This is a genomic window from Spirosoma gilvum, from assembly GCF_054776815.1.
This window is the reverse complement of the sequence record NZ_BAAHBH010000011.1, coordinates 173,015-230,685: the sequence shown is the minus strand read 5'-3', so window position 1 is coordinate 230,685 and position 57,671 is coordinate 173,015. Positions and strand designations below refer to the sequence as shown.

Genomic DNA, 57,671 nt, shown 5'->3' with positions numbered 1-57,671 from the left:
TGATGGTTCGGGATTGGGGCGCCGGAGGTTGAGGGCATAAAACAAATCATCGCCGATGTTATTGTGTGGCCCTTCGGGGTCCATAGCCCCCAACGGGATACCTTCAGCGTCTTTGCGGTCGAGCCACTGATGATACAACGACACTGCTGAGGCCGTGAAATATCCAGCCACTGGCTCCCGGCTGTTTGTTATATTCCGCACATTTCCGGCCAACGCCGTTGGGGGCGTATCGGCCAGGCCACCCGAATTCTGTGTCTGCTGTTGAAGTAGCTGGAAGTACCGATAGGCATCCTTAGTCAGTGATAGCTGTCGAATATCGACCAGGCAGGGCGCATGCTGGTAAAATGGAATATGAGCCACTTTCCGTTTGATAATCAGCCCACCATTGCTGTATTGATCGTCGAACACATTGATGGATACATTACGCAGAATTTCCCAGCAGGCCGTTCGGCAATTGTAATCGTAATACCAATAGCCTTTGGGTACATACGGAGCGCCATAGTCAGTTGTATAGGTAGGTGGAATAAAACAGTCTTCGAACAATTCATTCCCGGCCACAAAGTAGTATTCGTATAAATAGGTATGCGGCAGCACCTTATATACCGAGTAAACACCCTGTTGGCAGGTTTTACACCAGTACTGTCGCTCGTAGAGTATCCAGTCCCAGCGGTAATAATTACGTTGATCCGCAGGATCCTGTATATCGACAGAAATGTCGTGACCGGCGGTAAACCCATCGGCCTGATTGGCAGACAGACTTTTCGGATTGAATTCGGCATAAGTCTTTTGAATAGGTGGTGTGGCAGGCATAACCTGCTGGGTCGATGCGTAGCTGGTCCCGTCGGTCAGGGTAAAGCGAAGTTGATAAGCGTGGCCCACCTGTCCTTTGAAATCACTGGGAAGTTGATAGCTACCATCTACCGTTTCGTGGCAGGCAATCAGTATAGACGAATCGACCATCACCTGTACGGTCGCACCAGTAATGGGCAGGACTCCAAATCGCCCCGTGATCGGGTCCGCTTTGGAGCGGTTGAGTTTGATAACTTGTGCTTCCGCCCGGTCCGTAATCGTCCCGTCTACAACCAAAATATCGTTGGTGCCGTGCAGCAGTAAATCCTCAGGGTCGACACAGGCTGTAACCAGGAAGACAAGTCCGGTAAAAAGAAGTCGTAGGCGCATAGTCGAAACATGGTGGATTAATCCCGCCAGCCATCGGGTTTGTTAGGCGTTCGCGTATCGCTCGGCAGGCAAAGCGCCGTTGGCGGACGATTCAGACTGTTCTGAATGATCATCTGCGGAATGGCTGGTAGAATAGGTTCTGCAGCGGGTTGGCGTCGGTTCAGCACATAAAATAGCTCGGACCCTAACGACCCTCCATAACCAGCGGGTCCCGATCCCCCCAACGATACGCCTGATGCATCTTTACGGTCGAGCCAGTACCGCTGCGAGTTCAAGACTGAAGCCGTAAAAAAACCGACGACCACCTCTCTGGAGTTGGCAACATTATGCACATTACCAGCCAGGACCGATGGCGGTGTATCCGCTAATCCACCCGTACGCTGCGTCTGGTCCTGAATGACTTTAAAATAGCGATAAGCCTCTGCCGTAAGTGAACTCTGCCGAATTTCGACCAGGCTCGCATTATAGGTATAAAGGGGAATTTGCGCGGCCCTAAGCCCCGTAATCAATCCGCCATTGGTGTACACATCATCGAAGACCGTAATGTCGTGGCTGTAAAAGATTTCCCAGCAATTAGTCCGGCACATGTAATCATAGGCGTAATCGGGTAAGGGAGTTCGATAGGAAAAAGCTGGCGGGGTTAATTCGCGATAACAATCTTCCAGAAGTTTTGATTTATCCTCCGTGTAGATGTAGTAGTTACCCCTCGATGCATTCGACAGAACCAGGCTGTCCCGGACGCCATAAATGGAATATACACCTTGCTGACAGGTCCGGCACCACTCCTGTTTCTCCCAAAGTTTCCAGTCCCAGCGGTAATAATTATGAGCTTCGGCAGGGTCTTTAAATTCGACAAACACATCATGCCCGGCCGTAAAGAAACCATCCATCGGCTGAGCAAGGCTTTTGGGATTAAAGCGAGCCGTTATTTTGTTGATCGACGGCACGGGATAGGCTGGCATGACCTGTTGACTTGATTCATACCGTGTACCATCGGATAGAGAAAAGCGAACTTGATAGGTATGACCGATTTGCCCTTTGAAATCACTGGGAAGCTGATAACTGCCGTCAACCGTTTCGTGGCACGGGATAGCTTCGGCAGAGTCGACCACAACTTCTACAGTGGCCTTGGTGATGGCGGTAAAGCCGGTCTGCCCGGTAAATGGGTCTGACTTTGACCGATTGAGCCGAATCACCTGCGGCTCTGCCTGGTTGTTGATAATCCCATCCACGACCAGCACATCCACCGTTCCAAGCAGAACTCCTTCTACAGGATCGACGCAGGCCACGAACCCCATAGCCAGCAAGAATGTGAGAAACGATCGCATTCCGTTGAGTCGTTTACTTAAACTCGAAATTGTAGGTCAGGCTAGGAATGGGTGCGGCAAAAATGCTTAGCCGATACGGGTTAGTCGCCTGTCCTTCGGTCCGGTAAAAGATCGAATACACATTCCGACGACCGTATAAGTTGTAGACCGTAAACGTCCAGTGTCCCTGCCATCGTCGATTCTTCATGCTGGGGTTGTAGATGTTCCAGGCAAAATCCAGTCGATGGTAGTCGGGCAGTCGGTACTGGTTACGTTCATCGTAGTACGGATACGTGCGGCCCTGATACCGAATAAATCCTTCGGGAGCGGTATAGGGTCGGCCGGTACTGTACGAAAAGTTGAATGAGAAACTATGGTGGCGTCCCTGATTGATATTCAGGCTGAGATTGAGGCTATGTGGCCGGTCATAATTGGCCCGATACCAGTCGCCATGGTTTATTTGCTGCTGAAAATCGACCCCTTCGGCCACCTGGTTTAGTGTTCGGGCGTAGGTATAATTGACCCAGCCGGTCAGTTCACCTTTCTTTTTCGCCATCATGATTTCCAGCCCGTAGGCTTTGCTACGGCCGGGCAACAACTGGGTTTCGGGGTAAGACTGCAACAGGAAATCGGCTCCGGGTTTATAATCCAGAATGTGCTGCGTACTTCGCCAGTAAACTTCGGCCGATACCTCAAAAATATTGTTCTTCGAGTTATGAAAATACCCCGCCGACCATAACTGACTCACCTGCGGCTGAATATGCGTATCGGAGGTTTTCCAGCGCGAAGTCGGCAACGGCGTGGTGGTATTGGTAATCACCTGCAAATACTGCCGCATCAGGTTGTAACCCAGCTTGATCGACGAATTATCATCCAACGCATACCGCAGTCCCAACCGAGGTTCAAATCCGCCGTATTGACTGGTCACCTGCCCCGGCCCGTATACCACCGAATCCACAACATTAGTAATATCATAAACGGCACCATTGCCCCCTTCACTGGCATATTTTCGAACCACAGATGGTCCTAAACTTAAAAAATGCGAATACCGAAGTCCTACCGACACCGCCAGCTTTTCCGACACGCTGATCTCATCTTCAGCATGTAGGCCTAACTCCAGCGCATTTTCGATGGGTGTCCGCTGATAATTAACAGCCAGACTATTGCCCGGTATCAGTTCACCTGGATTTAGCCGATAATGCGTTCCGCTAATCCCAACTTCGATCTTTTGATTCTCTAACTGATAATTCAGGTTCGACTTAATCTGTCGTTGCAACAGCGACTGTTTGAGGACAACTTTATTCAACGTACTATCCTCGGTCGACAGGATGCGCGGAATATACTGAGCAACCAGTGCTGTGGTTTGCAGATTTACTTTGGGATTGAAGGCATGGAACCATCGGAGCATTCCATTGGCCGTCTGTTGGGCATATTGGGTGTTGATGGCATTCACGTTTGCCAGACTACCTAACAGATTCGTCTGAAACAGATCCTGACTATAGTAGCCCATTGCGGTTACCGTATTCCGGTCGTCAATGCGCCAGAAAAGCTTAGCCGCCCCATCACCAAACTTAGCCCGAATATCATCCAGTCGTTTGGAGGCCAGTCGAAGCAGGAAATCGTTAAAAGCACCTCGACCCGAAACTAACAATCCCAGTTTTCCTTTCACAATGGGCGTTTCAACGGTCAATCGATTGGCAACCAGGCTGGCCCCACCGCTGAGTTTAAACTCGTTCAGATCAGGATTTCGCAGGCTTATATCCAATACCGAAGCGGCCCGTCCACCATATCGAGCGGGTACATTGCCTTTGTATAAATCCAGCCCACCTACGGCATCGGGCGGGAATACTGAGAAAAGGCCAAACATATGGGTCGGGTTAAAGATGGGCGTATCGTCCATCAGAATCAGGTTCTGATCGGTTGTTCCACCTCGAATATTAACCCCATTCGCGGCTTCCCCTACGCTGGTGACGCCCGGCAGCATTTGCAGGCTGCGCATAATATCCACCTCGCCTAAGGCGGCTGGCATCTTTTTGAGGGTAGCTATATTGATCTGACTCACGCCTAACAGTGGCTGACGAACATTCCGATCGTAGCCTTTGCTGGTTACTACAACCTCTTCAAGCTGGCTGGCTACGGAGGGTAAGCGTACATCCAGCGTGGTATTTCCCCGAATGGAAACTGTGGTTCGGAACGGCACAAAACCAATGCTGCGGACCACGACAATATGCTGGCCCATTCGTGTCTTGATCGAATAGTGACCCTGATCGTCGGTATACGCTCCCGTTGCCGATTTTTCGTAATCCAGCACGACAGCCGCCCGTACCACCGGCTGATTCGTGGTCGAATCGCGTACCGTACCCGATAAGGTGTATAGAATCTGGGCAGAGGCTGCGGCACTAACCAGCGTCAGAAGCAGCGTAAAAAGGGAACGAGTCATGAAAAGAAAAGGTAAACAAGGGTGCGGTTTTTCTTTATGAGTAAGCATTGGCTTTCTTACAGATTCTGATGATCAGAAAAACAGGGAAACAGGCTTGTGCTTAACCTCATTTACGTATACTCATTAAATCATTTTTCCTATAAAATCTACCTATACGCAACCTATAATTGCCTTTTCAGGTAATGAATATGTTTTCCAGATAGTGGCCTGGCTCTGCTAGCCAATTTATTTTTATCCCTGTATGCGTACCTTTCTTTCGCTTCTGATCAGTCTATCCATCATGTGCTGGCTAACGGCCTGTGTCGATGCCATTGATCTTACCCTCAATGGCACCATCGACGTATTAGTCGTGGATGGTACGATCACCAATCTCCCCGAGCCGCAGGTCATTCGACTGAACCGTTCCAAAGCCGATCGACTGACCGGACGTTTTGGGGCGGTGCCCATTACAAAAGCCATAGTAGAAGTAGTGATCGATTCGACCCAGGTGATTCCCTGCCATGAAACGGTCGACGGCAGTTATCAGCTTCCCAGTGATTTCAAAGGGCAAATTGGACACGTCTATCAGCTCCGCTTCACACTAAGTGATGGCACTCAGTATCGATCGACTCAGCAAATCATGCCAGCCGTACCACCCATTCGTAGCATATCAGCCCGGTTCAATCCAGAAGCTTTACCCGTTGAGCAACAGTTGGATGGCGGTTATCGCGCTGGGCACGATGTATTTATTGATACTCAGGACCCCGCTGATCAGCCTAATTATTACCGCTGGGACTGGAAACTCTGGGAGAAACAGGAGTGGTGCCGAAGCTGTCACGAGGGCGTTTATTCGGTCAATAACATTCTGCCTCACATCTATAAAGACAAAACATTTTATGTAGCCGGAAACGACCTGTATGAAGATTGTTTCGTTCCCGTAAATTATCTGGAAGCCGGTCAACCCCCATTTCAGAGTGGATTATACGCGTATGATTACCCTTGCCGAACCGATTGCTGGGAAATCCTGTACAGTTACGCGCTGAATGTGTTCGATGACCAGTACACAAACGGTAACCTAATTCAGCATCGATCCGTAGCGCAAATTCCTTATTACGACAGCACGGCCTGTCTGGTCGAAATCCGGCAACTGTCGCTGACCCAACCGGCTCATGCCTATTTCAACCAATTCCAGCGTACCCAATCGACCAATGGGCTGACCGACACAGCGCCATCGGCTCCAGTGGGTAACATTCGCAATGTGGCGGATGCTCGTGAAAAAGTGGTAGGTTATTTTACAGCATCGGCCGTTTCGGCAAAACGGTACTGGATTGACCGTAAGGATGTGACGGGCCTTCCCTTTGGCAATACGGACCCTGAAAAAGCGGTCTGGCAACCGGGTGCGGCACTTTTTTACTCATTAAACCAACGCCAGCCGATGCCGGAGCCTATTTATCCGTATCCCAGTATCCGAATTTGGGGTGGCCCTCCCCGACCGGCTACCGCTATTTGTGTCTCCAGCGATAGCCGAACGCCATTCAGGCCAGAAGGCTGGCAGGAATGAGACTGGCTTGTTACGCGAAAAGCGTTTTTACATCTATGTTGAGATCCGGCAGAACTCCCGAGACTAACGTACCTTCTTCCAGCGAAGCAGCACTAAGCAGTTTATATTGACCGTCAACCACTGAATAAATTTCAATAAAATTGTCGGCAGGGTCAATTAACCAATACTCCTGCACACCAAAGCGTTCGTACAACTCTTTCTTGGTAACCCGATCCCGATAGATAGACGAGGGCGAGATAATTTCGACGACCAGCGAAGGAGCCCCAAGGATGCCATCCGTAGTTAATAAACCTAACTTATCAGGCGCTAAATAGACCAAATCTGGCTGGGGTGCATTCACATCGTCCAAAAACACATCTACAGGAGCAAATAACGCTTTACCTGGCTGTGGTTGTTGTCGAATATACGCCTTTATCTGATCATACAATTCAGCTAAAATCAATTGGTGACGGGGGGCTGGGGCTCTCTTTTTCACAAGTTCACCATCAAGTAACTCATACAAGTACGGATCATTATCGTCGAACTCCATCTGGTGGAACTCGGCAACGGTCAACTTGCGAATGTCAATGGCTTCCATCTGGGTGTACGATTTGTAGTTACTCAAAGATACAATTTTTACGCAGGTATTTCCTTATCCGCTAAAATTCCCGGCATGAATCTATCGTGCAGATTTGGTGGTCTATAAGGTAATTGTAATTTTGGCGCATAATCGTTGATCTAAATTTCTATCATTTTTAATATGACTACGGCCCTCGACTCCTCGACCCAACAGCGCGTTGATAAATGGCTCAGTGGCAATTATGATGCCGCCACCAAAGAATCGATTCAGCACCTTATCGACTCAGGAAATACCACCGAACTGACAGACTCCTTTTACCGCGATCTGGAGTTCGGAACCGGGGGATTACGCGGTGTTTTGGGCGTTGGCTCCAACCGCATGAACCGATATACTGTCGGTGCCGCTACGCAGGGGCTCTGCAATTACATCAATGCCGCTTGTCCAGGTCAGGATGTCAGTGTGGCCATTGCGCATGACAGCCGCCGGATGAGCCCCGAATTCGCCCAGTTAGCCGCTGACATTTTTTCGGCCAACGGCATTAAAGTGTATCTGTTCAGCAGTCTGCGCCCAACGCCAGAGCTTTCGTTTGCCATTCGGCAGTTAGGTTGTCAAAGCGGCCTGGTCATTACGGCTTCGCACAATCCGCCAGAGTATAACGGCTATAAAGTGTACTGGAACGATGGTGGCCAGGTAGTGTCGCCCCACGACCGTGGGATTATTGCCGAAGTGAACAAGGTTACATCAGTCGATGATATAAAGTTCACTGGAATTCCCGAACGCATTTCGATGATCGATGAAGTGATCGATGCGCCTTATGTGGAGCGGGTGAAATCGAATGCCGTAAACCCGGATGTGATCAAGCGGCAGGCAAATCTGAACATTGTGTATACCCCTATTCACGGAACCGGCATTACGCTGGTGCCCCGTGTGCTCGACGCGCTGGGCTTCAACAACGTTCATATTGTTGAGCAGCAGGCCACGCCGGATGGTAACTTCCCGACCGTGAAATCGCCCAATCCTGAAGAGCGGGCCGCTATGCAACTGGCGCTGGATCTGGCTCTGTCGATCAACGCCGATCTGGTGATGGCCACCGACCCCGATGCCGACCGTGTTGGCGCGGGTGCCCGCAATCATCATGGCGAGTTTGAGCTGCTCAATGGTAATCAGATGGCCAGTCTGATCATTTACTACCTGCTCAATGCCTGGAAAGATGCCGGTAAGCTGACGGGTAAAGAGTTCGTAGCCAAAACTATCGTGACGACTGACCTGATCGACCAGATGTGTAAGAACTACGGTGTTACCTGCTACAACACCCTGACCGGTTTTAAATACATTGCCGAAGTTATTCGCGAGCTCGAAGGCAAAGAGAAATTCATTGGCGGTGGTGAAGAAAGCTACGGCTACCTCATTGGTGATTTCGTTCGCGACAAAGATGCCATTGCTTCCTGCGCCATCATTGCCGAACTGACAGCCTATGCAAAAGATCAGGGTAAGAGCCTGTTCGATATGCTGATGGCGATGTATATGGAAAACGGCTTCTACTACGAAGCTCTCGTATCGCTGACCAAGAAAGGCAAGTCAGGTGCCGAAGAAATCCAGCAAATGATGGCCGACTTCCGGGCCAATCCGCCAAAATCGATTGCTGGCTCGCCTGTTGTACGTATTGATGATTATAAAGCATTGACGCGACTGGATGCCCAAACGGGTACGTCGACTGCCATTGAGGCAGGTAAGATGGGGATTGAATCGTCCAACGTACTACAATTCTTTACCGAAGACGGGACCAAAGTATCAGCTCGACCATCGGGTACGGAACCTAAAATCAAGTTTTACGTCAGTGTTCGTGAGCCGCTTGCCAGCAAGGACGCATTTGATGAGACCTATGCACAGCTAAAAGCGAAAGTACAGCGTGTGATCGATGAGTTACAATTAACCTAACCAATAGTGTCACCGTTTTAAATAAACTAACAGTAGTAATATACTTAGCCCGTATGCTTGTAAACGTACGGGCTTTTTTGTGCCTTTTTTTTATTTTTTTACATTAAAGCAACATTATAAAAAGCGCTCTACTCTTTATATTTAGGGATAATTACCTACCTAGTTTTCCTAAAATTTCACTAATTCCAATCAACCCTATGACAAACAAGTATTTACGGCAAACATGTCGTACAGTGTCCCTATTTTTATTTAGCTGGCTCCTTTGCATAAGTGTTTATGCTCAGGAACGCAAAATAACAGGGCGCATTACCGACGGCAATGACAACAGTGCAGTCCCCGGAGCGAACGTTGTGGTAAAAGGGACCCAAACCGGTGTGGTCACCGATGCTAATGGGCAATTTTCATTGAATGTAGCATCCGGCCGCAACGTACTCACAATTTCAGCCATCGGCTATGTCTCGCAGGATGTAACGATTGGCTCCCGATCCTCGATAGACATCACCCTGGCGCCTGATGTTAAGACGCTGAGTGAAGTGGTTGTAACGGGTTATGGCGCCCAGGCAAAACGCGATATTACCGGGGCCGTCGCTACTGTCGATACCAAACAACTGTTGTCCGTACCCTCCACCAACGTTGGCCAGGCTTTGCAGGGTCGTGTGGCTGGCGTACAGGTGGGCAATGAGAACTCGCCGGGTGGCGGTGTGATGGTGCGGATTCGCGGTTTCGGTACCATTAACGACAACTCACCGCTCTATGTAGTTGATGGTGTGCCGACAAAAGGCAACCTGAACACCCTGAACCTCAACGATGTGGAGAGTATGCAGATTCTGAAAGATGCATCGGCAGCCTCCATTTATGGCTCTCGGGCCGGCAACGGGGTAGTCATCATCACAACCAAGAAGGGGAAAGCCGGAAAGCCCAAGTTCACTTACGATACGTACTATGGCTCACAACGGCATGGTAAACTCCTCGACATGCTCAATACGCAGGAGTATGCGCAGTTGACCTGGGAATCCCGCATCAATTCGGGCGTAGTTGGCGCTAATGGCAATCCGGTTCACTCGCAGTTCGGTAATGGGGCAACACCCGTCATCCCCGATTTTGTGCTGCCTAGTGGCGCTTCGGCCAGTGACCCTCGCGTAGCCTTAAATCCCGATGGAACCTATAAGAATTATAACAACGACATCAACTCATCCAACTTCCTGCTCATCACCCAGGCCAATAAAGCAGGTACCAACTGGCTTGAGGAGATTTTCCAGACAGCTCCTATTCAGAACCACCAGCTAGGTGTATCGGGCGGTAGCGAAAACGGTCGGTATGCTATGTCGCTGAACTACTTCAATCAGGATGGTATCATGAAGTATACGGGCTACAAACGCTATTCGCTCCGCGCCAATACCGAGTTTAACGTTAATAAGCGGGTACGCGTGGGTCAGAACTTCCAGGTAGCTTATGGCGAACGGATTGCACAAGCCAACGGGAACAATGCCGAAAGCAACCCCATTTCGTTTGCTTATCGGATTCAGCCAATCATTCCCGTCTATGACGTAGCTGGAAATTTTGCCGGTACACGTGGTGGCGACCTCGACAATGCCAACAACCCGGTTGCTCTCCTGTACCGGAACAAGGATAACGTTCAAAAAGAAGTTCGTTTGTTTGGTAACGCGTTCGCGGAGGTTGACATCCTCCCAAATCTGACTGCTCGTACCAGTTTCGGTATCGACTATAACCTCTTCAACTACCGCAACTACATCATTCGTGACATTGAATCAGCGGAGGCTCGTGGATCGAACCAGTTAACCACCAACAACAACTACGAATGGACCTGGACCTGGTACAACACGTTAACCTATAATCTGTCGCTGGGCGATCGGCACCGTTTCAACGTAATTGCCGGTACGGAAGCCATCAAAAACTACTTCGAGTCGTTCGACGCTACCCGGACCAACTTTGCGGTTGATGACATTGAAAACCGCTACCTGAGCGCGGGTACGGGCGTACAGACCAACAACGGAGGAGCGTCTAACTGGCGACTGGCTTCAGAATTTGCCAAAGTTAACTATGCCCTCGACGATAAGTACCTGATTGACCTGACCATCCGTCGCGACCGTTCATCCCGCTTTGCGCCTGAGTTCCGATCAGCTGTATTCCCGGCGGCTAGTGTGGGCTGGCGGGTTTCGAAAGAGAATTTCTTCAAACCGCTCACCTTAATCGATGATCTGAAATTCCGGGCGGGCCTTGGCCAGACGGGTAACCAGGAAATCGGTAACTACAACTCGTTCACCCAGTTTAGTACCAACCCAGCTACCTCGTTCTACGACATCAATGGTACTCGTACGTCTGCCGTGCCAGGTTATGAACTGACGCAGTTCGGTAACGCCAAAGCCAAGTGGGAAACTACCACCAGCCTGAACATCGGTTTTGATGCCAGCCTGCTGAAAAATCGCCTGACCATTGGCTTCGACTGGTACACCCGTACTACGAGTGACATGCTTTTCCCGGTGGCAGCCCCACTGACCCAGGGCGTGGCCACGAACCCTTTCCAGAATATTGGCGAAATGCGTAACCGGGGGGTTGACCTGATGATCAACTATGGCGACAAAATCGGCAGCAGCGGTCTGACGTATAATGTCGGTGCTAATTTCAGCACCTATCGCAACACGGTTACCAAAACGAATGGTGATCCAAGCACGCAGTACTTCGGCATAAACGACGAGCGGATTCAGAACTTCGTTGTTACGCAGCAGAACTACCCAATTGCTTCATTCTTCGGCTATACCATCGATGGTATTTTCCAGACCAACGAAGAAGCCAAAGCGTATCTCCCGCAGTTTGGTACAACGACAACGAACAATCCAGAAAACGTGGCTGGTCGTTTCAAGTTCCGGGACGTAAATGGTGATGGTGTGATTAACTCTGGGGATCTGAGTATTATTGGCAACCCTCACCCAAAATTCACCTACGGTCTGAATATCAACCTGAACTATAAAAACTTTGGTCTGACAGTATTTGGCCAGGGCGTTCAGGGTAATGAGATTTTCAACTATGTGAAATACTGGACGGATTTCCCAACCTTCGCCGGCAACCGCAGCACCCGTATGCTCTATCAGTCGTGGCGCCCAGGCAAAACCGATGCTATTCTCCCTCAGCTCAAGGCGAGTGATCAGATCAGTATTCTGCCATCGACCTATTACCTGGAAAGCGGCTCTTATTTCCGGATGAAAAATATCCAGCTGACCTACCAACTGCCCCAGACGCTGCTGAACAAACTGAAGATGGGTGCTACCTCGGTTTACATCCAGGGCCAGAATCTGTTTACGGTGACGAAATACTCCGGTATGGATCCTGAAATCAACCTGCGTAACTACACCGCCGGTAACGACCGTCAGATTGGTGTCGATGGAGGCTCGTACCCAGTTGCAAAAACTGTGCTTGTTGGTTTAAACCTGTCCTTTTAATGTAAAATGAATAATGAACAATGAATAATGTAGTTGGCTAATGATTCACTTTTCACTATCCATTTTCCATTATTCATTATCCATTCATAACTATGAAAAAACTTACCATACTCATAACTATCTTTTGTCTGGCAGTTGCCACGTCCTGCTCCGACAAATTTCTGGACGTGCAACCCAAAGCCGCGCTGGCCGTAACAACGCTGCAAAACAAAGTAGGGGTCAATGCCCTATTGATTGGTGTGTATTCGCTGCTGGATGGCTGGGCCACCGCCGAAGGAGCCTATCGTTCCTACAACGTAGGGGCTGATAACTGGGTGTACGGCAGCGTTGCCAGCGATGATGCTTATAAGGGAACCATTGCCGGTGACCAACCGCCTATCTCGTTGATCGAACAGGGAAATAGCCAATCGGATAATATCTATTTCCGGGGAAAATGGCGTGGTATGTACGACGGAATTGCCCGCGCCAATGACGTATTACAGGCACTAACGGCGGTTAAAGACATGACCGATGCCGAAAAAGCACAAGTAACTGCCGAAGCGAGGTTTCTGCGGGGACATTTCCATTTTGAACTCAAGAAAATGTTCAATATGGTCCCTTATATCGACGAGAAAATCTACAACCCGAACGATCTGGAGAGCACCAAGGTACCCAATAATGCCGACATCTGGCCGAATATTGTAGCCGATCTGAAGGCTGCTTACGATGTATTGCCTACCAAACAGACTTCCGTAGGTCGGCCTACCAAATGGGCTGCTGCTGCCGAATTAGGTAAGGCATATCTGTTCCAGAAAAAATACGCCGAAGCCAAACCATTGCTCGAAGCCATCGTGGCCAGTGGTCAATACAAACTGGTTGATAAATATCATGACAATTTCAGAGCGGTAACAAACAACAACGCTGAGTCGATTTTTGAGGTGCAATACTCAGTGAACGATGGGGCTTCAGGTGGCGAAAACGGCAATATTGGTTCAACGCTGAACTACCCTTATGGCGGTGGTGGCGTAACGACCTGCTGCGGTTTCTTCCAGCCATCCCAAAATCTGGTCAATGCCTTCAAAACGGACGCCAATGGTCTGCCTTTGGTTGATTCGTTCAATGCCACCGACCTGCCAAACGACCAGGGTATCGAATCGACAGCTGCGTTTACCCCCTATGCGGGTACCGTTGACCCTCGCCTGGACCACACAGTAGGTCGCCGGGGTATCCCCTTCCTCGACTGGGGTGTTCATCCAGGTAAGGCATATGTACGCGACCAATCGTATGGTGGCCCTTATTCGCCGAAAAAGCATGTGATGTACAAGTCGGATGTTGGCACGAACACCTTTGCCGGTAACCCACGTTTGAACGCCAATAACTACCGCATGATTCGCTACGACCACGTCCTGCTGTGGCTGGCTGAGATTGAGGTTGAAATTGGGGATCTGAACAAAGCCCGTGGTTATGTCAACCAGATTCGTCGTCGGGCGGCTAATCCAGATGGGTTTGTCAAGAATGCCGATGGAACGCCTGCCGCCAATTACCTGATCAAAGAATACACGACCCCCTGGACCGACCAGGCGACTGCCCGCAAAGCCGTACAATTTGAAGAGCGTCTGGAGTTTGGCATGGAAGGCCACCGTCGGTTCGACCTGGTACGCTGGGGCGTTGCCGACCAGACCCTCAATGCCTATTACGTTGGCGAGGCCAGCAAACGGATTTATCTGAAAGGCGTAACGTTTGTAAAAGGCAAACACGAATATTTCCCAATCCCCATTCAGGAGATATTCAACAGTAAAAAAGGTGGCAAGGAAACACTGACGCAGAATCCGGGCTATTAATTGACAGCTTCACTTTAATTGCCAAAGTGGTCAATAGGTAATTTTTCCTGTTGACCACTTTTGTTTCTATAACATTGTTGGGCCAGCCAGTGCGTGAATAACGAAGTAAGCAGCCCAAAAATCTGTATCTTTGTGGGCTGTTCCTGTTACATGCTTATGAAATTACACACAACTCAACTCGACGAACTTAGCCAGGTAGCCCATAACCTATTGGCTGAGGGACGCGAGCAATCGGTGTGGCTGTTCGAAGGTGATATGGGTGCCGGCAAAACAACCCTCATTAAAGAACTTTGTCGGACGCTGGGCGTTATCAGCCTAGTTCAAAGTCCTACATTTTCGATCGTAAATGAGTATACAACCCACGAAGGTCATTCTGTATATCATTTCGACTGCTATCGGCTTCGCAATGAAGCCGAAGCACTAGACATCGGTATTGAGGAATATTTCGATTCAGGAGATTACTGTTTCATTGAGTGGCCCGAACGCATTCGCTCGCTTTGGCCCGCAACCTATTATCAGGTCCATCTCTCGGTCGATTCTGACGGTCGCCGAACGGTGGAAGCTAAACTAGTTTAATGTTTCCAGTTTCAAGTTTCAGGTTTTAAGCGTCATCGGATAAGTATGAACTTGAAACCTGGAACTTGAAACATTAAACATGATTTAATGACTGGATTTGAGGAATTGGCCAAACAAACGGCCCTATATCCGAAAGAAGCTCCGTTGGCCGTAAAGACCAATCGAAATGGTCTGCTTATCGGTCTGCCTAAAGAAGTGTCGCTTCAGGAAAACCGGATTGCACTGACACCCGAAGCCGTTGCCATTCTGGTACGAAATGGCCATAACGTCCTTGTTGAACAGGGAGCCGGGGAAAAAGCAAATTTTTCGGATACGGAATATAGTGAAGCGGGCGCGCAAATAGCCCAATCGCCCAAAGAGGTCTATACGGCTAATCTGATCCTGAAAGTTGAGCCTCTCATCGACGGTGAGTTTGAATTCATCCAGTCGGGCAGTACGGTTATTTCAGCCCTCAACCTCCCTTCCCACGACCGGTCGTATTTCGAAAAGATCAACGAAAAAAACCTGACCGCTTTTGGGTACGAATATATTGAGGATCAGTCAGGTGGCTTACCCGTCATTCGATCGATGAGTGAAATTGCGGGGAGTACCGTCATGCTCATTGCTGGCGAATACCTGAGCAATGCGGCCAATGGGCGGGGCATCATCCTCGGCGGTATTACGGGCGTTCCCCCAACGAAAGTAGTGATGCTGGGAGCCGGAACCGTTACGGAATATGCCATCCGTATGGCGCTGGGCATGGGCGCTGAAGTTAAAGTTTTCGACAAATACCTGTATAAACTTCAGCGACTAAAATACGCCGTTGGTCAGCACGTGTATACATCCATTATTGCCTCCGATACCCTGGCCGAAGCAGTCCAGCGGGCCGATGTGGTCATTGGGGCCATGCGGGCCGAGGATGGGTTGAGCCCAGTAGTCGTGACCGAGGAAATGGTGGGCCGAATGAAACCTGGTTCAGTCATTATCGACGTCTCCATCGACCAGGGCGGCAACTTCGAAACCTCGCGAATGACGACCCATAAGCAGCCAACTTTCAAACATATGGGGGTCATTCATTATTGCGTTCCAAACATTGCGGCCAGGGTGGCGCATACTGCCAGTATGGCCCTCAGTAATATTTTTCTACCGTTTCTGCTCGAAACCGGCACTACGGGCGGTATTGAACAGATGATGTACGCGAACCGTTGGTTTATGAAAGGTGTTTATACGCATAAAGGGACGCTCACAAACGCCTATATCGCCCGCAAGTTCAACATGCGGTTCAAAGATCTGGACCTCCTGTTGGCAGCGCGGTTTTAAAACAGTATTGAGTAGTTGGGAGCGAGGAGTGAGAAGGCTGACGCATCAAGAAAAAGTGAACGTCAGCCTTCTCACTCCTCGCTTCCAACTCCTAACTCCTTAAAGCACATGATTAACCACAGCAACGAAAACACACTACTGGATGATGCCAACTCCTACGATGTGAATCAGGAGTTGATGGGCACGATTTCGTCGGATTTTGTCAAAGTGGCCGATCAGTTGAAAGAAGCGTCGTATCAGATTCGGAAACGTGGCTTTTCCGAATATCCCATTTTTGTCGCTTCTCGTCGGGAAGTACCCATGGGTCAACTGCTAATCGGCGCCAATGAACTGGAGAATCAGTGGAATTATAAAGCCTCTTTTCTGGATGAGTTTATCCAACGTGCTCTGATTGGACAGGAGTCGGTTGAGTTATGGAAAGATAACTACAAAAAACCCGACGAATACTGCTGTTTATTTGTTGTACACGCTGATTTTGCAGGCTTTATCTATATTCCTTATCCAGAGGATTGATAATTAACCTGATCAGATTTATGAAGCCGAATCGATATGATTCGGCTTCTCTATTTTAGGCTTACCAATAATACTTTTTTGAGAAATAGCGGCCTGCATAAATTGGCCAGAAAAATTGTTTTTTTTCGGTCACCAACCCGCCTTAAAAACGTCAGGCGTTAAAGCCAGTAAAGGCCAAAAAATAGTACAGGAGCAATCAAAAGGCTGATTTGTTGTAGGTTAGACTATTTTTTTGTATATTAAGCCAATCTTGCCAAAACGGGTAGGAAAAGACGAATATTTTTTGTATTTTTACAATCTGTAAGGCAGTACAAATCTGTCCGATTTTCTGAACCCTAAACAACAGATTTCTGACATTTTTTCATTCTAATATGACCAACGAATTGATTGAAGCTGACGCTCCTGTCGAGGCCACGCCAAACAAGGAATATGGTGCCGATAACATCACTGTTTTAGAGGGTCTGGAAGCCGTTCGGAAACGACCATCCATGTATATCGGCGATGTTGGCGTCCGGGGCTTACACCATCTGATTTGGGAGGTCGTTGATAACTCGATTGACGAAGCGCTGGCAGGCTACTGCGATAAGATCAGCGTCTCTATTAATCCAGACAACTCCATAACTGTACAGGACAACGGCCGGGGTATCCCGACGGGCATCAATACCAAAATGGGTAAGTCGGCCCTCGAAATTGCCATGACCATCCTGCACGCTGGCGGTAAATTCGATAAAGATACCTATAAAGTCTCAGGAGGGTTGCACGGCGTTGGGGTTTCCTGCGTGAACGCCCTATCGACCGATGTTCGCGTTGAGGTTCACCGCGAAGGCAAAATCTTTGAGCAGGAATATAAAATTGGCGTTCCTCAGTACGATGTTCGGGTAATTGGTGAAGCCTCCGACACAGGCACTAAAACCCACTTCAAACCCGACGCCAGCATATTCACTGAAACGGTTTATAAATACGATACGGTTGCTGGTCGTCTGCGCGAGCTGGCCTATTTGAACAAAGGCATCCATATTTTCCTTAGCGATCTGCGCGAACTAGATGAAGCAGGTGAGCCAATTCGACAGGATGATTTCTATTCCGAAGGCGGCCTGATCGAATTTGTTCAGTATCTGGACGAAACCCGTCCTTCACTCGATGGGATGAAACCCATCTATATGGAGAGCGACAAAGGCTCTACCCCTGTTCAGGTAGCACTGGTCTATAACTATGAGGCTGGTGAGAACGTACAGTCGTACGTAAACAATATTAACACACACGAGGGCGGTACACACGTACAGGGGTTCCGATCGGCACTAACGCGTGTGCTGAAAAACTACGCCGACCGCAACGCCGACAAGCTGCCCAAGAACACGGGCAAAGTGACCTTTAGCGGTGAAGATTTCCGCAAAGGGCTGACGGCTGTTATCTCGGTAAAAGTTCAGGACCCTCAGTTTGAAGGGCAAACCAAAACTAAACTGGGCAACCAGGAGGTTGTGAGCGCTGTTAGTCAGGCTATGGCTGACCTACTCGAAACCTGGCTGGAAGAGAATCCGAAAACCGCCATCGGTATCGTCAAGAAAGTACTCGTATCGGCCCAGGCTCGTCTGGCAGCCGAACAGGCTTACAAGCGTATCATGGCCGACCGGAAGGACTTTATGGGCGGTATGGGACTTCCCGGCAAACTGGCCGACTGTTCTGACACCGATCCGCAAAAGTGTGAGCTCTATCTGGTTGAGGGCGACTCGGCTGGTGGCACTGCCAAACAGGGTCGCAACCGGGCCTTCCAGGCTATTCTGCCACTACGGGGTAAAATCCTGAACGTTGAGAAAGCGCTCGAACACAAAGTGTACGAGAACGAAGAGATCAAAAATATCTGGACGGCCCTGGGCGTTCGGCTGGAAAAGAAAGATGATGAAACGGTTATGAATCTGGATAAACTCCGGTATCATAAAATCATCATCATGACCGATGCCGACGTTGATGGTAGCCACATCCGGACGCTGATTCTGACGTTGTTCTATCGCAACATGAAGTCGCTGATCGACAATGGCTACATTTATATTGCTCAGCCTCCGCTGTATCTGGTCAAAAAAGGCAAGGAAGAGCGGTATTGCTGGACCGAAGCCCAGCGTGAAGCAGCGGTAAAAGAACTCGCCGGAGCCGGTAAAGAGGAAAACGTAGGCGTTCAGCGGTACAAAGGGCTTGGTGAAATGAACGCCGAGCAGCTTTGGAGCACGACGATGAATCCGGATACACGAACCCTGAAAGTGGTGACGGTTGAGTCGGCGGCCGATGCCGACCACGTTTTCTCGACGCTGATGGGTGACGATGTAGCTCCCAGACGTGACTTTATCGAACGAAATGCAAAATATGCCCGAGTGGATGTTTAACCGAATAATAACATAGAGCGGGCCCGAAAGCCCGCTTTTTTGTTTTATTTCGTTGTTAATAATTCAGTAGTTGAGAAGATAGGCATAGAATTCGATTTACCCCTAAGCATCAATGCCAATGGGCCATGTCGTAATTCATAATGTACAAGTTGAAATTCGTATAGGTATGCGTTATTCGTTAAACCCAAACAGAAACATACTGGGCAATCTGGTTTCGCGCTTTATCCAGCGCCAGGCTAAAACTGCAGCCCAAACAACTGATAAAATGGCTAAAGTCAGTGAAAAAGTAAGCAGCGTAATTGACCAAAGCGATTACCTGAGTCGGGATTTAAGCTGGATTAAGTTCAACGAACGCGTACTGGATCAGGCTCGAAGTACGAACCGTACCTTGATGGAACGGTTGAAATTTCTGGCTATTTCGGCCTCGAACCTGGATGAGTTTTTCATGATTCGGGTAGGTAGTTTGTACAATTACCTCGATTATCATAAACAACGGGTCGATTACTCGGGCCTTCGGGAGGTTCCCTTTCGGAAAGCGCTCTATACCGCATCACACCAGTTTTTTCAGGACCAGCAGGCTGTTTTTACCGAGCAACTGTTGCCCCTTTTTGTCGAAAATGGCCTGCAGTTGGTTAGCTACGATGATCTGAAAGCCGAAGAAAAAGCAGAAGCCACTGCCTATTTCGACCGCACCATCTACCCTACCCTAACCCCCATGCTGTACGACTACACGCACACCTTCCCGGTACTGCTGGCGAAGGTGCTGATCTTTGGCGTCGTTACGCAAAGCCCGGATCATGGTTCATCTCAAAATCAGGGGGCGGACGATGACGATCGGCAGCGGTTATCATTTGTGCAGATTCCGGCCAACCTTCCCCGTTTTTTTTCATTTGAGCGGGAAGACATAACGTTGTTTTTGCCCATCGAAGAAATCGTCCGTCAAAACATCAAGAAGCTTTACCGCAATATTGAGATTCTATCGGTCAACCTGTTCCGCATTACTCGGAACGGCGATTTTACCCTGGATGAGAACGATGACGACGAAGTTGACTTTCTGGATGAAGTCCGCCAGAAGATTAAAAACCGACGTCTGGGCCGGGTAACACGGGTAGAAGTGGAAGTAGACGGCATCACCGAGGATAGTGAAACCTGGATGCTGAATCTACTGAAAAAACGATGGGAAATCGATGACCTGAATATTTTCGAATCGACAAGTTTGCTGGATTTCTCGGCGTTCTGGCAGATTATTGGTTACCCCGATTTTAAGGATGATATGCCCCGTCCGCATGCGCCTGTACCTCCCTTGGGGCTGGCCCGTGAGAAAACAGACAACATTTTTGAGCAGATCAAGCAGCGGGATTTACTGCTTCATCATCCATATAACAACTTCGAGCCTGTCCTCCAACTACTTGAACAAGCCGCCGAAGACCCTAACGTGCTGGCCATAAAAATTACAGTCTATCGGCTGGCCAAGCGTTCACGCATTACCGAAGCCCTGCTGAAAGCAGCTGAAAATGGTAAACACGTATCCGTTCTGTTTGAGGTAAAAGCCCGTTTCGACGAGGAAAACAACATTCGGGAGGCTCAACGGCTGCAGAAAGCAGGTTGCTTTGTGATTTACGGAATCAGCCGCTATAAAACGCACACAAAACTGCTGCTGGTTGTCCGGAGCGAAGGGACGCGGGTAGTCCGGTATGCGCACATGGCCAGTGGCAATTACAATGAAGACACCTCCAAGCTTTACACCGACATTGGCCTGCTGACAACCGACGAAATTTACACCCACGACATTTCTGAGTTCTTCAACGTTATTACGGGCCACTCACTGCCCAATGAATACCAATACCTGATCACGGCCCCTCGCGACATGCGCGACCAGTTGGTGCGGCTCATTCGTCAGGAAGCCAGCAATGCTCAGCATGGACTACCAAGCGGCATTTGCATAAAGGTAAATTCGCTGGAAGATAAACAGGTCATTGATGAACTCTATAAAGCCTCACAAGCGGGCGTGCCCATTCGGCTAATTGTGCGGAGCATCTGTTGCCTTCGGCCACAACGTCCGGGTCTAAGCGATAACATAACTGTCCGCTCAATAGTAGGCGATTTTTTGGAGCACACGCGGGTATATTATTTCCATAACAATGGCGACCCAAAGATATATGGTGGAAGCGCCGACGTTATGGTACGTAGCTTCGACCGACGTATTGAGTCCTTGTTTTATCTGGCCGATGCTCGTGTGAAACAACTTGCCATCTTGATTCTGAAGTACAATCTGCTCGATAATGTAAACGCCTACGAGTTAAAAGAAGACGGCGATTTCAAAAAATGCGAAGTACCGGCTGGTGAAGAACCTTTCAACATGCACCAACGCTTTTTTGATGTAACAGAAAAAGAAGCAATGACTGTCCGACTGTTTGATGAGGAGATTAAACCGGCCGAAGTAGCCAAAATAGAAGAAGAATATCAGGAAGGGGCCGAACGCGCTATAGCGGATATTTAACTGGAAGTCGTTAGGAGCGAGTAGTGAGGAGTGAGAATGCTGACGTACGAAATCTGCTAAAGCGTCAGCATTCTCACTCCTCACTACTCGCTCCTAACTTTTTTTTCATATCTTAGCTCACCTAACTGTAACTATGATTTTACTGAATGGAGCGCTTTACTGGCCTGATTGGAATCGTTTTAATTTTGGGCATTGCCTATGCACTTTCCGACAATCGAAAAGCTATTAACTTCCGCACCGTTGGCGTAGGGCTTGCCCTCCAATTTGGCCTGGCGGTATTTGTTCTTAAAACAGACATTGGTCAAAATATCTTCCAGGGTCTTGGCTTTTATGTGGACAGACTCTTATCAAAAGCTAACAAAGGTGCTGAATTCGTTTTTTCATCACTGGTCAGAACCGACGTATTAACCAAAGCCTTTGGTCCTGGAAACGACTTCATCTTCTTTTTTAAGGTTATCCCAACCATCATTTTCGTTGCTGTTCTGGTTAATATTTTTTATCACCTCGGCATCATGCAACGAGTCGTGGCCGTTATGGCTCGTGCCATGAAATGGCTAATGGGCGTAAGCGGAGCCGAAGCGCTATCCAATGTTGCCAGTACGTTTGTGGGTCAGGTTGAGGCTCAGATTATGATTAAGCCTTACCTGAACGGCATGACCAATTCCGAGTTGCTGGCCAGTATGACAGGGTCTTTCGCCTGTATTGCCGGTGGTGTATTGGCCGTTTATATCTCGCTTGGCGTACCAGCTCCTTATTTGCTCGCTGCCAGTATTATGGCCGCACCGGGGGCATTAGTCATCAGTAAAATCGTCATGCCTGAAACGGAGGTTTCAGAAACACAAGGCACTGTGAAAGTGGAGATTAAAAAAGCGTATGCCAACCTCCTCGACGCTATTGCGGCTGGCGCCAGCGAAGGCCTAAAAGTCGGCTTCAACGTGATTGCCATGCTGATTGGCTTCATTGCACTGATCGCTTTAATTGATTCAATCTTGTTCAAGATTGGCTTCTATATCATCGGAATTGATTATTTGAGCCTCAATTTCCTACTAGGAAAAGTATTCTCGATGTTTGCCTGGGCAATGGGTGTACCGGGTAAAGATATTCAGGAAGCAGGTGCGTTAATGGGGACAAAAATGGTGGTTAACGAATTTGTCGCTTACCTGGATTTGGTAAAAATCAAACAGGGACTCGACCCAAAAACGGTAGCTATCGTCAGTTTTGCCCTCTGCGGCTTTGCTAATTTTAGCTCCATTGCTATTCAGGTGGGCGGTATTGGTGAACTGGCTCCAAAACGCCGAAGTGATTTGGCACGTATCGGTTTCAAGGCGCTGATCTGCGGAACCTTGGCCAGCTACATGTCGGCTACGCTTGCCGGACTCCTGCTATAGTCAAGGATTGTCAGATATGGTCAAGAGTCGTCAGGGATTGATCATCATGAATACAAGTCCTGACCATTTTGACAATCCTTGACAACTTTTGACAATCCTGCCCTAAAAAGCCCTGCCCCAATACTGGGGGCAGGGCTTTTTTTATGGAATACTATTTTTTCTTTCCATCGTTCAATCCTACCTTCGACCTATGCGTTCTTAGTTAAATCCTTGACCTATTATGATTCCCACAAAGCTCATTCCACGCACGGCAGAGGCTTATGAACCACCTCTATTGATAAAGTCGTTGCTAGCTCAATCGCTCCAATACGAACCACAGCGCGAAATTGTCTATCGGGATTTATTCCGAATAAATTACGTACAATTCAATCAACGAGTTCGTCAACTGGCCAATACACTCACTAAACTGGGTGTGAAACCAGGCGATACAGTAGCCGTTCTTGACTGGGACAGTCATCGGTATCTTGAGTGTTTCTTCGGTGTAACCAGCCTTGGCGCTATTCTGCATACAGTCAATGTTCGGTTGTCGCCCATGCAGATTTTGTATACCATGAATCACGCAGAAGACAAAGCTGTACTGATCCATGAAGATTTCCTCCCGATCCTTAATGCCATCAAAGGGCAAATCCAGACGGTTGACACATACGTGCTCCTCAGCGACAAGGTGTATACAGATGGAGCCCAAACCCAGGCATTAAGCGAAATTCCCGCTGGTTTCGCAGGTGAGTACGAAGCTCTACTTAAAGAATCTTCTACTGAGTACGAATTTCCGGATTTTGATGAAAATACCTGGGCTACTACGTTTTATACGACGGGAACAACCGGCAATCCCAAAGGCGTATATTTCTCCCATAGGCAGTTATTTATGCATACAATGGGGCTGCTAACCTATTTGATTGGATACGAAGCGTTGCCCTTTAAGTCCAGAAACGACGTGTATATGCCTATAACGCCTATGTTTCACGTCCATGCCTGGGGGTTTCCGTTTCTGGCAACCATGATGTCGGCCAAACAGGTCTATCCGGGCAAATATGAACCCGATATGCTGTGTCGGCTGATCGTGACCGAAGGCGTAACCCTCTCCCACTGTGTACCAACTGTCCTGACTATGCTTGTCAGCAGCCCTGCAGCTCAGAAGTTCAGGGAGAACCTCAGCCGATGGAGTGTGCTAATTGGCGGTTCGGCTCTCACTAAAGGTCTGGCAAAAGCAGCAATGGATCTCGGTATCAATATTCTGGCAGGCTACGGCATGTCGGAAACAGCCCCCATTTTGTCAGTCGTTTACCTGAATGATACCGAACGGAAATTACCTCTTGACGATCAAATTGATTTACGGGTTCGGGCAGGACGGATTGCTCCCTTCGTCGACGTTCGTTTAATGGACGAAGAGGGCAACTTCGTTCCGCATGACGGCCACTCATTGGGCGAAATTGTTACGCGAACTCCGTGGACAACTCAAGGGTATTACAACGACCCAGAGCGGGGAGCAGAGCTTTGGCGAGGAGGCTGGCTACACACTGGCGATGTGGCTAGTATAACCCCCGATAACTGGATACTAATTGCCGACCGAACCAAAGACGTCATTAAAACCGGTGGTGAATGGGTTTCGTCGCTCGACATGGAAAATGAGCTTTCTCAAATCGAAGGAGTAGCCGAATCTGCCGTCGTTGGGCTTCCAGACGACCGATGGGGTGAACGCCCTTATGCGCTCATCGTACAAAAACCGGGCTTTAATCTCACCGCCGAAGGTATTCGGACTGGACTACAAACAAAGGTCGACCGGGGTGAACTGCACAAATGGTATGTACCCGACCGAATCGTTTTTGTACCCGAAATCCCGAAGACAAGTGTCGGTAAGATCGACAAAAAGCGAATTCGGTTGGAGATGAAGGAGTTGCTTCTTTCTTAGAGACGTAACACGGTGTCTCATTAATGAATTAGTATTATTGAGATGGTTGAAACTTTTCCTGATTCATTTCAAGACGTACATTTTTGTCATTCCGACCAAAGGGAGGAATCTCAAAGTTCCTCAATAAGTAGGCTTGAGATTCCTCCCTTCGGTCGGAATGACAAAAACACAGTCATTTTTAGCTTATTGTAACTAATTTAAACAGGCTCACTGACTCGAATCAGATGTAAGGTATTGCGTCTCAACAAAATTATGACTCGAATAGGCTTATTATCCGATACACATGGGTACCTTGACCCGCAGGTTTTCACGCATTTTGCAGACTGTGATGAGATCTGGCATGCGGGTGACGTGGGCGAGCTTACGGTTATGCAACAGCTCAGGGCCTTTCGTCCTTTACGTATTGTATCGGGAAACATAGACCAGGAATCGGCTGATCTACCCGCCAATCAACGGTTCACCCTGGAGGGACTTGACATTTGGATGACACATATCGGCGGATCTCCTCCCAAATATAACCCAGTCGTTCGACCACAATTATTGGCAAATCCACCCGACCTATTTGTATGTGGCCATTCGCATATCCTCAAAGTAGCTCGCGATCCATCAATCAATAAGTTACTTTACATTAACCCCGGAGCAGCCGGAAAAACTGGCTTTCATGTGATGCGAACAATCATCCGTTTTTCGCTCGACGCTGGGCAGATTCTGGATATGCAGGTTATTGAATTAGGTAAAAAGTAACGCGGGTGGAAACCCGCGATTGGTGAACTAACTGAGAAGTTTCATACCAATCGCGGGTTTCCACCCGCGTTACTTTTTATTATTTACTTAAATAGGCAACGATTCTGGTTCGGTTTCAGCGGGTTTCGACTCTTTGCCGATTTCCTCTTTCACTTCTTCAGCCATACCCTTATTCTTATAAGCCTGATAAACAGTTTCCCGCTCAAATGGGCGCTTACCAATCAAACGAACCAGATCATTCTGATACAAAATCTCTTTCTCAAGCAATTCTTTGGCAATCACCTCCAATGCTTCTCGTTTATCGGTCAGCAGACCTTTGGTGCGCGTATAAGCCTGATCAACAATCTTACGGACCTCTTCGTCAATATGCTTGGCGGTCTCTTCCGAATACGGCTTGTTGAACGAATAATCCGACTGTTTTGAATCGTAGAATGATACATTACCGATTTTATCGTTCATGCCATACATGGTCACCATGCTGTACGCCAGTTTGGTGATCCGTTCCAGATCGCTCAGTGCACCAGTCGACACTTTACCGAAAATAAGATCCTCGGCAGCCCGGCCACCCAACGCCATGCACATTTCGTCCATAAGCTGTTCGGTTCGGTACAGGTATTGTTCACGAGGGAGATACTGCGCATAACCCAGAGCCGCTACCCCACGCGGTACAATCGTCACTTTCACGAGTGGATCGGCATGTTCAAGGAACCAGCCTGCTACCGCGTGACCCGCTTCGTGATAGGCAACAATTTCTTTTTCTTCGGGCGAGATAATTTTATTCTTCTTCTCCAGACCACCGATCACCCGGTCCATCGCATCCTGGAAGTCCTTCATGTCGACGGCTTCCTTATCGCTACGAGCCGCAATCAGGGCGGCTTCATTACACACGTTGGCGATTTCGGCACCAGCAAAGCCGGGCGTTTGAGCAGCCAGTTCTTTCGGATCAACATCAGGAGCCAGCTTGATTGGCTTCAGGTGTACCCGGAAAATAGCTTCACGGCCGATAATATCGGGTTTATCGATGCTGATCTGACGGTCGAAACGGCCCGGACGTTGCAGAGCAGAGTCGAGAACGTCAGGGCGGTTCGTAGCAGCCAGGATAATAATACCCGAATCGGTTGCAAACCCGTCCATTTCAACAAGAAGCGAGTTCAGCGTGTTTTCACGTTCATCGTTAGCGCCAGGCATTGAGCCACGTCCGCGTGAGCGACCAACAGCGTCAATTTCGTCGATAAAAATGATACAGGGTGCTTTTTCCTTAGCTTGCTTGAACAGGTCACGCACACGGGCAGCCCCTACCCCAACAAACATTTCAACGAAGTCAGAACCCGACAATGAGAAGAAGGGCACGCCAGCTTCGCCAGCTACAGCCTTCGCCAACAAGGTTTTACCCGTACCAGGAGGGCCAATCAGCAAAGCGCCTTTTGGAATCTTCGCACCCAGTTTCGTAAACTTGGTTGGATTCTTCAGATAATCAACGATTTCTTTGATCTCTTCTTTCGCTTCGTCCAGACCCGCTACATCATTGAAGGTGATTTTCACTTTGTTATCGGCATCGAATAAAGCGGCTTTCGATTTACCAATGTTGAAAATCTGCCCACCAGGGCCACCGGCACCCGACATACGTCCGAGCAGGAAATACATCGCCAGGATCATAACAATCAGGAAACCCCAGGTGCTGATGATGCTGCCAAAGTCGCTACGTTGTTCAAATTTATAGTCAACCTTTTCTGTGTCTGGCACGCCTTGCTGCAACGCATCCAGATCCTTTTTAAAGGTTTCACCCGAAGCGATCTGGAATTGAAAATGTGGACCTCGGTTGGATCCAAAATAAGGCTTGTCCGCAAACAGGTTTCGGTATTTGGGGCTTTGTGCAGCCTGTGGGGTAAGGGTCACCTCCGCAACTTTGTCATTGACCACAATCACCTCAGCCACTTCATGCTCCTTAACCATTCGCTCAAACCGCTTTTGGGTGGTTTCTTGTGTTGATGAGCTTTTGTTAAAGAACGTAATGCCAAGGATGGCGGCAATGAGCAATGCAACAATCCAACCCTGAAAATTGGGCTTACGTGGACCACCACGGGGTACTAACGGATTTCTATTATTGTTTTCTGCCATTTCTCAGGTTATACAAAACGGATTTCAAAAAATAACACCGTTTTACAAGTGAATGTTTCTTTCGTTATTCGGTTAGGACAGACGGTTAAACAGACCGATAAACGGCCTAAAATCAAGGATTTCCGATCAGGCCTTTTATAGTTTACGACGCTGGAGTTAATACGTTATCTTCCACTACGTGAATTTCGGCATCACCCCAAAGTTGCTCAAGATCATAAAAAGCACGACGCTCTTTTTTAAAGACATGGGCAACCACATCAACATAATCCAGCAGAATCCACTCTCGGTTCATTTTTCCCTCTTTGTGCCAAGGGTCTTGCTGGCTGGCTTTATACACTTCCTCTTCAATAGACGTTGAGATGGCATCAATCTGCGTGTCGGAATTACCCGAGCATATCACAAAGTAATCACAGATGGCATTTTTAACGTTGCGAAGGTCCATAACTACGATGTCCTGCGCTTTTTTTTCCTGCATCCCCCGAACCACGAAGTCACGAATTTGCTCGGCGGTATACTCTTTATTGTTGTTTATTCTCATGCTTTCGGTTTAACATTGCCACACTAATCAGCGGGTACCTTGCCTTAAGGGCAATCTGCCCAGAGCACCATTCATTAGCTCTACTACTAAACTATACAATATTTTGTACAAAATCTATCCCAAAACGCTTTTTCTTGGACAAATAATCCAATATCTGCCAAGCTGTCAGTCTACTAACGACGAAGCGTCTGCTTTGATTGCTCAAACTGACCCGGCCGAAGGTACCCTTGTCATAACTGATCATCAAACAGCCGGGCGCGGACAGCGTGGTAATCAATGGGAAGCCAAAGCAGGACAGAATCTAACCGTTTCAGCTATCCTACGGCCCACTTTTTTATCTGCCAGCGAACAATTCTGGTTAAACATCGCCATATCGCTCGGCATTTACGACACACTTCAGCCCCTTATAGGTGACGCCCTTCGGATCAAATGGCCCAATGATATATACGTTGGAAACCAGAAATTAGGCGGAATACTTATTGAAAATATTTTACACGGCTACACTATCGAATGGTCGATTGTTGGTATGGGCCTCAATATCAACCAAAATGAATTTGGCTACACTACGGCGACGTCTCTTCAGCTACAGTCTCCACTTCCAAACGATTATGACCTACCGGGCCTTCTCAGCCGACTATGCGAAACGCTGGAACAGCGTTATATTCAACTGCGCGCAGGCCAACGTGATACGCTCAAGATCAACTACTTACAAATTCTCTACCGCTATCAGGAAGAACATTCATTCGAAAGCGAAGGCCAACTATTTCGGGGAACCATTGTTGGCGTAGACACTACCGGCCGTCTGGCCATAGCCGTCGATGGGCAGATGAGGTATTTTGGGTTTAAGGAAGTAAGTTTTGTGATGTATAATGTATGATGTATAATGTAGGATGTATGTAAAAACCTTACATCCTACATTATACATCATACATCATACATCATACATTACTTTAATGCTTCCTCCACTGGATTGCCAATGCATCCGTTGGGTTCGAGTAGCTTTAGCAGGGCCGTGATGGTTGGCGCAATGTCATGAATATGGGTCCGGCGAAGGGTTTGACCGGGTTTGATGCCCCAGCCGTAGAGCAAAAAGGGGACGTGGGTGTCATAGGCATAGGTGGTGCCATGCGTAGTGCCTTTCAAGCGACCTTCCAGCCAGCCCGGTGGCTGCATCACATAAAAATCGCCACTACGGTTTGGATGATAGACATTGCGGAACAGATTTTCCTGTAATAATGGCAGTGCCTCAGCACCCAGGTTATGCAGATTAATTACATTGACAACCGCTTTCTGCTTTAAGAGTGTTGCCCGCAGAAGCTCGTACACTTGCTGAATAGCGATTTTCTTTTCTGTTAGTAAGGCATGATTCAGATACACCTGCTGGTTGATATACGATAGCATCCACTGACCCGGACCATACGCTTTTTCAAGCGTTGCTTTCACGGTTTCGCCTATCTCGCCATAACTTCTTACCCCAGCCGGAATACGGTACTCTTGAAGGAATCCAGGAACATCGACAACTCCATGGTCGGCCGATAGAAACGCAACCCATTGCCCCTGGCCAACTGTCGCATCTAACTGAGAAAAAATATCAGCCAATTGCCGATCAAGCCGGATGTAGTTGTCTTCGGTTTCGACGGCATGAGTACCAAAAGCGTGACCGATATAATCGGGCGAGGAAAAGCTCAGGCACAGCATATCCGTTACGTCATGTTGTCCCAACTGTTCACCTTTCAGCGCAGCCAGCGCAAATTCTTTTGTGATCTGGTCGCCATAAGGGCTGGTACGAAGCACTTCATACTTACTGCCCCCCGTCTGAACGGCAAATTCGTGCGGGAAAACAGCTTTTGTTTCGCCAGGCATCGAAGTTTCATACGGCTTATCATCAACGGTACTTTCGGTGTACTGATTCATGGCAAGGGTAGGCTCCCATTTCTGAGTCAGAAATTGATCTCCTAGCTTACGGGCATTAAAATCCTGTACCCACTTTGGTAGTTCATTTTGATAAAACGTACTGCTGATGAAGTTGCCATCTTTCGAATCGAACCAGTAGGCGGCATTAGCCGAATGCCCTGCGGGCAGGATTGCCCCCCGATCTTTCAATGCAATCCCGACTACTTTGGCCCGACCATCGGTAGCTAATTTAAGTTGATCGCCAATAGTCGTTACCAGTAAGTTTCGGGGTGACATTTTACCGGCAGTTCCCGTATTGCCAACCGTGCTTACAGTTGTATCTTCGGCACAATAGAGTAAACGCCCGATATTCCGTTCGTAGAAATCATTACCAACAATACCATTCAAGGCTGGGGCAGACCCCGTATAAATGGCAGCATGACCAGGCCCTGTATACGTAGCTGCATAATGATAGTGGTTGTTGCGGGCATTGAATCCACCGTCCATCATACGTCGGAACCCACCCGTGCCAAATTTGTTGTAGTATCGATACAGGTAATCGTAACGCATCTGGTCAACGACAATACCAACGACCAGTTTAGGTCGGGCCTGTGATTGTCCAGCAGTAGATTTAGAAGTTGCGACGGGCTGTTGCCGGGGTTGGGCAGCAGCCATTAATGCCACCAAAGGGATTAGAAAAGCAGAAATAATCAGGCGCATAGAGCCGTTTCGTTGATCGTTAAAGTAACATTGTGCAAATGTACAAAACAAAAGCAGAGGGTTATGGCTTACGGTTTTCAGTTTACGGTACGTCCGTGCGTTGGCCGTTCCTGTGCCAGTTCGTCGTAAACCGAAGACCGTAAGCCATAACCCCCTTTCTCTCGTATGATTCAAATTACCGGACCTGCTACTTTCTGGCTGACAGCACTCCTGTTTTTCATCGCTGTTTTTGGCCGGTATGTACTGTTTTCAGTTGCATTCTGGTGGCTATTTAAGGTATCGATGAAGGATCAGTTTGCCCATCGTGAAGTGCAGTTACGCCCTCGTAAAGTGGGGCAGGACTGGCGCGAAATCGGCTGGTCGGCCATTACGTCCTTGATTTTTACAGCGATTGCTATGGGCGTGATGCTGGCCTATCAGGCAGGTTATACAAAAATTTATACGGATATAAATGCTTATTCGCTGATCTGGTACCCAGTTAGCATTTTACTGGTGTTGTTCATTCACGAAACGTATTACTATTGGCTACACCGATGGATGCACCAGCCGGGTGTGTATCGATGGGTCCATAAAACACATCACGACAGTATCACGACATCGCCCTGGACGGCCTTTTCATTTCACCCGATCGAGAGTACCTTACAAGCCATCATCATACCAGCCTTAACTTTCGTAATCCCCCTACACATCACTGCGGTCGGGCTGATTCTAATCATTATGACTCTGTCGAGTGCGGTCAATCATCTGAATACGGAGATTTATCCTAAAAACTTTGACCATCACTGGCTAGGGCGCTGGTTAATAGGAGCTACTCATCATAGCCTCCACCATACGCAGTTTCGTTTTAACTATGGCCTTTATTTTACTTTCTGGGACAAGTGGATGAGAACCGAAAGCCCTGATTTCCATCGCATTTTTGAGGAGAAAACAAGCTCCAGTAATAGTATTAGGAGCGAGAAGTGAGGAGTGAGAATGGCTGACGCATTCTATTGCTTTTGCGTCAGCCATTCTCACTCCTCACTTCTCGCTCCTAATACTATTATTTACTCCGGTCAATCGTGTACTGAACCAATTGATGCAGGGATTTTCGATAAACTGAGTCGGGAAACGCATTTAGGAGGGTTTGGGCTTCGGTGACATACTTGTTCATGGCCTGCGTGGCATATTCGATTCCACCTGAATTTTTTACAAAGGCAATCACCTCGGCCACTTTTTTCGGATTATCGCTTTCATTTTTGATGATGTTGATGATCCGCCGTTTCTCCATAAACCCAGCCTTATTCAGAGCATAAATCAGGGGAAGAGTCATCTTTTTTTCCTTAATGTCGATGCCCAGCGGCTTTCCTACTTCGGCCGTTCCATAATCGAATAGATCATCTTTGATCTGGAAAGCAATCCCGACCTTTTCGCCAAATACGCGAGCCTGTTCAACAGTTGTCGGGTCGGTTCCGGCAGAGCAGGCTCCTACGGCACAACAGGCGGCAATCAGCGAAGCCGTTTTCTGACGGATAATTTCGTAGTAAACATCCTCTGTAATGTCCAGTCGACGCGCTTTTTCGATCTGAAGTAGTTCGCCCTCACTCAGTTCCCGAACGGCCATGGTTACTATACGCAACAAGTCGTGGTCATTATTGTCGATGGCCAGAAACAATCCTCGGGTCAACAGATAATCGCCAACCAGAACGGCCACCTTATTTTTCCAGAGTGCGTTGATTGAAAAAAAACCTCGCCGGTAATTCGATTCATCGACCACATCATCGTGAACCAGTGATGCAGTATGACATAGTTCGATCAGTGAAGCCCCTCGGTAGGTTGATTCGGTAATTTGTCCGCAAACACCCGCCATCAGAAATACGAACATCGGACGCAGTTGTTTGCCTTTCCGCTTGACAATGTATTTCGTGATTTGATCCAGAAGCATCACATCGCTTTTCATTTGCTTCCTGAATTTCTGCTCGAACAATTCCATTTCGGCAGCAATTGGAGCTTGTATATCAGCGACGGTAAGAGACATATTGGAGTCGATAGTCGTCAGTCGATAGTCGTTAGCCATCAGTCAATAGTGAGAAATCGGCAACTACCCTATTCTCCTTATTATTGGCGGACGACTGTCGACGATCGGCTATCGACTAAATTTCTGGCAATATTAGTAAGGAAAGCGCAGACGCCGAAAAGGCATTTTGAAAAACACTCCCATTCTCGCAACTATCGATAGCCCAATTCGTTTTGATTATTAATTCAAAAGCATAAACTTACCACCATTTAAATCCGATCGGAAACTGCTTCATGATTGATAATCCTACCCCGCCAGTTCCTAAACCTGAGGCTATTCTGCCCACAAATCAATCACCTATGCGTGCCCTTGTACTGGGCGGAGGGTCACTAAAAGGAGCCTTTCAGGTTGGAGCGGTTATGGCTCTTTTTGAATCGGGTTTTGTACCGGATCAACTCTATGGCATTTCGGTGGGGAGTCTCAATTCAACCTTTATTGCCAATGAAGCCGCTCGCCAACAGGCTGAAACCGGCCAGGTCGACTGGAAGAAAGTAGGGAAACAACTCATTGAATTCTGGATACGGAATATTACCAAGCCCGATGATGTGGCCGTTATTCGATCACGGTTTCGGATGGGCTACAACACCATTATGAGCCGTTTCGATGGTTTACTGGACAACTCGCCCATCCAGAACCTGATTCGAAGCCATGTCGATATGGAAGCGATTCGGAATGGGCCGGTGAAGGTAAAAGTGGGTGCCGTCGACATCATTCAGGGGGATATGTACTATGCTGACGCCAGTGATCCTAATTTTCTGGAATACGTCTATGCGAGCAGTTCGCTACCCTTTCTGATGCCTGCCGTCCAGATTGGCGGTGATCATCGACGGGCTTTTCTGGATGGGGGATTACGCGAAGTAGCTCCTCTGCGGGTAGCAATTGAAGATGGAGCAACCGACATTGCCTGTGTGGCCTGTCATGCCCGTAAAATTTATAACGAGAAGTTCAACTACCGAAATCTGCTGAATCTGATGGATCGGGTGAAAGACATTACCGTCAACCAGTTGGTCAACAACGACATTGCCTGGGCCGAACGCTTTGCCGAGCGGGAGCGACTGCATGGCCGAACGTTGAACCTGACGGTTATCCGCCCTACCGAACCGCTTTACCTTAACCTGATGAAATTCACCTCCGACGACATTAGTAGAATGATTGTACAGGGCTATCAGGCCGGTGTTGAGTTACTGAAAAATATTCCGGCTAACAAAGAAGTCCGTTAAGCAAAACTATCCGCTAAAATTCGCCAGCGTTTGCCAGGTAAGTACAGTAGCGTGTGCGTATCTGTCATAAATCGAAAAAACGAACTGTTTGCAAATCGGGAATCAGATTCCCGATTTGCAAACAGTTCGTTTTTTATCAATAAAACCAGTTGATTAACAGAAACTTATCGGGCCTGATAAGGACCATGAACGGCTTTCACCGTGAGTGATTCGTTCAGGTCGTCCAGCACCAGCACACGATAGGTTTTCCCTCCTTTATCAACGCGAATAACTATGTGCCCTGATTCGCTTTTCAGGCGGGGCAACAAGTCACCGATGGCGGTTTTAGCTTCGGGTAGTAGATGGATGGCAAATACATCCCGTTCGTCCTTGTAAAATTGGTCAGAAAAAAGCCGTTCGAGGACATCACGACCAGGGTGTGAAGAGGCCCAGGCAGGCAGGACCAGCACCCGTGGGCGTAAGCTTGACAACAGGGTGCCATTTTGCGAATCCGGATATCCATGGTGATCGACGAGCTGAACATCGACCGGACCTGCCACCTGAGCAATGGGCGTTTCAACATCATGCCAGGCTGGAGCCCCAAACTGAAGTACCCCCTGCAAATCGGCCCCTGAAAAGTAGTCGAACGTACCGTATCGAATCTGGAGCGCAATACTGCACATGTTTTCGTTCGGATACTCCGCGGGTTTGAGCGTGCTTACATCCGGGAACAGCGACTTCGTTTGAGTACCTTTGCCTGTCCACAATTCGCCATTGACCATTAAATTCTGCACGACAAAGGGGTATTTCTGGCGTACTGATGCTGGTTTCACCGAAACGATTTGATCGGCTCTACCGGCCTGAAATCGCTCAACAATCAATTCTTTATGGCGCTGCTGCCAGGTCAAAAACCGACGGTAATTGACAACCATCGAATCAGCTTCCATCGAACGCGGATACGAGTAATCAGGCCATCTCCGATCCAGTATTTTATGAATAGGTATGTATTCAGCTACTTCTGTAATACCCGCTACTGTATACCCCCCTGCTAAGCGTTTGGCCACATTGAGTGGCGTACCCATATGATCGTCGTGGAAATGGGTGACAATAGCATAATCGATAACAGGATTTCGTTGAAAACGTAACACGTTTCGTACATACCGGGCGATCCATTCACCAGCCTGCCGTTCGTTGCTGGGCCAGGTCGGAATGTGGCGAGGCTTATTCGTTCGCCAGTCCATCGAATTGATGGCGCCTGCATCAATCAGCAACGTAGTGCCTTCTGGAAAAACGATAAAGGTTGAATTTCCCTGTCCGGTATTGATGTGATGAATATCAAGTTGCCCTTCCTGCCAAATCGGAAGCGGCTTGCCCACCTGTTGTGCACCTACCCAGCCAGGCAGCATGATCAGAAGCCAGGCAATTAATTGACGAAGAACATGCATAATGATCGATGGGCTATTTAAATAAGGCATCTACAGCCGATGGCCGGTCGGTTGTAATAATATCGCCCCCCTGATTAACTATCTCCTGATAGCCTGACTCGGCTTCAGACATTGCTTTTTCGTCCAGTTGGCCAGTGCCGTATGTTCCAACCGAGCAGGGTATGTTGAGCTTATGCAACCGTTCGTAAAAGGATGTGGGTTGGAGTTTTTGTGGGGTCAGCGCAATTAACCGGCCTGATGTGGCTAACGGTGTTTTTTCAAAACGATCCAGATCAGCCATACTATTTACACCAACGGCCAGCCAGAGTGTTGGATATCGATCTCGTACACGCTGTGCTTCGGCTACTGAGTAACAAATCACAAAAACCGAATGGATGGCCTGATGCTTTTCCACTCCCTTCATTACTCGTAGCGGATCAGTACCCGGCTTTACATCGAGCGCTAGTACATATTGGTTTTTATTCCAGTTCAGTATGTCAGAAAACGTGGGAATCTGCTGGTCAGTGAGTTCGCCAACCAGAGTTTTGAGCCTAACTTTTTTCAAATCGGCCAGTGTCCAGTCGGCTACAGCTCCTTTGGCATTGGATTCTCGATCCAGTGTAGGATCATGTAACAACACATAGCCGCTATCGCGCGTCAAACGTACGTCCATTTCGATAATAGCATCAGGAAGTAACGTTGCTGTCTTATCGAAGGTTGTAATGGAATTTTCAGTATCCGTTGGCCCCGGCCCACCCCGATGGGCTAATATAAGCGGGTGCTTGCGATCTGATTTCAGCCGAAAGTAGGCATCAATCGTTTGGCTATCCCGAAATCGGTTAACCCGTTGTGCTATGCTTTCAAGGCCAATAAAACAGATCAGGAAAAGTAAAAAAGACGTTTTCATTGCCTAAATCTACAACAACAAAAAATCCCCCGCACAGTTGTGTCGGGGGATTTTTATCAGGAATAGTAATCGAATTAGAACGAGTATCGAACGCCCAACTGAGCCTGCCATACGTTATCCACCGTAATGCTCTTGGTGAATACGTCCTGCAACAGAACCGTTTGGCCATTCACCGACTGGGTACCTAAGCGGTATGTTGGTACACCAGCAGCACTCACGCTAGCCAGCGACAGAGGCTGTGTAGACGTTGTCGTCCAGCCTACACCCGATTTGTTGTTCAACAGGTTACCCACGTTCAGGATGTCAGCCCGGAATTGGAGTGTGTGCTTGGTTCCTTTGGCACCCACAGCGATATAAAACTCCTGCATAACCGTGAAGTCGAAACGGAGCAGATCGGGTGAGAACACGCCGTTCCGCTCAACATATTGCCCACGACGGCTCTTCAGGTACTCATTATTTTCGATGTATTTATCGAAAGCAGCCTGTTGCTGTTCGGGCGAATAAACAGTAGCTGATGCACCTGAGCCTACTGTCAGCGCGCTGAACGTCAACTCAGAAGCGCTCTTCGGAATGTAGAGAAGATCGTTCGTTGTTTGGCCATCCCCATTCAGGTCACCACCAACAACCAGGTTAGTTTTGTAACCAGTCGTGTATTGACCACCCAGCGTGAAGGTAGTTGCTCCACCAAATTTACCACCATAGTTCAGGCGATAGTTCAGATAACCAATTACACGATGACGAAGGTCGTTATCGCCAAACGAAAGGCCCAGGTAGTTCTGACCTTGAACGGTTGGTACGTTTGCTACAACCGTACTACCTACTGACTGAATGTCGCGGGCCAGACCGTAGGTCCAGGCCAGCATTCCACCAAAACCATTCTGTACAGGCTTTTCCAATTTAGCCGTGAACGTGTAGGCATCACCCTGAGTCGAGTTTTTCAGGATAAAGGCGTTTGTGATAGCTGTATTATAGAAGCGAGCCTGGTTAATTGGGCTGGTGGCTGGCCCTTGCGACCCCGTCACACCCGATGCAGGGAAGCGATTCCGAGTATCAGAGCCACTCAGTACACGATCTGGAGCCTTCAGGTTAGCATCGATGTAGCGCAGACCATACAATGTTTTATTGTAGATAAATTCGAGGGTACCGATCAAGCCCCATGGCAGGCGCTGGTCAATGGCGATGTTCGTTTTCCAGACAAGGGGATATTTCAGATTCTGGTCCGTTGCGTTGATAACATACGGGGTCAGTTTGGTAATATCCGTTTGTGTTGGGTCAGGACGTACAGCCGCAGGCAATTTGCTTGGGTCAGTCACAAATGGATAAGCGGTGGAGTTAGTCGCCGTGATCAGAGCTGTATTTACACCATTATTACCTAACTGGTTCGATACCAACACCTCAGGGATACGTGATACAAAAAGACCACTACCACCACGAATCTGTGTCCGCTTATCGCCTTTTACATCCCAGTTAAAGCCAATCCGGGGAGATACTAACAAACGTGCTTTGGGGAACGAACCGGTAGTAACTTTATAATCGGCGTTGTTCTCATCCTTGAACGTAAGACCAGCCACAACGGGGTTATTGAAATCTTTAGCTGTTGAATTGTCGTAGGCAAAGATATCGGCACGAACACCTGCTGTCAGTTTAAAATTCGGGTTGACCTGGAATTCATCCTGAATATAAGCACTATAGGTGCTTCTGTGCAACGTTTGTAATGGCTCAGCACCACCTGGCAACAATGAATAACGCAGGTTATAACGAGCTACTGCAACAGGCGATGTTGTGCTGTTTGGGTTACTGATCGAAGCCAGTGCTGCGGCTTTAAAATCAGCAATCGAGTTGTATACATACACACCATTCGAAGCCGGGAAGAATACGTTATTTGAGGTATATTTCTCGTACGACAGACCCAGGGTAAGCGTATGTTTACCAGCGAAATAGCTGAAGTTATCCGTAATATTCAGGGTCGAATAGTTCAGTTTGTTGTTCGGGGTAAACGGATCGAAACCAACGGTCGTGTAGGTTGTACCGTCTTTCAAAATGTCGACCGTTGGGAAAATACCCGTTTTGTAAGTACGGTCTTCATTCTGATAGTTATACGTAGCTACCAGTTTGTTGGCAAATTTACCGCTGAACGTTGAGTTCAACTCAGCCGCAAACGAACGGGTGTTGTCAGCAATAATGTAGCCAGTGTTTTCGGCAGAAACAGCTAATGACGAGTTTGTCCGGTTACCATTACCAGCTGTGTTACTACTGTTACTGTTGCTGATGATCTGACCAGACTCAGAATTGTGATGCGAGTAACGTACCGAAAGTTTGTGATTATCGTTGATGTTGTAATCAAGACGGATCAGCCCTTTCGTACTTTTCACTTCGTTGTTGAAGTTATCGTAAGCACCAAGGTCGAAATTGAAGTTGGTCTTCATGAAGCCACTCAAATCGTCCATGTCGGCCTGTGTCACCCGCGACACGTTACCCGATGTACTTCCACCCCGGTTGATAACCCAATCCAAAGCTGGCTGGCTGCTCTTATATTGCTCGAGATTTACGAAGAAGAACAGTTTGTTTTTGATGATTGGACCACCTAACCGCAATCCTAAGGTATTCTGACTGATGTTAACTGGGGGCAGATCACGATCATCCGCTTTTTTACCAACCAGACCGTTATTCCGCCACAGATAGTAAGCTGAACCTGAAAAATCGTTCGTACCTGAGCGCGTTACGGCGTTGATGCTGGCACCAGCAAAACCGGTCTGACGAACATCGAACGGAGCAACGTTCAACTGAATTTCGTCCAGTGCGTCTAATGAAACTGCTGTTGTCCCTGTACGGCCACCAGCAATAGCCGAGCTACCCAAACCAAATCCATTATTGAACACAGCACCATCAATTGTGATGTTGTTAAAGCGAGAATCCTGACCACCAAACGACTGACCGTTACCATATGCATTGTATTTGGTAATGTCATTGATGGTTCGACCCAATGTTGGAACTGTATTGATCAATGCGCGACCATAGGAAGCAGCTGCCCCCGTACGGTTCGAACTGATGATATCGTTCCGGTTGCCACTTACAACAACCTCCGATAGGGCGGTGCTGTTGTCAAGCATTTTGAAATTTACGTCAGCAGCGGTACCCAGGTTTGTGAATACACCTTCAACGACCTGATCTTTAAATCCAACATAGGTAGCGGTAATTTTGAAAGGACCACCCACCCGAACACCAGGGAGTGTATACCGGCCCGATGCGTTCGTCGTGGTACCATACCGGCTTCCCGACGGTTCGTGAACGGCAACGACAGTAGCCCCAGGCAATGGACCACCTTTATCGTCGGTAATTTGTCCGCTGATCACGGAAGTAGTTACCTGCGCCCTGGCTACGCTCCCGCCGAGCACAGCCAATAGAATACTGCCGATTAGCACAAATGCCGCTCGAAATTGCAGTAGTTTTTTAGACATAGAAGTGTTTGTTTGGTTAGCAGTGGTGAGTATTCATCGATCCGATGTCTTCTCAATTAAGAGACAAATATGCTAATTTTTTTAAGCTTCCAAAAGAGGTATGTCTTAAAAAAGTACCACCATATTAAAATCTATAGACAAAATCCTTCAAAAAACACAATTTTTAAATGTTTACGTTCTATAAAGTTACATTACTAAATTATTAAGGATTTTCACTCAACATAACCACCATATTCACCGTTTCGATCTATCTGCTTAATTATCTTCACCTATTCCTATCCGACTACCTTATTTCTAACTTAGTTTTGTCGCATTATGACATCAACAGAAACACAAGCCGTCAAGCTTACTCAATACAGTCACGGGGCTGGCTGTGGCTGTAAAATCTCGCCCAAAATCCTGGATCAGATTCTGCACGGCCGTACTAGCGGAACAGCTACTTCCTCTGATCCTCAGTCGCCTACCGAAACGCTGGACCCTAACTCACCGACACATCGGTCTGTCATTCATACGCAATTACTCGTAGGAAACGATACCCGCGACGATGCTGCCGTTATGGATATGGGCAATGGCGAAGCGATCATTAGCACCACCGACTTTTTCATGCCCATTGTCGATGATGCGTTCGACTTTGGCCGAATTGCGTCGGCCAATGCCATCAGTGACGTGTATGCCATGGGGGGAGAGCCGCTGATGGCCATTGCGATTCTTGGCTGGCCACTCGACAAATTGTCGCCCGAGGTGGCTGGTCAGGTACTGGAAGGGTCACGCGCCATTTGCCGGGAAGCGGGGATTCCACTGGCTGGCGGACACAGTATCGATTCGCCTGAACCCATTTTTGGCCTGGCCGTTACGGGCCGCGTCCGACTCGATCACCTGAAACAGAATAATACCGCTACCAAAGGCTGTCGACTTTACCTGACCAAGCCATTGGGGGTGGGCATTTTAACCACAGCCCAAAAGAAAGGTATTCTAAAAACCGAACATGCCGAAACGGCTCCTCGCCAGATGGCTCAACTCAATAGCTTCGGGGCTACGTTGGGAAAACTACCTTACGTTAAGGCTTTAACTGATGTGACAGGCTTTGGACTGCTGGGGCATCTGACCGAAATGGCCGAAGGCTCAGGGTTAAGTGCGGTTATCGACTTTGAAGCAGTACCTAAACTCACTATGCTCGACGACTATCTGGCTCAGAAAAGCATTCCGGGCGGTACAATACGTAATCTGGATAGTTATGGTCATAAGCTAGCCGACCTTATGGATACGCAACGATATGTTCTGGCCGATCCCCAAACCTCTGGCGGTCTGCTCATTGCCGTAGCCCCCGAATGTACGGAAGAATTCGAACGGGTAGCCCGCGAAAATGGTTTTCAACTGAAATCGTTCGGCGAACTGGTCGAGCAACGAGAGAAAGTGGTCTATGTAAAATAAAAGAGTGAAAGAGTGAATGAGCGAAAGAGCGGTTGACATGTCGGGCAAAATGCCTCTTTCCGCTTATTCACTCTTTCGCTCTTTCACTCTTTAACTCTTTAAGTTGAATGAAATTATTCTACCGCCAAATCGGCGAATCGGGTCCGGCTATTGTTATCCTGCACGGCGTTTTTGGCTCATCTGATAACTGGCTCACAACCAGCAAAACCATTGCAGCACAAGGCTATCGCGTCTTTGCCCTCGATCAACGGAATCATGGACAGTCGCCACGGGGTGACGATCACGATTATCATAGCATGGCTTCGGATCTGCACGAGTTTCTGGTCGATCACCAACTCGACAACCCTATTTTGGTTGGCCATTCGATGGGCGGAAAAGCAGTTATGCAGTATGCGATGCTTTACCCAGGTACCTATCAGAAACTCGTAGTGGTCGATATCGCGCCTAAATTCTATCCCGTTCACCATGCTGAACTCATACGGGGCCTAAAAGCCATTGACCTGACGACTATAAAAGGACGCACCGAAGCCGATGCCGTTTTGCAACGATACGAGCCTTCCTATACTGTACGACAATTCTTATTGAAAAACCTATACCGAACCGAGCAGGGTGGATTCGACTGGCGTATCAATATCCCCGTTATTGAACGTGAACTGCATGGTATCGGTGAAGAGCTGACCAACCCCCGCATAATCACCGATCCTACGTTATTTATCCGTGGCAGCGAATCGCCCTATATTCTGGAAGAGGATATTCCAACCATTAAACGCCTGTTTCCCAATGCCCAGATCGAAACTATTCAGGGAGCCGGACACTGGGTGCAGGCCGAAAAGCCTGTCGAATTTGTGAATGTGTTACTGGGCTTTTTAAACGAAAAGACGCAGAAGTAAACGCAATTGCCATTGAACTCTTTGCGTTCTTTGCGCCTACCTTTGTGTCTTTGCGTTTAACATCATGCCAACGCTTTATCTAATTCCTACGCTGCTTGCCGATGATACGGCACACATGGTTCTTCCTGCTACAATCCGAGAGGTTGTCGAAAAAACGGATGCCTATTTCGTGGAGAACGCACGGTCGGCCCGACGGTTCATCAGCGGATTAAAAACGGGCCGTGTCATTGACGAGACGCTATTTTTTGAGCTAACCAAAGATACCCCCCCAGCCGACACACGACGGCAGATTCAGGAACTGACCGAACGCAAACGCAATGCGGGTGTACTGTCGGAAGCGGGTTGTCCGGGAGTGGCCGATCCGGGTGCAGTGGTTGTCGGCATGGCCCATACACTGGGTTGGCGTGTGGAACCACTGGTAGGCCCTTCCTCCATTCTGCTCGCCCTGATGGCATCGGGAATGAGTGGACAGTCGTTTGTATTTCATGGTTACCTGCCTATTGATCGACAGGACCGTGCCCGTGCATTACGTCACCTGGAAAAAGAAGCCCAACTACGGCAACAGACGCAGATTTTCATGGAAACTCCGTATCGCAACGATGCTCTTTTCGCCGATATAGTCGCTACCTGCCAGGCCAATACGCGACTTTGCGTTGCCTGTAACCTGACCGCACCAGATGCATTCGTTCGTACGCTAACCATTCGGGAATGGAAATCGAAGGTGCCGGATTTACGAAAAAAACCAACCGTGTTTCTACTTTTGTAGTTGTAAGGCAGTCGGACGGATGTTTCCGCATCTTGTCCACATAGTACATAACAAGGCGGACAGGATGTCCGCGCTACGCATGATTCACTCCTTTACATTTTCACCGTTTCAGGAAAACACCTACGTCATTGCCGATGATACGACCCACGAGGCCGTTATTATCGATCCAGGCTGCTATGAACAGGTAGAAAAGGAAACCTTATGGCGGTTTGTTGAAGCGCAGAAATTGACGGTAAAGTACTTGCTGTTAACACACGCCCACCTTGATCACGTATTTGGGGTTGCGTATGTGAAGCGGAAATTTGGGGTAAAGGCCTATCTTCATCAACTGGATATGGTCATCTACAATGATGTTCCAACCCGTTGTGCACTCTTTGGGCTACGCGGTTATGAACCATCCGAGATAGACGAATTCATTCAGGAGGGCGAACAGTTTACGTTTGGGAATACCGTGCTGGATGTCATCTTCGTACCGGGTCATGCACCTGGCCATGTGGCATTTATCAATCATGCCGAACGCTACGTGGTGGGGGGCGATGTACTGTTCAAAGGTAGTGTAGGACGAACTGACCTCCCCTATTGCAGTTATAACGACTTAATGAACAGCATCCGAACAAAACTGTACACGTTACCCGACGATTATACCGTCTACCCTGGTCATATGGACCCAACCACCATTGGCCGGGAAAAACGAACCAATCCATACGTTACGGAATGATGAATTATAAATGATGAATGGGTACTCAGCCATAAATATCACTCATCATTTATAATTCATCATTCATAATTCATCATTCATTGAAAAACCTACTCAAACATATCCCCAATGCTATGACCTGCGGCAATTTGCTTTGCGGGTGCATTGGCATTGTCATGGCATTACGCGGCTACCTCGACACAGCCGCCTGGCTGATTGGCATAGCCGCTATACTCGATTTTGGCGATGGGTTTGTTGCCCGGCTGGTTAAGGTATCAGGGCCGTTCGGAAAGGAACTGGACTCGCTGGCCGATATGGTTACGTTTGGGGCACTTCCAGCAACTATAGTCTTCCAACTATGCTGGTATCAAAACCTGGGGGTCATATCGTACGGTGCTTTTTTAATTGCTGTTTTATCGGCTCTTCGATTGGCTAAATTCAATATCGATACCCGGCAAAGCCACCAGTTTATTGGCGTACCCACACCGGCCAATACGATGTTGATTGCGGCTTTCCCGCTCATGCAAAAGTATCAGCCTCAGTACAATGCGTTTTGGCAAAATGATATTGCTCTGGGAATGATCATTGCGTTCTCATTCCTGATGGTATCCGAAATCCCACTGTTTGCTCTGAAATTCAAATCCTTTGGCTGGGCCGAAAATCGAATAAAATTCAGTTTTCTGATTGCTTCCGCCTTACTGCTGTTATTTTTGCAGTTTGCAGCCATTCCCCTGATTATTCTGCTATATATCGTTGTTTCACTAATCTCTAAATGATAGAATGATAGAATTACTGAATGATTGAATAAGGTTTACAGCCGCTTTGCTCATTCAACAATTCTATCATTCTATCATTCACTCATTAAAATGAAGTACATCGCCGAAATCAACATCATGACCCGTTCGGAAATTCTGGACCCTCAGGGCAAAGCCGTTAAACTGGGTCTTCATAATCTCCAGATGGACACCATCGATAATGTTCGCATCGGAAAACATATCCGGCTCGAAGTAGATGCCGATTCTGAAGAACAGGCCCGCACGACCGTTGATTCGGCCTGCCGCCAACTGCTGGCCAACCTGATCATGGAAGAATACTCGTTTGAGCTACAACCGGCTTAATCGAAATCCATTTTTAGTATAGAGGCACAGTCAACACAAAGAATAAAAGTCAATAATTGATTGATTATTAGGCTCTCTTCTTTGCGTTAACTGTGCCTTTGCGTTGGCCACAATCTCGATTCTGCATAATTCCTTTGTACCTTTGCCGACTCATTTATTTTGACGAATGAATACCACGTACACTAGCATCAAAGGGTTAGGATTCTACGTTCCCGAAACCATCGTGACCAACAACGACCTAACCCAATACATGGACACCTCGGATGCCTGGATTCAGGAGCGGACGGGGATCAAACAACGACGCTACTTCACTTACGGCAAAGACACGAACGCCAGCATGGCAACGGCGGCTTCGCGAATGGCCCTCGACCGAGCTAATATCGACGCAAAGGACGTTGACCTGATTGTTTATGCAACCATCACTCCCGATTACTATTTCCCCGGCTCAGCCTTTCTGATGCAACGTGAGTTAGGACTGGAGGGCGTAGGCGTTATTGACATTCGAAATCAATGCTCTGGCTTCGTCTATGCGCTTTCCATTGCCGATCAGTTCATAAAAACTGGCATGTATAAAACCATTCTGGTGGTTGGGTCAGAAATTCAATCGACATTCCTCAACAAAAGCAATGAAGGGCGGGGGGTAGCGGTCATCTTCGGCGATGGAGCCGGAGCTGCCGTTGTTCAGGCTACCACCGATCCCGAACACCGCATCCTATCGACTCATTTGCACGCCGATGGTCGGTATGCTGAAGAACTGTATGTTCGAGACCCTGGCAGTAGTCGTGAAGGTCGCTGGCTCACCGAAGAAACACTCTCTGACGGCAACTACAATGTTACGATGAATGGCAATACCGTATTCAAGCACGCGGTTGTCCGTTTTATGGAAGTAATCAATGAAAGCCTTGAGGCCAATGGCTATAAGGCTGAAGATCTGGCCTTACTGGTACCTCATCAGGCAAATATCCGTATTTCAGACTACGTTCGGCAACAGATGAATCTGCCTGAAGAAAAAGTATTCAATAATATTCAGCACTACGGCAACACCACTGCGGCTTCCATCCCGATTGCCCTAACGGAAGCTTTTGAAGAAGGGCGTATTCAGTCCGGCGATCTGGTCTGTCTGGCCGCTTTTGGCAGCGGTTTCACCTGGGCCTCGGCACTGATTAAATTTTGAATGCGTGAATGATAGAATGATTGAATAGCCACTTTAGGAAACTATTCAATCATTCTATCATTCACGCATTCAAAATTGAGTCTAATACGTTCCAACCGAAAGCATCACTAACGTGCAGGCTTCGATGGGCTCGATTCCTTCGGCCTTCAGTTGCTTTTCAAATTCGGGATTTTCGGCGCCGGGATTAAAGATAACCCGTTTGGGTTTCAGGCGCTTGATGTAGTCGTATAATTTGGGTTGATTTTGTGGCCCTACATACATGGTTACCGTGTCAATATCCTGAAGGTCAGGCTCTCCTGTTCGAATGGGATGCCCCTCGATCTCTCCTTCCCGCGAACCGAGTAATTCTATATCGTGCCCGTGTCGAAGCAATCGGTAAGCTGCCAGATTGGCATAACGGCCCTCTTTTGCAGTTGCCCCGACCACGAGAGTTTTCTTTCCCTGAGCGTTCATTGTCATAGCTGTACGCATGCATAAAGCGCATGGCTAAGCTTTTAACCAATTCAAACCCAAAGCGGTTTCTGTGCCTTTTCAGTACGCACTAAAAAAATAATTTAGCTGAGCGTTACTTATGGCAGAAATTTGGTCATTATCAATAGCTTACCGCTTCAACGGATCATTATAAAAAGAATCTTGGTAGTAAAATCATTATGTTACAACTATTTTGTCATATAGTTGTTAAGCACTCATCAGAGAGCTCTTATTCGGCTGATATTCACGGCTAATTATAACATTCATCGGTCATGGATGCCAAAGAAAAACAAAATTTTTGGAATGAAAAGTGGACACCTATTGTGTTTGAAGGCGTTGAGAATCCACCTCATTACGAAGTTTCCAACTATGGGCGACTGCGAAGCTTTCAGTCTGCCACCACAACACGTTCAGCCAGCCCCACCGGCAGTACGACCGGGAAACCTATAAAAGGATCTGTCATTCAGGGCTATCGATCACTCAATATTCGCTCAGGCGGCAAAACGATCAATCGGTATATACATAAGCTGGTAGCCGAGCACTTTGTCTCGCGCAGTAATACCGATCAAAGCTATGTTATCCATCTTGATCACGACAAGCTGAACAACCATTTCCAAAATCTACGATGGGTGACCAAGGCGGATATGATTGAGCACAATCGGAACAATCCAAGCCTTAAAAATCGGCAACTCCCCCGACAGACCCGTAATTATAAACTAACTGAAAGCAAGGTTAAGATTATCAAAAAACTTTTACTCAACGATAAAAATCGGTTAAAGATGATTGCCAAACAGTTTGGCATCACCCACACACAACTAAATCGGATTCGGTCGGGTGAGAACTGGAAACACGTGACTATCGAGTAACTGACGAATGTTCAGTAATCCTGGCGCTTTCCTTTATGAGTTAAGGCCTAAAGAGTGCGCGTTCAGGATGTTCGGAACGCGCACTCTTTAGGCTATTTTTGAATCATACAATTTATTGACCGCCCTGCCCTGGTGCACCTGCCAATGGCATCGAGACAAAAAATGACGTTCCTACGCCTTCAACGGTTTCGAACCAAATAGAGCCATCGGCATGCTCAACCCCTCGTTTGGCAATCCACAGACCAAGACCTGAGCCCCCTCCTTTTGTACTGAAGTTGGGCAAAAAGACCTTGTTTCGAATCGCTTCGGGGATACCTACCCCGTTGTCATGTACCTCGATCAAAACGGATTCACTGCTGGTCGACAGTTTCAGGTCGATAACCGGCTTTCGATCGGACGGAACTGACTGAATAGCGTTGATCAGCAGATTGGTCATAATACGACCCATAAACTGACGGTCACCCAAAACCATAATTGGCCCTTCAACACTCTCCCTCTGCAGCGTAATTCGTTTGTCATCGGCATACAGATCGGCTGTTTTATTGAATACCCCTGTCACCTCAAATTCCTCCTTTTTGGGCATGGGTATCTTAGCGAACTCCGAGAACGAATTTGCTATATCACTTATGGTTTCGATGTGATCCAATAAGGAATCGAATGTCCGAATCACCTTTCGCGAAGCGTCACCATTTAGTCCTGCGGTATCTTTTCCATTGGTTGGTAAAGTCCGTTGCAGGTGCTGCAAGGTCAGCTTCATGGGTGTCAATGGGTTTTTGATTTCGTGCGCAATTTGTTTAGCCATTTCACGCCAGGCCGATTGCTTTTCGGTCTGGGCCAGCGCCTGCTTGCTCTCTTCCAGCTTCAATAGCATCCGGTTATACTCCCGAATCAACAAGCCAATCTCGTCGTCCGACTGCCAGGGCAACGGATCATTCGGGCGTTCCAGATTGGTTTTTCGAATCTTCTGTGTCAGCAGTCGAAGGGGCTTGGTCAGCATATGCGACGCAAAATAGGACAAGATCAAAAAGAACAGAAACAGCGCCGTAAAGATGCTCAGTGACGTAGCAATGACCTCAATGATTTTCCGGTCGAGCTCCGGTTGGGCATAGAAATATGGAATACTCAAAACCCCCAGCAATTGCCCGTTGAACGACTTTATACTCGCATAAGCCGTCCGATACTTTTTGCTCCCCAGCGACTCATCAAGCAGAATCTGGCTTTCCTTGTCCTCAATGATATGAATATACGCTTCGGGATTGATCCGTTTAGAAAGATACCCACTTTCGTAAATGAGCGGACGTGTCGACGTGTAGAGCTTACCTTCTGCATCGAAAAGATTGATGTCGATGTTGGCATCGCGCGCAATCTTTGCTAATTCCTCTTCCATCGACGCCTTACTACGCTTCTGCGCATACAGATGCTCGTCCAGATACACCAGAAAATTAGCCGCAATATTTCGGGTATTTATAATATACGTATCCTTCTGATTATCAACATAATTAGAACTAATCACTCCTAGAATAATCAGAATAACGAAGATCAGTGGCAGAAAAAACGCCAGATTCAACAGAATCTGAATCCGGGTTGAGTAATTAATATTGAATTTGGAAAACCGGTAATTAATGGCATAGCAGGTAATGACCAGAATGACCGTCAGAACCAATAACAGATATAGGAACGAGAAATTGGAAAAGATATTCCGAAACGGGTACTCTGGCGATGAAACCACCACCACACGCCCATCCTGTCCCCGCTGTGCTATGTGCTGATAATGATTCCTCGAAATACCGGTAGTGAACAACGTAGGATTATTCAGTTGCGAAAGCTCGAGATTCCGGTCATAATTGAAGTTACCCGGCGGACTATAGAGAAATTTATACTTGCTGGGCCCGACCGTTGCACTACCCAAACGCGGTCCAGTATATAAAGCATAACTGTACTCCTGCGTATCCTGATTCTGCCTAAACTTTGTATCGACCAACAGCTCAGGATACACCCCTTTGGGTCGTTCATTTCGAAGCCGAAAGTCTAGCACAACATACCCTAATGTATCCGCCACCGACGTTTCCGACCGGCCCAGCGATGATGAGGTCTGCAGCCGCTGAATCGGTACAAAGCATATATATTGCTTCACAAATTGGTTGTTCGCTTCGTTTACAAAGTAAAGGCCAGGATACTCTGTATTATAAGTTGCCTGCCGATAACGGGTTGTTAGCGACGATAAGGATAAGGCATCAGGACTAATATCCAGCGGGCGACCATTGGCCCGAAACGAAAACACCTGAATATCGTATTTATCAAAATACTTATCGAGATGCAGGCTTTTCACCCGTTGCTGAATGCGCTCTCGAACCAGTAGCGTATCGGATCGTAAGGCACGGGCTATCTCGGCATCTTTCTGAATCGATTCCTGCGCTTTACTCATTAAAAACTCACCAAACACGTCGTTTTCGGCCAGTAGCTGCGATGCAAATACCTGCTGATGACTTAGTTGCTTCCGAATCTCCTGATTGTAGACGACGTACGACGTCATAACTGCACATATAAAAGCAGCCAAAAACAGGTAGATAGACGTTTTGTACCGGAATGTGTAAAGTGTTTTGGGGAGCTGGCTTACATAAATAACCAGGAAATAAATTCCGTTCAGGAGAAAAACGGGCTCCAGCACCCCGCCTATCAATAACCATATACCGGCACCTAACGCTGAGCCTGCCACAATCAGCAATAGTCCGATCCCGGCATGATTGATCCGGTTATAGCGCAGGAACAGACTGGCCAGCAAATGCGTCACCAGAAAATAGATGCAGGATACGATGATAAAGACAACCAGGCAGGCAACTTTCAGAAATGAAAAATGAATGTTGAGCGTAATATCGAGCGTAAACTGCGACTTTTCGTAAATATTGGTTAGCTCAATGTAGCAAAGCGTAAACGTCACATAACTCAGTACCACACAGGCTACTGACAGGATGAGTTTCAGCCAGTGGGGCTGATTTAGCAGGAAAACATATAGCTGCGAACGGAAATAATACCGCACCCAGTAAAAAGCCAGAATGGCTATCACCAGTGCATTGAGCAATAGGTCGCCCAGGGAGGGTATTAAAACCGAGGAAGCATAATATTTTGGGTTGAATAAGTCCGATTCGACGAACAAAAATGGAACCCCAAAGTAGAGCATGACTGCCCGCAACAGTAATAAATACGTAGCAAGCACAACAAACCCCCACTCATAACGCCTTTTTTTCCGAAGGCGAATCATCAGTTGTAGTACATACAACCCCAAAAAAATGACCCCCAGCGTCGCCAGGATGACTGTATTAACGGGAGTCGAGTGGTTTCGATAGACATCAACTTTAGGGGGTACTACCGAAAACAGGAAAGCGGATGTGTTATCGTAAATAGCCTCATAAGTATTCAGCCGCTTATCGGTAACCGCCTGTGGATCAAGCGAAAATATTTCCGGGTTATAACCCGATTGCAGGTAAGCATTATTGCTATGGTAAGACCGATGAATGTTGACTAATGAGTATACATCCAATACTTCGGTTCTGACGGTTACCCGTCGGTGACTCACCACGAAGCGGCCCTGCTCAAAATCAATAAGTCGGGGCGTGGTGGTTACAACCGACAACCAGGCATAGTCGGGCACAAAGCGATAGTCGGACCAATACATCAACTGGCCATCACGGAAGACAAAGAATGGATACCGGGAAGGCAGCTTGAAATACTCCGTAAACGCAGGTTTTGGGTTCCGGACCAGTAATGCCGACACACTGTCCAGTTCAGATGTACTCACCTGCATTTCCTCCTTTACCCGTTGCTGAACAGCACTTATGTATTGCTCTTCTGTAGCCCCCGGTTCGTTCCGTTCCAGTAGTAGAAAATACAGGACCGAACAGCCGATGGTTACTGCAGCCAGGAGTAGGAAAATATGTTTTTCGATACGCTTCACCAGGTGGGTAATCTTGTCTTCCCCTAAATCAGTCCTAAAATCATGCCAAGATTTTAGCCAATAGCCATTATTTGCTACTCATTTGTGGCTTTTCACCTATCTAGTGTACCAATATCTAACGACTTTTGGCTATTGATTATTAGACGACTTCTCTACTGTATAGCCACCTGTTTCGTATCCAATTTCAGCCCCAAATACATACAGCAAATGCTTCCGATCAATAATGACCTGCACACCTTCTACGTTATACACTTCGTCGGAGGGGCCTGGCAGGTCAAACCCTAATAACCAGGATGACCCACATCCTCCCCCTCGAATGCCTACGCGTAATCCATACTCGACGGGAATTTTATTGGCCTGTAGCGTGTCCAATATCTGTTGACGGGCTTCAGGGCGAACGCGAACAGGATTATCTATTGTAAGCATAAAATCTAATGGTTTACCGTTTTCGGTTTACCTGGTAACTGTAAAACCCTTTTATCAAAATTACCCATTTTTACGGAACAACGTTCCTACTTTTTATGGATCTAGTAAGTGATTTTCTGAAGCTGATTGTACCTGCGGGGTTGGTGCTTTATGGTATGTACCTGACTGTCAAACTATTGCTGGAGCGTGAAGCCGACCGCCATCGCTACGATGTACAGGCTCGTTATACGGAAACCGTTGTTCCGATTCGACTTCAGGCCTATGAGCGTATGGTCCTGTTTCTGGAACGTATCAGTCCTAATAATTTATTGTTACGACTCGGCAACAGTTCCACCACGGTTATCGAATTCCAGCAGCGGCTCCTTCAGGAAATTCGGGATGAATACAACCACAACCTATCGCAGCAGGTGTATATGAGCCAGAAGGTCTGGGATCAGATTCAGGCAGCCATGAACGAAGTGGCCACTCTGATCAATCAGGCATCGGGCGATACGCGTCCTGACGCGCCAGCACTCGAACTCTCAAAGCGCATTTTTGAGCGAATCATACAAAAAGATCGCCAGCCTACGGCCGACGCCCTTCGGGCTGTAAAAGAAGAAATTCAGTCGATGTTTATGTAGCGCGGACATCTTGTCCGCATGGTTGAAGATCTGTAGTTACAGCCTCTCTACCATATCATTTTACTATGCGGACAAGATGTCCGCGCTACTCAAAACACAGCCGATGATACCATCATTGCCTTTTGGAGGGCGGCCTGATTGATCGATATTGAAATTCCATCGTCGGTAAGTGTCTGGATAATTTCTTCGGTTGGCAGATTTCCGGTTAAGGCATCAGCGGCCATTGGACAACCGCCGAAACCACGTAGTGCCCCATCAATCCGGCCAACACCAGCGCGTACTGCTGCCCGCACTTTTGCCTCAGCTTCACCCGGACGAGCGTGCAGATGTGCCCCAAACTCAACTATTGGAAACGATTGAATCAACTGACGAAACAGAGTTTCAATGGCTTCGGGTGTCGATGAACCAACCGTATCTGACGGGGCAATGATACCGATACCCAGTTGCACGAGTTTTTCCGTGAACTCACTCACGATAGCAGGACTATATGGATCGCCATATGGGTTACCAAATCCCATTGACAGATAGACCACTAATTCTTGGCCCGACTCCATACAAAGCCGCTGCATCTCAGTCACTTCGACCAAAGCCTGAGCAATTGTCTTGTTGGTGTTCCGTTGCTGAAACGTCTCTGAAACCGATAGTGGAAAACCGATGTATTGAATCTGTGGATAAGAAACAGCTTGTTCAGCCCCACGCAGGTTGGCCACAATAGCCAGTAGTTTCGTTTGCGTAGCGGTTAAGTCAAGTCCTGCCAATACCTCGGCCGTATCCCGCATTTGAGGAATAGCTTTGGGCGACACAAAACTTCCAAAATCCAGTGTATCGAAACCAACTCGCAGGAGCGTATTCAAATACTGAATTTTGAGTTCCGTCGGAACAAAATGGTCAAGCCCCTGCATAGCATCGCGGGGACACTCAATAAGTTTCATCGCCGTACAGTTTGGCGTGTCATAAAGGCAAACATGAGCATTACAACCCCACAGATAGCCAGCCCACCAGCTTCCCGAGCCATTTCGATGTTCAGGCTGCGCATACCTACTTCACTAAACAGAAATCCTTCGAATCTGGGAGGCCACTGATACGCTGCTGATACAAAAAACAAGACGGCCAGTACAACAAAAAACCACCAGCGCCCCAGATTGGCGTAGGCCATAAAACAGGCTACAGCAGCCACACCATAAATAGGAATCCAGACTTCCGGGTCAGGGTCGTTGTATTGAAAAGCCGCAAATAAGATAAACAGCAGGCCAAAAATGATAGCAAGTGTTTTACGCATGTTTTAGTAAAAGTTAAGTAGAGTCAGTACAATGGATGAAATAAGTTTCATAAGCTACGCTCCTACTCCCTTACCCCACCTGATTAAAATCACTCCACTAGTTACAATATTCTTTTACGGCGTTGGCAGCATCGACATAACCCAGGTTTTGTGCCTGTTTGAGGCTCAGACAGGCCGATTCCCTGTCGTTTTGCAGAACCTGCGCAATGCCCAGGGCATAAAACGCTTTCCCGAATTTCGGATCAGCCCGAATGGCTTGCTGAAAGTCAGCAATAGCGCCAGCCAGGTCTTTCTGCTGAAAACGCAGATTTCCCCGGTTATACAAAGCCAACGCGTTTTGTGAATCTAACGATATAGCCTGCGAAAAATCGGTCAAAGCCGGTTGAATCTGCCCCTGCGTCGCGAACAACTGCCCCCGATTCAGAAACAGTTCGGCGCTAATCTGTTTGCTGGTATCGGGTGCCAACCGAATGGCATCCGAATAATCTTTCAGCGCACCCGTCAGGTCATTCTGAGCCACCTTGAGCAGGCCACGGTTATAATACGGCCGATAGAAATTGGGCTGAAGCTTGATTGCCTGATCGTAATCGAGGGTGGCATTGGCATATTCTTTTAGCTCAAAATAAGCGACTCCTCTCGAATTAAAGGCTTCGGCATTCCCCGCATCGGCATCAATCGCCTGATTAAGTGCCTGAACGGCTTCCCGAAATTTTCCCTCTTTCAAATAATTCCTCCCCTGCTCCACGTAATTGTCAGATGAGGTGCAGGATAGGCAGGCCAATAAACTTATGTATAGTAATCGCTTCATAATGTTGAATGATTGAATGATTGAATTGTTGAATGATTGAATGCCGTCGACTCAGCTATTCAATCATTCAGCTATTCAATCATTCAATCATTGATTTTTTGCAAAGGTATGCGTGAAAATTTGTCGTTGATGAAGATTTGTATAACTTTGCATCGGCAAATCGGTGCTACCAGCTCCTGCTGAATCCCCCAGGTCTTGACCGAAGCAAGGGTAGGTGGTTGTAGCGGTGAGACATTGGTTTGCCATTTTTTATTTCCGCCTATTGCGGTTATGTCATTTAGGGGTCATGCATTTAGCACTATAAGGCCGCTAAATACCTAAAACCCAACATGCATCTACTGAACCAGCTTACTACCTCGTTTCAGCAAGTATTTAAGGCCGATCCGCTGTTAATTTGCTCTCCTGGCCGCGTTAACCTCATTGGTGAACATACCGATTACAACGAAGGATTTGTGCTTCCGGCCGCCATCGATAAAGCCATTTACCTGGCTGTTGGTCCCCGAACCGATCATGAATTACACTTTGTCGCTCACGATCTAAACAAAACTTATCAGGGTTCACTGGCTCATCTGGAGCCGACGCATACCTGGGCCGACTACCTGCTTGGTGTTGTTGCCCAAATGCGACTGGCGGGTTACGACTTCCCCGGCTTCAACTGTATTTTCAGTGGTACCATCCCGATGGGCGCCGGTCTTTCGTCATCGGCAGCCCTGGAAAATGGCGTTGGCTTTGCCCTGAACGAGCTATTTGGCCTGAGACTTGACCGACTTGACCTGGTTCGGTTGTCGCAACGGGCTGAGAATGAGTTTGTAGGTGCCAAAGTAGGAATCATGGATATGTTTGCCAGCATGATGGGCAAGGCGGATCATGTTATCAAACTCGATTGCCGCTCGCTCGAATACACCTATGCGCCCCTGCAAATGGATGGCATTAGTATCGTTCTGTGCGATTCTCAGGTCAAACATTCACTGGTCACCTCTGAATACAATACCCGACGTGCCGAATGCGAAGCGGGTGTCCGTTTTCTTCAGACGTTTTACCCCGAAATAAAAAGCCTTCGGGATGTAACGATGGACATGCTCGACCAGCATCTGCGCGATACCGAGCCGTTGATTTACCGTCGTTGTGCCTACGTGGTGCAGGAGAATGCCCGCTTACTCGCTGGAGTTGCAGCCCTGGAAGCGGGCGATATTGCCGCCTTTGGCCAGTTGATGTACGGCTCCCATGAGGGGTTGAGCAAGATGTATGAAGTAAGCTGCCCCGAACTGGACATTTTGGTCGACATTGCCCGCACCCAGCCCGGCGTAGTAGGAGCCCGGATGATGGGAGGAGGTTTCGGGGGCTGCACCATCAATCTGGTGCGTGAAGAAGCCCTTGACTCATTTACTGAATTGATTACCAAACAATACAAAGCCCAAACCGCTAAAGATACGTACCTTCACGTCTGTAAAATCCAGAATGGGACAGGTATCATTAAAAACCAATAGGTTGGTAAGTAAATAAGCTAAAACAAGACTTATACACGTACTGACCGTAGATCAATTAACAACTCTATTTTACCATGAAATTTTTCATTGACACGGCCAATCTGGCCGACATTCGCGAAGCCCAGCAGATGGGAATTCTCGACGGGGTGACAACCAATCCTTCGCTGATGGCCAAAGAAGGCATTACTGGCAAAGACAACGTAATGCGCCATTACAAAGAGATCTGTGATATCGTTCAGAACGACGTTAGCGCAGAGGTTATCTCGGTCACCTACGACGAAATGATCAAAGAGGGCGAAGAGTTGGCTGAGATCGATGAGAACATCGTAGTAAAAGTGCCGATGAGCGCCGACAGCGTCAAAGCCATCAAGTATTTTTCGGAAAAAGGTATCCGTACCAACTGTACGCTGGTGTTCTCGGCAGGTCAGGCGTTGCTGGCAGCGAAAGCTGGCGCTACCTATGTATCGCCATTCGTTGGTCGTCTGGATGATATTTCGACCGATGGTATGGAGCTGATCCAGCAGATCGTAAATATCTATACCAACTACGGCTATACGACTGAGGTATTGGCGGCTTCGGTTCGTCACCCAATGCACGTTATTCAATGTGCAGAGATCGGTGCCGATGTGATGACGGCTCCGTTGAGCGTTATTAAGATGCTGCTCAATCACCCATTGACCGACATCGGTCTGGCTAAATTCCTGGCCGACCACGCAAAAGCTGAGAAAAAATAAAAAATAGCTTCAAGTTTCATGTTGGCTGACGCCACGTTTCTACTCGCATCAGCCAACATGAAACTTGAAGCTCCGAACCAAACTATGTTTTCCTCCGAACCCGTTCTTACCCTCGACCACGCCGATATTTATCAGGGCAAGAAGTTAATCTTAGGCGATGTATCGTTCCGAATTGACAAGGGGGACTTTGTTTATTTGATTGGCCGTACGGGAAGTGGAAAAACATCCTTACTGAAAACATTATACGCCGATCTGTGGCTGCAAAACGGTAAAGGTACGGTGGCCGGTTTTTCGCTCGACTCGATTAAACCCCGCGACATTCCTATGTTGCGCCGGAAAATTGGGATTGTCTTTCAGGACTTTCAACTATTTTTCGACCGTTCGGTAGAGGACAATCTCAAGTTCGTTCTGAAAGCCACTGGCTGGAACAATAAGACGGACATGAACAACCGCATTGCTGACGTACTGATGCAGGTTGGCCTGGGTACAGCGCAGAAAAAAATGCCTCACCAGCTTTCGGGTGGCGAACAGCAACGGGTTGTTATTGCCCGTGCCATGCTCAACGAGCCATTGATACTCATTGCCGACGAACCCACCGGAAACCTCGATCCATCGGTATCGGATCAGATCATGAAAGTGTTTCAGGCCATCAACAATGCCGGTACTGCTGTCCTGATGGCTACCCATAACTACGACTTGCTGAACAAATACCCGGCTCGTGTACTGCGCTGTCAGGAAGGGCAGGTTATTGAGTTAGCAGGCTAACCGTTCGCTCATTTTTTTAGACTGACCTTTACTCCTATGCCCTTCGGTCGTCGCCCTTTCTTACGCACATTAGTCGCTGGTATGGGAGCCTCTTTACTCCCTGTCAATCAAGCAGTACAGGCTGGCTCGCTTGCTAAAACAACAGCTATTTCCTGCAATTCATACTCCTGGCTAACGTTCTACGGACGACAGGGCAAAACCTGGATGGCCGACCCGGATGCCTCCCTTCAGGAATTTGCTCAGGCTGGATTAACGGCTTATGAACCTGCTGTCAATACAGCCAGCGAGGTACTGAAATTGATACCTCTGCTAGGGAAGCACAAGCTGGTCAT

General features: G+C 47.9%; 45 protein-coding genes (2 of these 45 running past the window's edge). 28 read left to right on the top strand and 17 right to left on the bottom strand.

Going from position 1 to position 57,671, the window contains the following annotated elements:
• The 3 genes in view from ACYVFD_RS26770 to ACYVFD_RS26760 are tightly spaced (at most 17 nt apart) and all read right to left on the bottom strand, a layout consistent with a single transcriptional unit that may run on beyond the window.
• Positions 1-1,179: the 5' portion of a DUF4249 domain-containing protein gene (locus ACYVFD_RS26770; RefSeq protein WP_461093587.1), read on the bottom strand. The gene continues 129 nt to the left of window position 1, outside the view; the window shows 1,179 of its 1,308 coding nt (coding positions 1-1,179); the start codon lies at positions 1,177-1,179; the stop codon falls past the left edge of the window.
• Positions 1,180-1,196: 17 nt separating this feature from the next.
• Positions 1,197-2,507: a DUF4249 domain-containing protein gene (locus ACYVFD_RS26765; RefSeq protein ID WP_461093586.1), complete on the bottom strand. Its 1,311-nt coding sequence runs from the start codon at positions 2,505-2,507 to the stop codon at positions 1,197-1,199.
• A 13-nt stretch (positions 2,508-2,520) separates the two neighbouring features.
• On the bottom strand, positions 2,521-4,926 hold the full coding sequence (locus tag ACYVFD_RS26760; protein WP_461093585.1) for a TonB-dependent receptor: 2,406 nt from the start codon (positions 4,924-4,926) through the stop codon (positions 2,521-2,523).
• A 241-nt stretch (positions 4,927-5,167) separates the two neighbouring features.
• Here ACYVFD_RS26760 and ACYVFD_RS26755 point away from each other — a divergent pair, with 241 nt between their 5' ends.
• A complete protein-coding gene (locus ACYVFD_RS26755; protein WP_461093584.1) occupies positions 5,168-6,466 on the top strand; it encodes a DUF4249 domain-containing protein in 1,299 nt (432 codons plus the stop codon).
• A 10-nt stretch (positions 6,467-6,476) separates the two neighbouring features.
• Here ACYVFD_RS26755 and ACYVFD_RS26750 read toward each other — a convergent pair whose 3' ends face one another.
• Positions 6,477-7,070 (bottom strand): Uma2 family endonuclease, encoded by a 594-nt coding sequence (locus tag ACYVFD_RS26750; RefSeq protein ID WP_461093583.1) that lies wholly within the window; start codon positions 7,068-7,070, stop codon positions 6,477-6,479.
• A gap of 135 nt (positions 7,071-7,205) precedes the next feature.
• Between ACYVFD_RS26750 and ACYVFD_RS26745 the strand changes: the two genes are divergently transcribed.
• The 11 genes from ACYVFD_RS26745 (at position 7,206) to ACYVFD_RS26695 (ending at position 25,545) form a co-directional block, all read left to right on the top strand.
• Positions 7,206-8,963, top strand: coding sequence for a phospho-sugar mutase (locus ACYVFD_RS26745; RefSeq protein ID WP_461093582.1), 1,758 nt, complete (start codon positions 7,206-7,208; stop codon positions 8,961-8,963).
• 197 nt (positions 8,964-9,160) lie between these two features.
• Positions 9,161-12,421 carry a SusC/RagA family TonB-linked outer membrane protein gene (locus tag ACYVFD_RS26740; RefSeq protein WP_461093581.1) on the top strand — a complete coding sequence of 1,087 codons (3,261 nt, stop codon included), beginning with the start codon at positions 9,161-9,163 and terminating at the stop codon, positions 12,419-12,421.
• 92 nt (positions 12,422-12,513) lie between these two features.
• Positions 12,514-14,241 (top strand): RagB/SusD family nutrient uptake outer membrane protein, encoded by a 1,728-nt coding sequence (locus ACYVFD_RS26735; protein WP_461093580.1) that lies wholly within the window; start codon positions 12,514-12,516, stop codon positions 14,239-14,241.
• A gap of 150 nt (positions 14,242-14,391) precedes the next feature.
• Complete coding sequence (gene tsaE, locus ACYVFD_RS26730; protein WP_461093579.1) at positions 14,392-14,817, top strand: tRNA (adenosine(37)-N6)-threonylcarbamoyltransferase complex ATPase subunit type 1 TsaE; 426 nt, start codon at positions 14,392-14,394, stop codon at positions 14,815-14,817.
• Positions 14,818-14,904: 87 nt separating this feature from the next.
• Complete coding sequence (locus ACYVFD_RS26725; protein ID WP_461093578.1) at positions 14,905-16,116, top strand: alanine dehydrogenase; 1,212 nt, start codon at positions 14,905-14,907, stop codon at positions 16,114-16,116.
• A gap of 108 nt (positions 16,117-16,224) precedes the next feature.
• Positions 16,225-16,629, top strand: a complete 405-nt coding sequence (locus tag ACYVFD_RS26720) for a hypothetical protein (protein ID WP_461093577.1) — start codon at positions 16,225-16,227, stop codon at positions 16,627-16,629.
• Between the two features lie 371 nt (positions 16,630-17,000).
• On the top strand, positions 17,001-19,004 hold the full coding sequence (gene gyrB / locus ACYVFD_RS26715; protein ID WP_461093576.1) for a DNA topoisomerase (ATP-hydrolyzing) subunit B: 2,004 nt from the start codon (positions 17,001-17,003) through the stop codon (positions 19,002-19,004).
• A 166-nt stretch (positions 19,005-19,170) separates the two neighbouring features.
• On the top strand, positions 19,171-21,504 hold the full coding sequence (ppk1, locus tag ACYVFD_RS26710; RefSeq protein ID WP_461093575.1) for a polyphosphate kinase 1: 2,334 nt from the start codon (positions 19,171-19,173) through the stop codon (positions 21,502-21,504).
• Between the two features lie 146 nt (positions 21,505-21,650).
• A complete protein-coding gene (locus ACYVFD_RS26705; RefSeq protein WP_461093574.1) occupies positions 21,651-22,892 on the top strand; it encodes a NupC/NupG family nucleoside CNT transporter in 1,242 nt (413 codons plus the stop codon).
• Between the two features lie 220 nt (positions 22,893-23,112).
• The gene (locus ACYVFD_RS26700; RefSeq protein WP_461093573.1) at positions 23,113-24,801 is read left to right on the top strand and encodes a fatty acid--CoA ligase; all 1,689 of its coding nucleotides are present in this window, start codon (positions 23,113-23,115) and stop codon (positions 24,799-24,801) included.
• A 252-nt stretch (positions 24,802-25,053) separates the two neighbouring features.
• Entirely contained in the window at positions 25,054-25,545 is a 492-nt protein-coding gene (locus tag ACYVFD_RS26695) for a metallophosphoesterase family protein (protein ID WP_461093572.1), read from the top strand.
• Positions 25,546-25,632: 87 nt separating this feature from the next.
• Here the strand turns inward: ACYVFD_RS26695 and ftsH are convergent, their stop codons facing one another.
• Together ftsH and rsfS are read right to left on the bottom strand one after the other, a co-directional pair.
• A complete protein-coding gene (ftsH, locus tag ACYVFD_RS26690) occupies positions 25,633-27,663 on the bottom strand; it encodes an ATP-dependent zinc metalloprotease FtsH (protein WP_461093571.1) in 2,031 nt (676 codons plus the stop codon).
• Between the two features lie 142 nt (positions 27,664-27,805).
• Positions 27,806-28,201 carry a ribosome silencing factor gene (rsfS, locus tag ACYVFD_RS26685; RefSeq protein ID WP_461093570.1) on the bottom strand — a complete coding sequence of 132 codons (396 nt, stop codon included), beginning with the start codon at positions 28,199-28,201 and terminating at the stop codon, positions 27,806-27,808.
• Positions 28,202-28,304: 103 nt separating this feature from the next.
• On the opposite strand from rsfS, the gene ACYVFD_RS26680 reads away from it, so the two are divergent.
• Positions 28,305-29,078 (top strand): biotin--[acetyl-CoA-carboxylase] ligase, encoded by a 774-nt coding sequence (locus ACYVFD_RS26680; RefSeq protein WP_461093569.1) that lies wholly within the window; start codon positions 28,305-28,307, stop codon positions 29,076-29,078.
• Positions 29,079-29,146: 68 nt separating this feature from the next.
• Here the strand turns inward: ACYVFD_RS26680 and pafA are convergent, their stop codons facing one another.
• Entirely contained in the window at positions 29,147-30,814 is a 1,668-nt protein-coding gene (gene pafA, locus ACYVFD_RS26675) for an alkaline phosphatase PafA (protein WP_461093568.1), read from the bottom strand.
• Positions 30,815-30,979: 165 nt separating this feature from the next.
• On the opposite strand from pafA, the gene ACYVFD_RS26670 reads away from it, so the two are divergent.
• Positions 30,980-31,777, top strand: a complete 798-nt coding sequence (locus ACYVFD_RS26670) for a sterol desaturase family protein (RefSeq protein ID WP_461093567.1) — start codon at positions 30,980-30,982, stop codon at positions 31,775-31,777.
• A gap of 76 nt (positions 31,778-31,853) precedes the next feature.
• Here the strand turns inward: ACYVFD_RS26670 and ACYVFD_RS26665 are convergent, their stop codons facing one another.
• A complete protein-coding gene (locus ACYVFD_RS26665; RefSeq protein WP_461093677.1) occupies positions 31,854-32,828 on the bottom strand; it encodes a polyprenyl synthetase family protein in 975 nt (324 codons plus the stop codon).
• 272 nt (positions 32,829-33,100) lie between these two features.
• On the opposite strand from ACYVFD_RS26665, the gene ACYVFD_RS26660 reads away from it, so the two are divergent.
• Positions 33,101-34,087 carry a patatin-like phospholipase family protein gene (locus ACYVFD_RS26660; RefSeq protein ID WP_461093566.1) on the top strand — a complete coding sequence of 329 codons (987 nt, stop codon included), beginning with the start codon at positions 33,101-33,103 and terminating at the stop codon, positions 34,085-34,087.
• A 164-nt stretch (positions 34,088-34,251) separates the two neighbouring features.
• On the opposite strand, the gene ACYVFD_RS26655 is transcribed toward ACYVFD_RS26660, so the two are convergent.
• The 3 genes from ACYVFD_RS26655 to ACYVFD_RS26645 all read right to left on the bottom strand — a co-directional run bounded on the left by ACYVFD_RS26655 (position 34,252) and on the right by ACYVFD_RS26645 (position 39,855).
• Positions 34,252-35,541 carry a ComEC/Rec2 family competence protein gene (locus ACYVFD_RS26655; protein ID WP_461093565.1) on the bottom strand — a complete coding sequence of 430 codons (1,290 nt, stop codon included), beginning with the start codon at positions 35,539-35,541 and terminating at the stop codon, positions 34,252-34,254.
• Positions 35,525-36,397 carry a glycerophosphodiester phosphodiesterase family protein gene (locus ACYVFD_RS26650; protein WP_461093563.1) on the bottom strand — a complete coding sequence of 291 codons (873 nt, stop codon included), beginning with the start codon at positions 36,395-36,397 and terminating at the stop codon, positions 35,525-35,527. Before ACYVFD_RS26650 ends, ACYVFD_RS26655 begins: the two co-directional genes overlap by 17 nt.
• Positions 36,398-36,471: 74 nt before the next feature.
• Positions 36,472-39,855: a TonB-dependent receptor gene (locus ACYVFD_RS26645; RefSeq protein ID WP_461093562.1), complete on the bottom strand. Its 3,384-nt coding sequence runs from the start codon at positions 39,853-39,855 to the stop codon at positions 36,472-36,474.
• Positions 39,856-40,170: 315 nt separating this feature from the next.
• Between ACYVFD_RS26645 and selD the strand changes: the two genes are divergently transcribed.
• From selD to ACYVFD_RS26610, 7 genes are all read left to right on the top strand, one after another.
• Positions 40,171-41,286 (top strand): selenide, water dikinase SelD, encoded by a 1,116-nt coding sequence (selD, locus tag ACYVFD_RS26640; RefSeq protein WP_461093561.1) that lies wholly within the window; start codon positions 40,171-40,173, stop codon positions 41,284-41,286.
• Between the two features lie 107 nt (positions 41,287-41,393).
• A complete protein-coding gene (locus tag ACYVFD_RS26635) occupies positions 41,394-42,176 on the top strand; it encodes an alpha/beta fold hydrolase (protein ID WP_461093560.1) in 783 nt (260 codons plus the stop codon).
• Between the two features lie 64 nt (positions 42,177-42,240).
• Positions 42,241-42,942 carry an SAM-dependent methyltransferase gene (locus tag ACYVFD_RS26630; protein WP_461093559.1) on the top strand — a complete coding sequence of 234 codons (702 nt, stop codon included), beginning with the start codon at positions 42,241-42,243 and terminating at the stop codon, positions 42,940-42,942.
• 79 nt (positions 42,943-43,021) lie between these two features.
• The gene (locus tag ACYVFD_RS26625) at positions 43,022-43,660 is read left to right on the top strand and encodes an MBL fold metallo-hydrolase (protein ID WP_461093558.1); all 639 of its coding nucleotides are present in this window, start codon (positions 43,022-43,024) and stop codon (positions 43,658-43,660) included.
• 80 nt (positions 43,661-43,740) lie between these two features.
• Positions 43,741-44,415, top strand: a complete 675-nt coding sequence (pssA, locus tag ACYVFD_RS26620) for a CDP-diacylglycerol--serine O-phosphatidyltransferase (protein ID WP_461093557.1) — start codon at positions 43,741-43,743, stop codon at positions 44,413-44,415.
• A gap of 90 nt (positions 44,416-44,505) precedes the next feature.
• Positions 44,506-44,757: a phosphoribosylformylglycinamidine synthase subunit PurS gene (purS, locus tag ACYVFD_RS26615; RefSeq protein WP_461093556.1), complete on the top strand. Its 252-nt coding sequence runs from the start codon at positions 44,506-44,508 to the stop codon at positions 44,755-44,757.
• 166 nt (positions 44,758-44,923) lie between these two features.
• Positions 44,924-45,931: a 3-oxoacyl-ACP synthase III family protein gene (locus ACYVFD_RS26610; RefSeq protein ID WP_461093555.1), complete on the top strand. Its 1,008-nt coding sequence runs from the start codon at positions 44,924-44,926 to the stop codon at positions 45,929-45,931.
• Positions 45,932-46,012: 81 nt separating this feature from the next.
• Here ACYVFD_RS26610 and ACYVFD_RS26605 read toward each other — a convergent pair whose 3' ends face one another.
• Positions 46,013-46,384: a CoA-binding protein gene (locus ACYVFD_RS26605; protein WP_461093676.1), complete on the bottom strand. Its 372-nt coding sequence runs from the start codon at positions 46,382-46,384 to the stop codon at positions 46,013-46,015.
• A 290-nt stretch (positions 46,385-46,674) separates the two neighbouring features.
• Here ACYVFD_RS26605 and ACYVFD_RS26600 point away from each other — a divergent pair, with 290 nt between their 5' ends.
• On the top strand, positions 46,675-47,268 hold the full coding sequence (locus ACYVFD_RS26600; RefSeq protein ID WP_461093554.1) for an HNH endonuclease: 594 nt from the start codon (positions 46,675-46,677) through the stop codon (positions 47,266-47,268).
• A gap of 112 nt (positions 47,269-47,380) precedes the next feature.
• On the opposite strand, the gene ACYVFD_RS26595 is transcribed toward ACYVFD_RS26600, so the two are convergent.
• Positions 47,381-51,220 (bottom strand): sensor histidine kinase, encoded by a 3,840-nt coding sequence (locus ACYVFD_RS26595; RefSeq protein ID WP_461093553.1) that lies wholly within the window; start codon positions 51,218-51,220, stop codon positions 47,381-47,383.
• A gap of 129 nt (positions 51,221-51,349) precedes the next feature.
• Positions 51,350-51,646: a HesB/IscA family protein gene (locus ACYVFD_RS26590; protein WP_461093551.1), complete on the bottom strand. Its 297-nt coding sequence runs from the start codon at positions 51,644-51,646 to the stop codon at positions 51,350-51,352.
• Between the two features lie 95 nt (positions 51,647-51,741).
• Here ACYVFD_RS26590 and ACYVFD_RS26585 point away from each other — a divergent pair, with 95 nt between their 5' ends.
• Complete coding sequence (locus ACYVFD_RS26585) at positions 51,742-52,266, top strand: DUF7935 family protein (RefSeq protein ID WP_461093550.1); 525 nt, start codon at positions 51,742-51,744, stop codon at positions 52,264-52,266.
• Positions 52,267-52,355: 89 nt separating this feature from the next.
• Here ACYVFD_RS26585 and ACYVFD_RS26580 read toward each other — a convergent pair whose 3' ends face one another.
• The 3 genes from ACYVFD_RS26580 to ACYVFD_RS26570 form a co-directional block, all read right to left on the bottom strand.
• Positions 52,356-53,198: a hydroxymethylglutaryl-CoA lyase gene (locus ACYVFD_RS26580; protein ID WP_461093549.1), complete on the bottom strand. Its 843-nt coding sequence runs from the start codon at positions 53,196-53,198 to the stop codon at positions 52,356-52,358.
• Positions 53,195-53,545, bottom strand: coding sequence for a transmembrane 220 family protein (locus tag ACYVFD_RS26575; protein WP_461093548.1), 351 nt, complete (start codon positions 53,543-53,545; stop codon positions 53,195-53,197). Before ACYVFD_RS26575 ends, ACYVFD_RS26580 begins: the two co-directional genes overlap by 4 nt.
• Positions 53,546-53,642: 97 nt before the next feature.
• Positions 53,643-54,353, bottom strand: a complete 711-nt coding sequence (locus tag ACYVFD_RS26570) for a tetratricopeptide repeat protein (RefSeq protein WP_461093547.1) — start codon at positions 54,351-54,353, stop codon at positions 53,643-53,645.
• A gap of 329 nt (positions 54,354-54,682) precedes the next feature.
• Here ACYVFD_RS26570 and galK point away from each other — a divergent pair, with 329 nt between their 5' ends.
• From galK to ACYVFD_RS26550, 4 genes are all read left to right on the top strand, one after another.
• Complete coding sequence (gene galK / locus ACYVFD_RS26565) at positions 54,683-55,840, top strand: galactokinase (RefSeq protein ID WP_461093546.1); 1,158 nt, start codon at positions 54,683-54,685, stop codon at positions 55,838-55,840.
• 74 nt (positions 55,841-55,914) lie between these two features.
• Positions 55,915-56,574 carry a fructose-6-phosphate aldolase gene (gene fsa / locus ACYVFD_RS26560; protein ID WP_461093544.1) on the top strand — a complete coding sequence of 220 codons (660 nt, stop codon included), beginning with the start codon at positions 55,915-55,917 and terminating at the stop codon, positions 56,572-56,574.
• Positions 56,575-56,658: 84 nt separating this feature from the next.
• Entirely contained in the window at positions 56,659-57,339 is a 681-nt protein-coding gene (locus ACYVFD_RS26555) for a cell division ATP-binding protein FtsE (RefSeq protein WP_461093543.1), read from the top strand.
• Positions 57,340-57,375: 36 nt separating this feature from the next.
• Positions 57,376-57,671 carry the start of a sugar phosphate isomerase/epimerase family protein gene (locus tag ACYVFD_RS26550; RefSeq protein WP_461093542.1) on the top strand. The gene runs 643 nt beyond the window's last position, so the window shows 296 of its 939 coding nt (coding positions 1-296); it begins with the start codon at positions 57,376-57,378; its stop codon lies beyond the right edge, outside the window.

Coding starts and splice junctions, on each gene's coding strand:
- ppk1 (WP_461093575.1), top strand. CDS start 19,171: ATGCGTTATTCGTTAAACCCAAACAGAAACATACTGGGCAATCTGGTT.
- ACYVFD_RS26625 (WP_461093558.1), top strand. CDS start 43,022: ATGATTCACTCCTTTACATTTTCACCGTTTCAGGAAAACACCTACGTC.
- ACYVFD_RS26555 (WP_461093543.1), top strand. CDS start 56,659: ATGTTTTCCTCCGAACCCGTTCTTACCCTCGACCACGCCGATATTTAT.
- purS (WP_461093556.1), top strand. CDS start 44,506: ATGAAGTACATCGCCGAAATCAACATCATGACCCGTTCGGAAATTCTG.
- ACYVFD_RS26765 (WP_461093586.1), bottom strand. CDS start 2,507: ATGCGATCGTTTCTCACATTCTTGCTGGCTATGGGGTTCGTGGCCTGC.
- ACYVFD_RS26605 (WP_461093676.1), bottom strand. CDS start 46,384: ATGAACGCTCAGGGAAAGAAAACTCTCGTGGTCGGGGCAACTGCAAAA.
- ACYVFD_RS26695 (WP_461093572.1), top strand. CDS start 25,054: ATGACTCGAATAGGCTTATTATCCGATACACATGGGTACCTTGACCCG.
- ACYVFD_RS26735 (WP_461093580.1), top strand. CDS start 12,514: ATGAAAAAACTTACCATACTCATAACTATCTTTTGTCTGGCAGTTGCC.
- ACYVFD_RS26635 (WP_461093560.1), top strand. CDS start 41,394: ATGAAATTATTCTACCGCCAAATCGGCGAATCGGGTCCGGCTATTGTT.
- ACYVFD_RS26740 (WP_461093581.1), top strand. CDS start 9,161: ATGACAAACAAGTATTTACGGCAAACATGTCGTACAGTGTCCCTATTT.
- ACYVFD_RS26645 (WP_461093562.1), bottom strand. CDS start 39,855: ATGTCTAAAAAACTACTGCAATTTCGAGCGGCATTTGTGCTAATCGGC.
- ACYVFD_RS26570 (WP_461093547.1), bottom strand. CDS start 54,353: ATGAAGCGATTACTATACATAAGTTTATTGGCCTGCCTATCCTGCACC.
- ACYVFD_RS26610 (WP_461093555.1), top strand. CDS start 44,924: ATGAATACCACGTACACTAGCATCAAAGGGTTAGGATTCTACGTTCCC.
- ACYVFD_RS26580 (WP_461093549.1), bottom strand. CDS start 53,198: ATGAAACTTATTGAGTGTCCCCGCGATGCTATGCAGGGGCTTGACCAT.
- ACYVFD_RS26575 (WP_461093548.1), bottom strand. CDS start 53,545: ATGCGTAAAACACTTGCTATCATTTTTGGCCTGCTGTTTATCTTATTT.
- ACYVFD_RS26590 (WP_461093551.1), bottom strand. CDS start 51,646: ATGCTTACAATAGATAATCCTGTTCGCGTTCGCCCTGAAGCCCGTCAA.
- ACYVFD_RS26585 (WP_461093550.1), top strand. CDS start 51,742: ATGGATCTAGTAAGTGATTTTCTGAAGCTGATTGTACCTGCGGGGTTG.
- ACYVFD_RS26700 (WP_461093573.1), top strand. CDS start 23,113: ATGATTCCCACAAAGCTCATTCCACGCACGGCAGAGGCTTATGAACCA.
- ACYVFD_RS26660 (WP_461093566.1), top strand. CDS start 33,101: ATGATTGATAATCCTACCCCGCCAGTTCCTAAACCTGAGGCTATTCTG.
- ACYVFD_RS26655 (WP_461093565.1), bottom strand. CDS start 35,541: ATGCCTTATTTAAATAGCCCATCGATCATTATGCATGTTCTTCGTCAA.
- fsa (WP_461093544.1), top strand. CDS start 55,915: ATGAAATTTTTCATTGACACGGCCAATCTGGCCGACATTCGCGAAGCC.
- ACYVFD_RS26720 (WP_461093577.1), top strand. CDS start 16,225: ATGATTAACCACAGCAACGAAAACACACTACTGGATGATGCCAACTCC.
- ACYVFD_RS26725 (WP_461093578.1), top strand. CDS start 14,905: ATGACTGGATTTGAGGAATTGGCCAAACAAACGGCCCTATATCCGAAA.
- ACYVFD_RS26665 (WP_461093677.1), bottom strand. CDS start 32,828: ATGTCTCTTACCGTCGCTGATATACAAGCTCCAATTGCTGCCGAAATG.
- ACYVFD_RS26670 (WP_461093567.1), top strand. CDS start 30,980: ATGATTCAAATTACCGGACCTGCTACTTTCTGGCTGACAGCACTCCTG.
- selD (WP_461093561.1), top strand. CDS start 40,171: ATGACATCAACAGAAACACAAGCCGTCAAGCTTACTCAATACAGTCAC.
- ACYVFD_RS26755 (WP_461093584.1), top strand. CDS start 5,168: ATGCGTACCTTTCTTTCGCTTCTGATCAGTCTATCCATCATGTGCTGG.
- ACYVFD_RS26630 (WP_461093559.1), top strand. CDS start 42,241: ATGCCAACGCTTTATCTAATTCCTACGCTGCTTGCCGATGATACGGCA.
- ACYVFD_RS26600 (WP_461093554.1), top strand. CDS start 46,675: ATGGATGCCAAAGAAAAACAAAATTTTTGGAATGAAAAGTGGACACCT.
- galK (WP_461093546.1), top strand. CDS start 54,683: ATGCATCTACTGAACCAGCTTACTACCTCGTTTCAGCAAGTATTTAAG.
- gyrB (WP_461093576.1), top strand. CDS start 17,001: ATGACCAACGAATTGATTGAAGCTGACGCTCCTGTCGAGGCCACGCCA.
- tsaE (WP_461093579.1), top strand. CDS start 14,392: ATGCTTATGAAATTACACACAACTCAACTCGACGAACTTAGCCAGGTA.
- pafA (WP_461093568.1), bottom strand. CDS start 30,814: ATGCGCCTGATTATTTCTGCTTTTCTAATCCCTTTGGTGGCATTAATG.
- ACYVFD_RS26745 (WP_461093582.1), top strand. CDS start 7,206: ATGACTACGGCCCTCGACTCCTCGACCCAACAGCGCGTTGATAAATGG.
- ACYVFD_RS26705 (WP_461093574.1), top strand. CDS start 21,651: ATGGAGCGCTTTACTGGCCTGATTGGAATCGTTTTAATTTTGGGCATT.
- rsfS (WP_461093570.1), bottom strand. CDS start 28,201: ATGAGAATAAACAACAATAAAGAGTATACCGCCGAGCAAATTCGTGAC.
- ACYVFD_RS26650 (WP_461093563.1), bottom strand. CDS start 36,397: ATGAAAACGTCTTTTTTACTTTTCCTGATCTGTTTTATTGGCCTTGAA.
- ACYVFD_RS26760 (WP_461093585.1), bottom strand. CDS start 4,926: ATGACTCGTTCCCTTTTTACGCTGCTTCTGACGCTGGTTAGTGCCGCA.
- ftsH (WP_461093571.1), bottom strand. CDS start 27,663: ATGGCAGAAAACAATAATAGAAATCCGTTAGTACCCCGTGGTGGTCCA.